59 protein-coding genes and 1 tRNA gene (2 of these 60 cut by a window edge) are annotated in these 54,902 nt (G+C 68.0%); 30 read left to right on the forward strand and 30 right to left on the reverse strand.

Going from position 1 to position 54,902, the window contains the following annotated elements:
- Positions 1-1,036, reverse strand: the 5' portion of a protein-coding gene (locus tag IFT71_RS10105; protein WP_183936093.1) for a peptide MFS transporter. 758 nt of this gene lie to the left of the window's left edge; only the first 1,036 of its 1,794 coding nucleotides appear in the window; its start codon is at positions 1,034-1,036; its stop codon lies off the left edge, out of view.
- A 164-nt stretch (positions 1,037-1,200) separates the two neighbouring features.
- Here IFT71_RS10105 and IFT71_RS10110 point away from each other — a divergent pair, with 164 nt between their 5' ends.
- The gene (locus IFT71_RS10110; RefSeq protein WP_192140644.1) at positions 1,201-1,776 is read left to right on the forward strand and encodes a nitroreductase family protein; all 576 of its coding nucleotides are present in this window, start codon (positions 1,201-1,203) and stop codon (positions 1,774-1,776) included.
- Between the two features lie 37 nt (positions 1,777-1,813).
- On the forward strand, positions 1,814-2,170 hold the full coding sequence (locus IFT71_RS10115) for a GntR family transcriptional regulator (RefSeq protein WP_031394568.1): 357 nt from the start codon (positions 1,814-1,816) through the stop codon (positions 2,168-2,170).
- Positions 2,171-2,205: 35 nt separating this feature from the next.
- On the opposite strand, the gene IFT71_RS10120 is transcribed toward IFT71_RS10115, so the two are convergent.
- Together IFT71_RS10120 and IFT71_RS10125 are read right to left on the reverse strand one after the other, a co-directional pair.
- On the reverse strand, positions 2,206-3,036 hold the full coding sequence (locus IFT71_RS10120; RefSeq protein WP_192140646.1) for an arylamine N-acetyltransferase family protein: 831 nt from the start codon (positions 3,034-3,036) through the stop codon (positions 2,206-2,208).
- 434 nt (positions 3,037-3,470) lie between these two features.
- Complete coding sequence (locus tag IFT71_RS10125; RefSeq protein ID WP_192140648.1) at positions 3,471-5,183, reverse strand: acyl-CoA dehydrogenase; 1,713 nt, start codon at positions 5,181-5,183, stop codon at positions 3,471-3,473.
- A gap of 46 nt (positions 5,184-5,229) precedes the next feature.
- Here IFT71_RS10125 and IFT71_RS10130 point away from each other — a divergent pair, with 46 nt between their 5' ends.
- Positions 5,230-6,234, forward strand: coding sequence for an L-threonylcarbamoyladenylate synthase (locus tag IFT71_RS10130; protein ID WP_192140650.1), 1,005 nt, complete (start codon positions 5,230-5,232; stop codon positions 6,232-6,234).
- An 88-nt stretch (positions 6,235-6,322) separates the two neighbouring features.
- Here the strand turns inward: IFT71_RS10130 and msrA are convergent, their stop codons facing one another.
- Positions 6,323-6,865, reverse strand: coding sequence for a peptide-methionine (S)-S-oxide reductase MsrA (msrA, locus tag IFT71_RS10135; protein ID WP_031395728.1), 543 nt, complete (start codon positions 6,863-6,865; stop codon positions 6,323-6,325).
- 92 nt (positions 6,866-6,957) lie between these two features.
- Between msrA and galE the strand changes: the two genes are divergently transcribed.
- Positions 6,958-7,938, forward strand: coding sequence for a UDP-glucose 4-epimerase GalE (gene galE, locus IFT71_RS10140; RefSeq protein ID WP_192141234.1), 981 nt, complete (start codon positions 6,958-6,960; stop codon positions 7,936-7,938).
- Between the two features lie 12 nt (positions 7,939-7,950).
- Here galE and IFT71_RS10145 read toward each other — a convergent pair whose 3' ends face one another.
- From IFT71_RS10145 to folK, 5 genes are all read right to left on the reverse strand, one after another.
- Positions 7,951-8,703, reverse strand: coding sequence for a phosphatase PAP2 family protein (locus IFT71_RS10145; protein WP_183936089.1), 753 nt, complete (start codon positions 8,701-8,703; stop codon positions 7,951-7,953).
- Between the two features lie 6 nt (positions 8,704-8,709).
- Positions 8,710-8,979: a DUF1488 family protein gene (locus IFT71_RS10150; protein WP_031395725.1), complete on the reverse strand. Its 270-nt coding sequence runs from the start codon at positions 8,977-8,979 to the stop codon at positions 8,710-8,712.
- Between the two features lie 175 nt (positions 8,980-9,154).
- Positions 9,155-9,574 carry an HIRAN domain-containing protein gene (locus tag IFT71_RS10155; protein WP_192140652.1) on the reverse strand — a complete coding sequence of 140 codons (420 nt, stop codon included), beginning with the start codon at positions 9,572-9,574 and terminating at the stop codon, positions 9,155-9,157.
- An 86-nt stretch (positions 9,575-9,660) separates the two neighbouring features.
- Positions 9,661-9,736, reverse strand: a tRNA-Lys gene (locus IFT71_RS10160).
- Positions 9,737-9,755: 19 nt separating this feature from the next.
- The gene (folK, locus tag IFT71_RS10165) at positions 9,756-10,232 is read right to left on the reverse strand and encodes a 2-amino-4-hydroxy-6-hydroxymethyldihydropteridine diphosphokinase (RefSeq protein WP_192140653.1); all 477 of its coding nucleotides are present in this window, start codon (positions 10,230-10,232) and stop codon (positions 9,756-9,758) included.
- 22 nt (positions 10,233-10,254) lie between these two features.
- Between folK and IFT71_RS10170 the strand changes: the two genes are divergently transcribed.
- Complete coding sequence (locus tag IFT71_RS10170) at positions 10,255-10,926, forward strand: uracil-DNA glycosylase (RefSeq protein ID WP_031441050.1); 672 nt, start codon at positions 10,255-10,257, stop codon at positions 10,924-10,926.
- A 6-nt stretch (positions 10,927-10,932) separates the two neighbouring features.
- Here the strand turns inward: IFT71_RS10170 and aguB are convergent, their stop codons facing one another.
- Genes aguB through IFT71_RS10190 form a run of 4 tightly spaced genes read right to left on the reverse strand, consistent with a single transcriptional unit; the run spans position 10,933 to position 14,752 of the window.
- On the reverse strand, positions 10,933-11,793 hold the full coding sequence (gene aguB / locus IFT71_RS10175; RefSeq protein WP_037529912.1) for an N-carbamoylputrescine amidase: 861 nt from the start codon (positions 11,791-11,793) through the stop codon (positions 10,933-10,935).
- An 8-nt stretch (positions 11,794-11,801) separates the two neighbouring features.
- Positions 11,802-12,152 carry a DUF3147 family protein gene (locus IFT71_RS10180; protein WP_159511899.1) on the reverse strand — a complete coding sequence of 117 codons (351 nt, stop codon included), beginning with the start codon at positions 12,150-12,152 and terminating at the stop codon, positions 11,802-11,804.
- Positions 12,152-13,120 (reverse strand): agmatine deiminase family protein, encoded by a 969-nt coding sequence (locus IFT71_RS10185; protein ID WP_192140654.1) that lies wholly within the window; start codon positions 13,118-13,120, stop codon positions 12,152-12,154. Before IFT71_RS10185 ends, IFT71_RS10180 begins: the two co-directional genes overlap by 1 nt.
- The gene (locus IFT71_RS10190) at positions 13,121-14,752 is read right to left on the reverse strand and encodes a M28 family peptidase (protein WP_192140655.1); all 1,632 of its coding nucleotides are present in this window, start codon (positions 14,750-14,752) and stop codon (positions 13,121-13,123) included.
- Between the two features lie 187 nt (positions 14,753-14,939).
- On the opposite strand from IFT71_RS10190, the gene IFT71_RS10195 reads away from it, so the two are divergent.
- A complete protein-coding gene (locus IFT71_RS10195; protein WP_244654860.1) occupies positions 14,940-16,934 on the forward strand; it encodes an alpha/beta hydrolase family protein in 1,995 nt (664 codons plus the stop codon).
- A gap of 118 nt (positions 16,935-17,052) precedes the next feature.
- Here the strand turns inward: IFT71_RS10195 and rpsD are convergent, their stop codons facing one another.
- A complete protein-coding gene (gene rpsD, locus IFT71_RS10200; RefSeq protein ID WP_031394942.1) occupies positions 17,053-17,667 on the reverse strand; it encodes a 30S ribosomal protein S4 in 615 nt (204 codons plus the stop codon).
- Between the two features lie 192 nt (positions 17,668-17,859).
- Between rpsD and IFT71_RS10205 the strand changes: the two genes are divergently transcribed.
- Positions 17,860-18,159, forward strand: a complete 300-nt coding sequence (locus IFT71_RS10205; RefSeq protein WP_031394943.1) for a chorismate mutase — start codon at positions 17,860-17,862, stop codon at positions 18,157-18,159.
- Positions 18,160-18,310: 151 nt separating this feature from the next.
- On the opposite strand, the gene IFT71_RS10210 is transcribed toward IFT71_RS10205, so the two are convergent.
- The 5 genes from IFT71_RS10210 to rpiB all read right to left on the reverse strand — a co-directional run bounded on the left by IFT71_RS10210 (position 18,311) and on the right by rpiB (position 22,058).
- Positions 18,311-19,447: a TrmH family RNA methyltransferase gene (locus IFT71_RS10210; RefSeq protein ID WP_192140656.1), complete on the reverse strand. Its 1,137-nt coding sequence runs from the start codon at positions 19,445-19,447 to the stop codon at positions 18,311-18,313.
- 195 nt (positions 19,448-19,642) lie between these two features.
- Complete coding sequence (gene nrdR / locus IFT71_RS10215) at positions 19,643-20,107, reverse strand: transcriptional regulator NrdR (RefSeq protein ID WP_031394945.1); 465 nt, start codon at positions 20,105-20,107, stop codon at positions 19,643-19,645.
- Positions 20,108-20,287: a hypothetical protein gene (locus IFT71_RS10220; protein WP_031394946.1), complete on the reverse strand. Its 180-nt coding sequence runs from the start codon at positions 20,285-20,287 to the stop codon at positions 20,108-20,110.
- Between the two features lie 5 nt (positions 20,288-20,292).
- On the reverse strand, positions 20,293-21,603 hold the full coding sequence (locus IFT71_RS10225; protein WP_031441042.1) for a serine hydroxymethyltransferase: 1,311 nt from the start codon (positions 21,601-21,603) through the stop codon (positions 20,293-20,295).
- A complete protein-coding gene (gene rpiB / locus IFT71_RS10230; RefSeq protein ID WP_192140657.1) occupies positions 21,600-22,058 on the reverse strand; it encodes a ribose 5-phosphate isomerase B in 459 nt (152 codons plus the stop codon). Before rpiB ends, IFT71_RS10225 begins: the two co-directional genes overlap by 4 nt.
- A 160-nt stretch (positions 22,059-22,218) precedes the next feature.
- On the opposite strand from rpiB, the gene IFT71_RS10235 reads away from it, so the two are divergent.
- From IFT71_RS10235 to IFT71_RS10250, 4 genes are read left to right on the forward strand one after another with little or no spacing between them, the layout of a single operon-like run.
- Positions 22,219-22,647, forward strand: a complete 429-nt coding sequence (locus IFT71_RS10235) for a hypothetical protein (RefSeq protein WP_159511904.1) — start codon at positions 22,219-22,221, stop codon at positions 22,645-22,647.
- 10 nt (positions 22,648-22,657) lie between these two features.
- Positions 22,658-23,227 carry a sigma-70 family RNA polymerase sigma factor gene (locus tag IFT71_RS10240; RefSeq protein ID WP_031441039.1) on the forward strand — a complete coding sequence of 190 codons (570 nt, stop codon included), beginning with the start codon at positions 22,658-22,660 and terminating at the stop codon, positions 23,225-23,227.
- Positions 23,220-23,939, forward strand: a complete 720-nt coding sequence (locus tag IFT71_RS10245) for an anti-sigma factor (protein ID WP_342212634.1) — start codon at positions 23,220-23,222, stop codon at positions 23,937-23,939. Before IFT71_RS10240 ends, IFT71_RS10245 begins: the two co-directional genes overlap by 8 nt.
- Positions 23,939-24,403, forward strand: coding sequence for a DUF3429 domain-containing protein (locus IFT71_RS10250; protein WP_192140659.1), 465 nt, complete (start codon positions 23,939-23,941; stop codon positions 24,401-24,403). The genes IFT71_RS10245 and IFT71_RS10250 overlap by 1 nt, the downstream gene beginning before the upstream one ends.
- Positions 24,404-24,414: 11 nt before the next feature.
- On the opposite strand, the gene hemA is transcribed toward IFT71_RS10250, so the two are convergent.
- Both hemA and murI read right to left on the reverse strand, forming a co-directional pair.
- Positions 24,415-25,677: a 5-aminolevulinate synthase gene (gene hemA, locus IFT71_RS10255; protein ID WP_192141240.1), complete on the reverse strand. Its 1,263-nt coding sequence runs from the start codon at positions 25,675-25,677 to the stop codon at positions 24,415-24,417.
- A 136-nt stretch (positions 25,678-25,813) separates the two neighbouring features.
- The gene (gene murI, locus IFT71_RS10260) at positions 25,814-26,608 is read right to left on the reverse strand and encodes a glutamate racemase (protein ID WP_192140661.1); all 795 of its coding nucleotides are present in this window, start codon (positions 26,606-26,608) and stop codon (positions 25,814-25,816) included.
- Between the two features lie 368 nt (positions 26,609-26,976).
- Between murI and plsY the strand changes: the two genes are divergently transcribed.
- Both plsY and dprA read left to right on the forward strand, forming a co-directional pair.
- Positions 26,977-27,594: a glycerol-3-phosphate 1-O-acyltransferase PlsY gene (gene plsY, locus IFT71_RS10265; RefSeq protein ID WP_192140663.1), complete on the forward strand. Its 618-nt coding sequence runs from the start codon at positions 26,977-26,979 to the stop codon at positions 27,592-27,594.
- Positions 27,587-28,723, forward strand: coding sequence for a DNA-processing protein DprA (gene dprA, locus IFT71_RS10270; RefSeq protein WP_192140669.1), 1,137 nt, complete (start codon positions 27,587-27,589; stop codon positions 28,721-28,723). Before plsY ends, dprA begins: the two co-directional genes overlap by 8 nt.
- On the opposite strand, the gene IFT71_RS10275 is transcribed toward dprA, so the two are convergent.
- Positions 28,692-28,958 (reverse strand): hypothetical protein, encoded by a 267-nt coding sequence (locus IFT71_RS10275; RefSeq protein WP_192140671.1) that lies wholly within the window; start codon positions 28,956-28,958, stop codon positions 28,692-28,694. The genes dprA and IFT71_RS10275 overlap by 32 nt on opposite strands.
- Before the next feature lie 413 nt (positions 28,959-29,371).
- Between IFT71_RS10275 and topA the strand changes: the two genes are divergently transcribed.
- The gene (topA, locus tag IFT71_RS10280) at positions 29,372-31,993 is read left to right on the forward strand and encodes a type I DNA topoisomerase (protein ID WP_192140673.1); all 2,622 of its coding nucleotides are present in this window, start codon (positions 29,372-29,374) and stop codon (positions 31,991-31,993) included.
- A gap of 44 nt (positions 31,994-32,037) precedes the next feature.
- Here the strand turns inward: topA and IFT71_RS10285 are convergent, their stop codons facing one another.
- Both IFT71_RS10285 and panC read right to left on the reverse strand, forming a co-directional pair.
- Positions 32,038-32,334: a sel1 repeat family protein gene (locus IFT71_RS10285; protein WP_159511910.1), complete on the reverse strand. Its 297-nt coding sequence runs from the start codon at positions 32,332-32,334 to the stop codon at positions 32,038-32,040.
- An 80-nt stretch (positions 32,335-32,414) separates the two neighbouring features.
- Positions 32,415-33,266, reverse strand: a complete 852-nt coding sequence (gene panC / locus IFT71_RS10290; protein ID WP_192140675.1) for a pantoate--beta-alanine ligase — start codon at positions 33,264-33,266, stop codon at positions 32,415-32,417.
- A 75-nt stretch (positions 33,267-33,341) separates the two neighbouring features.
- Here panC and IFT71_RS10295 point away from each other — a divergent pair, with 75 nt between their 5' ends.
- The 11 genes from IFT71_RS10295 (at position 33,342) to IFT71_RS10345 (ending at position 41,857) form a co-directional block, all read left to right on the forward strand.
- Complete coding sequence (locus IFT71_RS10295; RefSeq protein ID WP_244654861.1) at positions 33,342-34,196, forward strand: division plane positioning ATPase MipZ; 855 nt, start codon at positions 33,342-33,344, stop codon at positions 34,194-34,196.
- 34 nt (positions 34,197-34,230) lie between these two features.
- A complete protein-coding gene (locus IFT71_RS10300) occupies positions 34,231-34,485 on the forward strand; it encodes a molecular chaperone DnaJ (protein WP_031396256.1) in 255 nt (84 codons plus the stop codon).
- Between the two features lie 16 nt (positions 34,486-34,501).
- On the forward strand, positions 34,502-35,869 hold the full coding sequence (pgmG, locus tag IFT71_RS10305; RefSeq protein WP_192140677.1) for a phosphoglucomutase/phosphomannomutase PgmG: 1,368 nt from the start codon (positions 34,502-34,504) through the stop codon (positions 35,867-35,869).
- 67 nt (positions 35,870-35,936) lie between these two features.
- On the forward strand, positions 35,937-36,392 hold the full coding sequence (locus tag IFT71_RS10310; RefSeq protein ID WP_031440476.1) for a PH domain-containing protein: 456 nt from the start codon (positions 35,937-35,939) through the stop codon (positions 36,390-36,392).
- A 27-nt stretch (positions 36,393-36,419) separates the two neighbouring features.
- Positions 36,420-37,199 (forward strand): exonuclease domain-containing protein, encoded by a 780-nt coding sequence (locus IFT71_RS10315; RefSeq protein WP_042467016.1) that lies wholly within the window; start codon positions 36,420-36,422, stop codon positions 37,197-37,199.
- 109 nt (positions 37,200-37,308) lie between these two features.
- Entirely contained in the window at positions 37,309-37,554 is a 246-nt protein-coding gene (locus tag IFT71_RS10320) for a hypothetical protein (protein ID WP_037529102.1), read from the forward strand.
- A gap of 357 nt (positions 37,555-37,911) precedes the next feature.
- On the forward strand, positions 37,912-38,154 hold the full coding sequence (locus tag IFT71_RS10325) for a hypothetical protein (protein WP_031394821.1): 243 nt from the start codon (positions 37,912-37,914) through the stop codon (positions 38,152-38,154).
- Positions 38,155-38,339: 185 nt separating this feature from the next.
- Positions 38,340-39,848 (forward strand): sensor histidine kinase, encoded by a 1,509-nt coding sequence (locus IFT71_RS10330; protein ID WP_192098006.1) that lies wholly within the window; start codon positions 38,340-38,342, stop codon positions 39,846-39,848.
- Positions 39,845-40,288: a response regulator gene (locus tag IFT71_RS10335; RefSeq protein WP_031394819.1), complete on the forward strand. Its 444-nt coding sequence runs from the start codon at positions 39,845-39,847 to the stop codon at positions 40,286-40,288. The genes IFT71_RS10330 and IFT71_RS10335 overlap by 4 nt, the downstream gene beginning before the upstream one ends.
- Positions 40,289-41,320, forward strand: a complete 1,032-nt coding sequence (locus tag IFT71_RS10340; RefSeq protein ID WP_056673507.1) for a sensor histidine kinase — start codon at positions 40,289-40,291, stop codon at positions 41,318-41,320.
- A 111-nt stretch (positions 41,321-41,431) separates the two neighbouring features.
- Positions 41,432-41,857 (forward strand): organic hydroperoxide resistance protein, encoded by a 426-nt coding sequence (locus IFT71_RS10345; protein WP_107930848.1) that lies wholly within the window; start codon positions 41,432-41,434, stop codon positions 41,855-41,857.
- A gap of 40 nt (positions 41,858-41,897) precedes the next feature.
- Here IFT71_RS10345 and msrB read toward each other — a convergent pair whose 3' ends face one another.
- The gene (msrB, locus tag IFT71_RS10350) at positions 41,898-42,350 is read right to left on the reverse strand and encodes a peptide-methionine (R)-S-oxide reductase MsrB (RefSeq protein WP_031440471.1); all 453 of its coding nucleotides are present in this window, start codon (positions 42,348-42,350) and stop codon (positions 41,898-41,900) included.
- Between the two features lie 495 nt (positions 42,351-42,845).
- Between msrB and IFT71_RS10355 the strand changes: the two genes are divergently transcribed.
- From IFT71_RS10355 to IFT71_RS10375, 5 genes are all read left to right on the forward strand, one after another.
- Positions 42,846-43,367, forward strand: a complete 522-nt coding sequence (locus tag IFT71_RS10355) for a Csu type fimbrial protein (protein WP_192140679.1) — start codon at positions 42,846-42,848, stop codon at positions 43,365-43,367.
- 21 nt (positions 43,368-43,388) lie between these two features.
- The gene (locus IFT71_RS10360) at positions 43,389-44,141 is read left to right on the forward strand and encodes a fimbrial biogenesis chaperone (RefSeq protein ID WP_192140681.1); all 753 of its coding nucleotides are present in this window, start codon (positions 43,389-43,391) and stop codon (positions 44,139-44,141) included.
- 10 nt (positions 44,142-44,151) lie between these two features.
- On the forward strand, positions 44,152-46,455 hold the full coding sequence (locus tag IFT71_RS10365) for a fimbria/pilus outer membrane usher protein (RefSeq protein ID WP_192140683.1): 2,304 nt from the start codon (positions 44,152-44,154) through the stop codon (positions 46,453-46,455).
- Positions 46,443-46,901 carry a Csu type fimbrial protein gene (locus IFT71_RS10370; protein WP_192140684.1) on the forward strand — a complete coding sequence of 153 codons (459 nt, stop codon included), beginning with the start codon at positions 46,443-46,445 and terminating at the stop codon, positions 46,899-46,901. Before IFT71_RS10365 ends, IFT71_RS10370 begins: the two co-directional genes overlap by 13 nt.
- A gap of 114 nt (positions 46,902-47,015) precedes the next feature.
- Positions 47,016-48,077, forward strand: a complete 1,062-nt coding sequence (locus IFT71_RS10375; protein ID WP_192140685.1) for a LuxR C-terminal-related transcriptional regulator — start codon at positions 47,016-47,018, stop codon at positions 48,075-48,077.
- 53 nt (positions 48,078-48,130) lie between these two features.
- Here the strand turns inward: IFT71_RS10375 and gyrB are convergent, their stop codons facing one another.
- The 5 genes from gyrB to dnaN all read right to left on the reverse strand — a co-directional run.
- Positions 48,131-50,662, reverse strand: coding sequence for a DNA topoisomerase (ATP-hydrolyzing) subunit B (gene gyrB, locus IFT71_RS10380; RefSeq protein ID WP_031440465.1), 2,532 nt, complete (start codon positions 50,660-50,662; stop codon positions 48,131-48,133).
- 227 nt (positions 50,663-50,889) lie between these two features.
- A complete protein-coding gene (locus tag IFT71_RS10385; protein ID WP_192140686.1) occupies positions 50,890-51,684 on the reverse strand; it encodes an OmpA family protein in 795 nt (264 codons plus the stop codon).
- 96 nt (positions 51,685-51,780) lie between these two features.
- Positions 51,781-52,905, reverse strand: a complete 1,125-nt coding sequence (recF, locus tag IFT71_RS10390) for a DNA replication/repair protein RecF (protein ID WP_192140687.1) — start codon at positions 52,903-52,905, stop codon at positions 51,781-51,783.
- A gap of 125 nt (positions 52,906-53,030) precedes the next feature.
- Entirely contained in the window at positions 53,031-53,825 is a 795-nt protein-coding gene (locus IFT71_RS10395; RefSeq protein ID WP_192140688.1) for a Coq4 family protein, read from the reverse strand.
- A gap of 110 nt (positions 53,826-53,935) precedes the next feature.
- Positions 53,936-54,902, reverse strand: the 3' portion of a protein-coding gene (dnaN, locus tag IFT71_RS10400; RefSeq protein ID WP_031395114.1) for a DNA polymerase III subunit beta. It continues 152 nt past the right edge of the window; 967 of the gene's 1,119 nt are visible here — the last part of the coding sequence; its start codon lies beyond the right edge, outside the window; the stop codon is at positions 53,936-53,938.

A 54,902-nucleotide genomic window follows, 5' to 3' on the forward strand; every position in this document is an offset into this window, starting at 1 on the left:
TGCCCATCAGCGACAGCGAGACGATGTAGCCGATGATCCCCGATCCGGGCACCGGCGGCTCGGCGTTCATCAGGTTGACGAATAGCAGGTAGAAGATCGGGATGCCGAGCAGCGCGAGCGCATAGATGCCGAGCGCGCGATCGGGGCCGCTGCGCACCGGCGGCTCGCCATATCCGTTGAGTTTGCCGCCATCGAACTGGATCAGCGTCCACGAGAACAGCATGCCGATCGCCGCCAGCCCGAAGCCGGCCCACCAGCCGAACGCGACCGCGAGGAACGGGCAGAGCAGCTGCGAGAAGAGCGAGCCGAGGTTGATCCCCATGTAGAAGATCGTGAACCCGGCATCGCGGCGCTTGTCGCCCTGCGCATAGAGCTCACCGACCATCGTCGAGATGTTGGGCTTGAAGAAGCCGTTGCCGACCGAGATCATGCAGAGTGCGAGCAGCATGATCGTGACGTAGAAGCTGCTGCGTTCCGCGCCCGATTCAAAGCCGCCCTTCTCGACCGTCCGCGCGACCGCGCCGTCGGCGGCGAGCAACGAGACGGTGCCGTCGTCATTGCCCTTGATCTTCAGCTTGTTCGCGCCGTCGACGAGGTAGCGGACCTCGCTGTCGGCCTGCTCGACGACCTGGATCTCGTAACGCTGGTTGGCGATCGTCGCATAGGGCTTGGCGGTCTCGCCGCCGAAGCAGAGCAGCAGATAGCCCATCGCCATGATGATCGCGCCGAACTTCACCGCGCGCTTCGAGCCGAGATACTGGTCCGCGAGATAGCCGCCGACCAGCGGCGTCAGATACACCAGCGCAGTGTAGCCGCCGTACAGCCCGGTCGCCTCGCGGTCGCCGAACACGAAATGCTTGGTGAGGTACAGCGTGAGCAGCGCACGCATGCCGTAATAGCCGAAACGCTCCCACATTTCGGTGGTGAACAGTCGCGCGAGCTGGCGGGGATGGCCGAACCACGTCTCCCCGCTGGCGGGGTTCACATGGGTGATATCCGGCTCTCGCGGCGTATCCGCGGTCGGGGTGTCCACCATCTTTTACGCTCCCTGAAACGCTGGGCCGCCGTCGAACGCGGCGGCTTCATTGCGGCCTTACCTAGCGGCAAAGCCGGGACTGTAAATATCGGTGGCCACGGGACCGCCTGCTAAATCGCGGACGCGGCTGTAAATTGCCGCGCCCCGTGCCTATCTGCGGGGCGATGTTCAACGACACTTCCAGCCCGCTTTCGCTGCTCGCGACCCGCCGTTCGGGCAAGCCGCGCGACCTCGTCGCGCCCGGTCCCGATGCCGACCAGTTCGCGCAGATCCTGGCGATCGCGGCGCGCACCCCCGATCATGGCAAGCTGGCGCCGTGGCGGTTCGTGGTGGTCGGCCAGGACCAGCGCACCGCGCTCGCCGCGCTGATCATCGATGCGTACCGCGTCGAGCGGCCGACCGCGTCGCGGACCGAGATCGAGGCGCTTGACCAGTTCGCGCACCAGGCCCCCGCGCTGGTCGTCGTGCTGTCGTCGCCCAAGCCGAGCCACATCCCCGTGTTCGAACAGGAATTGTCGACCGGGGCGGCGTGCATGAACCTGCTCCACGCGGTCCACGCGCTGGGCTTTGCGGGCGGCTGGCTGACCGGTTGGCCGAGCTATTCGGACACGGTGCGCGATGCGTTCGGCGAAGGCCATGAGCGGATCGCCGGGTTCCTGTTCGTCGGCACGCCGTCGCGGCCGCTCGACGAACGGCCCCGCCCCGATATGGAACGTGTCGTCTCGCGCTGGCGGCCCTAGGACTCGACGAAATGGCCAATTGCTGTATTAAGGCAGCATGACAGCGCTCAGCAGCGAAGACAGCCCCGTATATCTCCGCCTCCGCGCCACGATCGCCGCCGGGATATTACGCGGCGACTATCGCGCGGGTGATCAGCTGCCCTCGGTCCGTGCCTTTGCCGCCGAGCACGGCGCCAATCCACTGACCGTCGCCAAGGCCTATCAGACGTTCCAGGACGATGGCTATGTCGAGGTCCGGCGCGGCGTCGGCATGTTCGTCCTGCCGGGGGCCGCGGAGGCGTTGCGTGTGGCGGAACGCGAGACGTTCGTCACCACGCACTGGCCGCGCATCCTCGGGCATATCGACCTGCTCGGTCTCGACGCGCGCGACCTGCTGGCGCACGAGCGGGCCTGAGCCGCCCCGCGGGGTGATCCCGCGCGGCGGGTGGCTCAGAACAGATTCAGGGCGGCGATGTCGTCGACGCTCAGGTCGATCCCGAACAACAGGCTCATGCGGATCCGGTAGACGCGCGGGTCGGTGATCTCGCCCGCCGCCGTATCGGTGCCCGACCGCCGGCGATAGGTGCGCCCCATCAGCGAGGCGAAACCGTTCGGCAGGACGATGCTGGCGATCGCGGTCTGGGTGAAGCGGCTCGCCGGCGCGGTCGACGTCCAGTGATTGCCGAGCAGCAGATCGGCGTCGAACACCTCGGCGAGCGTGAAGCTGTATTGCGGCTGGAACCCGCCGCTCGCGCCGCGTCCGTCGGTGGTCATCGGATCCCCGTCGCGCAGCAGCATCCAGCCCTGTTCGCCGTGATCGCGGCTGGTCGCCTCGAGCCGGAAGCGCGCGCCATCGGGTGCGGTCGCCTCGGCCCCGTCGGCGAGCGGGAGCACGGGCGTGTAGCTGCCGCCGAAGCCGGTGTCGGCGATCCAGGCCTGCCCGTCGATCGTCACCAGCGCGAAGGTGTGCGTGAGCGGCGGCACTTCGGTCGCGGCGATCCAGACGCGGGCGAGCACCGGGCGGGCGGCAAAGCCCAGTTCGGCGAGCGCGTCGAGGAACAGCCGGTTATGCTCGAAGCAATAGCCACCGCGGCGCGCGGTCACGAGCTTGGCGAACACCGAGGCGCTGTCGATCGCGATGCCGCGGCCGAGCACGACGTCGAGATCCTCAAATGGAATGGCGAGCCGGTGCGCCAGCTGCAACCGGCCGAGGCCGATCGAGTCGAGCGTGGGCCGCGCGGGCATGGCGACACGGGTCAGATAGGCGTCGAGATCGAACATCGGTCGGGGGGTCCTCGTTTGGGTTTGCCCATACCGTGCGTGTGGCGCGGCCGTCGAGTGCTGAAGGGCGGGTGGGGGTAGTTGAGGAGCAGCCGCGGTTCTGGGGCACGGGTGAACATACGTCCCCCGGCCCCGCGCGCATGCGTCCCCCGCCGCCGCGGGGATACACCCCCGCCGCCGCCCCTCACCCCCGCCGTTCGTGCTGAGCGAAGTCGAAGCACCTGGGCTTGGGGCAGCCCTTCGACTGCGCTCAGGGCGAACGGAGTGGGTGTGGGAGCGGGGCGAATGGAAGCGGGGCGAACGGGGGTGGGGCGGACGGGGGTGTGCGCACCAGCCCCCTCCGTCATCCTAGGCTCGACCCAGGATCCAGAGCCACGGACGCCCGCATGCGTGGCTCTGGATCCTGACTTTCGTCAGGATGACGGGAGGGGGGCTTACGCCGCGAACAGCGCCGGTTCGATCGCGTAGAGCACCGCGGCGCTGGCGCTGGCGGCGGCGACGAGGCCCATGGCTTCGGGGACGACCTGCTCGAGGTAGAAGCGCACCGACGCCGCCTTCATCCGTCCGAAGTCGTCGGTGCCGGCGACCGTACCCTGGCGTTCCATCAGCCAGCCGCAGGTCGCGACCGACAGCATCGTCAGGAAGGGGTAGCTCGCGGCGAGCTTGTCGTCGGCGTCCGCGGTGGCGAGGCGGCGGCCGATCGCGTCGCAGGCGTCGACGAGCGCGAGCAGCCGCTCGTCCCTGGCTTCCGCGCGGATGTCGGCGATCAGCGTGGCGAACGCGCCGCCATTGTCGAGCGCGAGCTTGCGGCCGACCAGATCGGCGGCCTGGATGCCGTTGGTGCCTTCGTAGATCGGCGTGATGCGCGCATCGCGGAAATACTGCGCGGCACCGGTTTCCTCGACATAGCCCATGCCGCCATGCACCTGGATGCCGAGCGAGGCGACCTCGTTGCCGATGTCGGTGCCGTGCGCCTTGGCCAGCGGGGTGACGAGTTCGAGGCGGTTGCGCGCCGCGGCGTCGCCCATGTTGGCGCGGTCGACCTGCCCGGCGGCATAATAGACGAGCGCGCGCGCCGCCTGGGTCTGCGCCTTCATCCGCAGCAGCATGCGGCGGACGTCGGGATGCTCGACGATCTTGACCGACTCCTTGTTCGGCGAGCCCGCGCGCGCCGACTGGACGCGGTCGAGCGCATAGGCGACCGCGCCCTGGGTGGCGCCCTCCGCGACCTGGACGCCCTGAAGCCCGACATTGAGCCGCGCATTGTTCATCATCGTGAACATCGCACGGATGCCGCCGAGTTCCGCACCGATCAGCTCGCCGACGCAGTCGTCCGTGTCGCCGAAGCTGAGCACGCAGGTCGGCGAGGCGTGGAGCCCCATCTTGTGCTCGATCGAGACGACGCGGACGTCGTTGAAGTCGCCGGGCGTGCCGTCGTCGTTCAGCCGGTATTTCGGCACCAGGAAGAGCGAGATGCCCTTGGTGCCCGCGGGCGCGCCCGGTGTCCGCGCGAGGACGAGGTGGACGATGTTCGGCGCCATGTCGTGATCGCCGAACGAGATATAGATCTTGGTGCCCTTGATGCTCCACTTGCCGTCACCCAGCGGGGTGGCGGTGGCGCGCAGCGCGCCGACGTCGGAGCCGGCCTGTGGCTCGGTCAGGTTCATCGTGCCGGTCCATTCGCCGGTCGCGAGATGCGGGAGGTAGAGCGCCTGCTGTTCGGGGCTGCCGTGATGCGCGAGCGCCTCGATCGCGCCAACAGTCAGCGTCGGGCAGAGCGCGAAGCCCATGTTCGCCGAGCCGAGCGTGTCGAGCACCGCGGTCTGGATCGCAAAGGGCAGGCCCTGCCCGCCCCATTCCTCCTCGACGCCGATCGTGCCCCAGCCGCCCTCGACATAGTCCTTGTACGCCTGCGCGAAACCGTCGGGCATGACGACGCCGTCGGGGGTCCATTTCGCGCCGACGGTGTCCCCTGCGCGGTTGAGCGGCGCCCATTCGCCCGCGGCGAACTGTCCCACGCCTTCGAGCACCGCGTCGACGACGTCGTCGCTGGCGGCGGAAAACCGGTCGGTGGCGGCGAGTTCGCCGATCCGCACGACGTGATCGAGCACGAAACGCTGTTCGGTGGTTGCTGGGGTGAAGGCCATGGCATCCTCTTATCGCTATGCTTTGCGCCCGCTATAGGCCTTCAGAATGACGCGTCCACACCCCCTGATTTTACCCTACGGCACCGCGGCGGTCGCGCAGGCGGCGGCGATGATTCGCGCCGGCGGACTCGTCGCGGTGCCGACCGAGACGGTCTACGGACTCGCCGCGGACGCGACCGACGCGCAGGCGGTGGCGGGGATCTATGCGGCCAAGGGGCGGCCGAGCTTCAACCCGCTGATCGTGCATGTCGCCGATCTCGCCGCGGCCGAACGGATCGCGGTGTTCGATGCGGATGCGCGCGCGCTGGCCGCGGCGTTTTGGCCGGGGCCGCTGACGCTGGTGCTGCCGGTGCGCCGCGATTCAGGAGTCGCGGCACTGGTGACCGCGGGGCTCGACACGATCGCGATCCGGGTGCCGCGGCACCGCGCGATGCAGGCGCTGATCGCGGCATCGGGGCGGCCGCTCGCGGCACCGTCAGCCAATGCGAGCGGGGGGATCTCGCCGACGACCGCGGCGCATGTCGCGGCGAGTCTCGGGGGGAACGTGCCGCTGATCCTCGACGATGGCGCGACCGAGGCGGGGCTCGAATCGACGATCGTGGCGGGGCGGACGGTGTTGCGGCCGGGGCCGGTGACGGCGGAGTTGCTCTTAAGCCACCTCCCCGGCGAAGGCCGGGGCCCAGGTGGAAAGGTCGCTGTAACTAAGGGCGACGTGCATCACGATCGTCCCCCAACTGGGCCCCGGCCTTCGCCGGGGGGGCGTGCGGTTTCGGCGCCCGGGCAGCTTGAAAGCCATTATGCGCCGAGCAAGGCGCTGCGGTTGAACGCGCTCGATGCCGAAGACGGCGAATGGCTGATCGGGTTCGGGGCGGTTGCAGGGGATGTCTCGCTGTCGACGTCAGGCGACCTCGTCGAAGCGGCCGCGAAGCTGTTCGACCTGCTCCATGCCGCGGACGCGAATGCGGCGGCGCGGATCGCCGTTGCGCCAATTCCGTCCGAAGGCATCGGCGAGGCGATCAACGACCGCCTCCGCCGCGCCGCGCACCGCTAAGCTGTTCCCCCGCGCAGGCGGGGGTCCAGGAGTCGCGTTGGCATCCGGTAATTAGCTGGACCCCCGCGTCCGCGGGGGAACGGCACCGTTACGCGCTCACCGCGGCCTTCGACCGTGCGGCGAAGCTCTTGCGGAGCTTCTGCAGCTTGGGGGGGATCACCGCCATGCAATAGGGGTTGGAACGGCCCGAGGTTTCCCAATAATCCTGGTGATAGCCTTCGGCCTCGTACCACGTCGTCATCGGCTCGATCGTCGTGACGATCGGCTTGGCGCTGTCCGCCTGTGCACGCTCGAGCGCGGCCTGCATCTCGGCCTTCTGCGCGTCGTCGGCGGGGAACATTGCCGAACGATATTGCGTGCCGACGTCGTTGCCCTGCCGGTTGAGCGTCGTCGCGTCATGCGTCGCGAAGAAGATGTCGAGCAGGTCGCCGAGCTTCAGCTGTTCGGGATCGAAGCCGATCCGGATCGCCTCGGCATGGCCGGTATCGCCACCGCACACCTGTTTGTACGTCGGATCAGGCACATGCCCGCCGATATAGCCGCTCTCGGCGCTCTCGACGCCGATCACGTCCTTGAACACGGCCTCGGTGCACCAGAAGCACCCGCCCGCCAGCGTTACATAATCCGTCATCACGATCTCCTTTCCGCCAAGATAGGAAGCCGCTACCCCGCAACAAAGAGGAGACGCATGTGATCGACGGTCCAAGGCTTGATGGCAAGGTGATGGTAACGGGCGGCGCCGGCTATATCGGCAGCCATGCGGTCCTGGCGCTGCTCGACGCGGGGCATGAGGTGGTCGTGGTCGACAATCTGGTCACCGGCTTCGACTGGGCGGTCGATCCCCGCGCGAACCTGGTCGAGGCGAACGTCGCCGACGATGCGAAGGTCCGCGCGGCGATCCGCGATCACAAGGTCCGCGCGATCATGCATTTCGCCGGCTCGGTCGTGGTGCCCGAATCGGTCAGCGACCCGCTCAAATATTACCGCAACAACACCGCCGCCAGCCGGTCGCTGATCGAGAGCGCGGTGGCGGAAGGCGTGCCGCACTTCATCTTCTCGTCGACCGCGGCGACCTATGGCACGCCCGAAAAGGTGCCGGTCGCCGAGGGCGATCCGACCGTGCCGATCAATCCCTACGGCATGTCGAAGCTGATGACCGAGGCGATGCTGCGCGACGTCGCGGCGGCGCACCCGATCAACTATGCGGCTTTGCGCTATTTCAACGTCGCGGGCGCGGATCCGCAGGGGCGCAGCGGCCAGTCGACGGTCGGCGCGACTCACCTGATCAAGATCGCGGTCGAGGCGGCGACGGGCAAGCGCAGCCATGTCGGCGTCTATGGCACCGATTTCGCCACCCCCGACGGCACCGGCGTGCGCGACTATATCCATGTCAGCGACCTCGCCGCCGCGCATGTCGCCGCACTCGACCTGCTGGTCGCCGAGCCGGCGAAGAGCCACACGCTCAACGCGGGCTATGGTACCGGCTTCTCGGTGCTCGAGGTGCTCGATGCGGTCGACAAGGTCACCAACATGACGATCGACCGCCGTCTCGAGGGGCGTCGCGCGGGCGATCCGGCAATGCTGATCTCGGACAACAGCGCGATCCTTTCGACGCTCGACTGGCAGCCGCGCCACGCCAATCTCGACGGGATCGTCCGCGATGCGCTGGCCTGGGAGCGCACGCTCGCCGAGCGCCAGCGCTAAAGACGGGCCCGATCAGGCGTCGGCGGGCGGGCGGCCAAAGGCGTGGCGCTCGCCGCCGATCGCCGCCCGGGCGCGGGCGGTGGCGAGCCACCAGCCGAGCGCCCACAGCGTCCCGAAGCTCCAGCCGGCGAGCACGTCGCTTGGCCAGTGGACGCCGAGATAGACGCGGCTGCATCCGATCGCCCCGACCATCAGGATCGCCATGACGAGGATGTAGCGCCGTGCCGCATTCGACACGGTGACCTGCGACGCGAGCCCGGCGAGCGTGAGATAGACGATCGCGCTGTTCGCGGAATGCCCGCTCGGGAAACTCATGTTCGACACCTGGACCAGATGGTCGACGATGTCGGGTCGCGGCCGGGCGACCTCGGTCTTGACCAGCGCGACGACCATCCCGCCGCTGATACTGGCGGCAAGTGTCGCCGCCGCGCTGAGCCAGAGCCGCTGGACCGCGAGCAGCCCCGCCGCCAGCACCACGATGATCGTCAGCACAACGCCGCCGCCGAGCGCGGTGACGTCGGCGGCGACCTTGGGCAGCCAGGACGGCCCGCCCCAGGCGCGCAGGTTGAGGATGATCGCGCGGTCGAAATCGAACGGCCAGTGGCCGACCGCGAGACCGATCAGCAGGACGAGCGCGATCGCGACCGCGCCGACCGATGCGCCCGCAAGCACCACCGGCAGGCGACGGCGATGCGCCTCGCCCGGGGTGGCGACGCCGGGCGTCACGCTGCGATCACCGTCGCCACGGCCGGCCGACGCCGTCATGCGGAATTATTCCAGATCGCCCTCGTCGATGACGATGAGCGATGCGGACGGCTTCTTCATCGCGGCTTCGGCGCAGACGTCGACGATCTCGTCGCTGAAGCGCTCGAACAGCTCGAGCGCGTCGTCCTCGGGCTCGTCGCCGCTGAGCTCCTTCAGCACGGCATATTTCACCGCGAAATCACGGTCGTCGCCGTCGATCTCGGCGGTGAACTCGACCTGCCGCTCGCGGTCATTGTCGGTAAGGCTGTTCTGGTCGATTACGAGGCTGCTGGCCATGTCTTGAACTCCCGGGGTTACGCGATCGTCCCTGCCCTCGCCCCTCGTGCAGGGCAAGCCGGTAAAACGCGTTTTGCGCTTCGCCGATACAGGGTTGGTCAGGCAGCGATAACCCGTGAGCCCGGCCTTCGATCCGGGAAAGGTCCACGCCGCGGTGTTTCCCCACGCCCAGCGATCAGGCGCCCCATTCGGGCCCGTCCTCGTCGCGGTAGAAGCCGTCGTCGCGGTCGGGTTCGGGCGGGGGTGGCGCGGGGCCAGGATCCGCGATCGGCGGCGGCAGCAAAGGGTCACCCCCGCCGAAGCGGATGCGGATATACGCGCCCCCCTGATGCATCGCCTGGAACAGCGCGCTGGTCTCCTCGGCCTGCAGCCGCCGGCCGATCATCGGCGCGCGTTCGGCGCTGATATAGCCGAGCTGGATGTCGCGCTCGCTCCACACGCCGACCGCATTCGAATCATGCGGATTCTTCGGTTCGCGGCGCAACGTGACGCGGTCACCCGGCGCACAGAGCAGGATTTCCATCCGCCGGTTGCTCCGGGTCTTGTCCGCATTGGGGAAGTCGATGCCGACGATCGAGGTGGTGAATTCGTCCATCGCGCGACGATGCGCGCGCCGGCGCGGCCGATCAAGCAGTGCGAATGGGGGGGCGAATCGGGGCTTGCGAGAGGAGGAGGTGCCGATGGTGGGTCCGCCGGGGCTCGAACCCGGGACCTCTCGATTAAAAGTCGCTTGCTCTACCAACTGAGCTACGGACCCGTACATCGGCTGCGAGCCACTAGGGGCGCAGCCGCGGTCGGTCAACCTTGTGCGCGAGATGGCGGACGCTTTGCCCGGTCAGCGGGTCGCGCCAGCGCGGCGCGATGCGCGCGAGCGGTGCCAGCACGAAGCCGCGGGCCCGGTAGGCGGCGTGCGGCACGGTCAGCCCCGGCCCCCGCCAAACGCCCTCCGACCACAGGATGATGTCGAGATCGATCACCCGCGATCCCCAGCGGCGCCCGCGCCGCCGCCCGAACGCGGTCTCGATTCGCTTCAGCCGCGCGAGCAGCAGGGGCGGCGAGTCGTCCGTCTCGATCAGCGCGACCGCATTGGCATAGCGCCGGATCGACGGCCCGAGCGGTGCGCTCGCGATGATCGGCGACACGGCGACGACACCGCCGACCGCGGCCAGCGCGGCGCGAATCGTCGCGGCGGGCGCGCCGTGGATCCCGCGCCGATTCGAGCCGAGCGCGATCGCATAGGTTGTCCGCTCCATCCGACCCGCCTAACGCACCGCGATGAACTTCGCACCCTCCCCGCTGCCCGAAACCGAGCCGCCGCACGACTGTCCCAATTGCCCGCGCCTCGTCGCCTTCCGCAACGAGCTGCGCGCCGAATTCCCGACCTGGTGGAACGCGCCCGTCCCCGCCTTCGGCGATCCCGACGCATGGCTCGGCATCATCGGCCTCGCCCCCGGCAAGCACGGCGCCAACCGCACCGGCCGCCCGTTCACCGGCGATTTCGCGGGGCAGCTGCTCTACGATACGCTTGGCAAATTCGGGCTGGCAGACGGCGTCTTCGCTGCGAAACCCGATGACGGGCTGAAGCTGAACGGCGCGATCATCATCAACGCGGTCAAGTGCCTGCCGCCGCAGAACAAGCCGACCCCGGAGGAAATCCGCACCTGCCGGCCGTTCGTCGAATCGCAGCTCGCCGAACTGCCCAAGGCACGGATCTTCATCGCACTCGGCCAGATCGCGCACCAGACCAGCGTCAAGCTGCTCGGCGGACGCCTGCCCAAGGCGAAGTTCGGCCATCTCGCCGAGCATGTCATGCCCGACGGCCGCATCCTGATCGATAGCTATCACTGCTCGCGCTACAACCAGAATACCCGCGTCCTGACCCCCGAGATGTTCGAGGCGGTCTTCGCGCGGGCGCTGGAATTGCGGCGCAGCATCGCAGCAGCATAAGCTGCGTCAGACGTCCGCGACGAGCCGCCCGTAGAGATCGGGGCGGCGGTCGCGGAAGAAGCCGAAGGCGGCGCGGTGGCGCTTGACGATGTCGAGGTCGATCGTTGCGGTGATCACGCCCTCGTCGTCACGGCCGAGTTCGGCGAGGATATCGCCGCGCTCGTCGGCGATGAAGCTGGTGCCGTAGAAGGTCTGGCCATGCTCGACACCGACGCGGTTGGCGGCGACGATCGGGACGACGTTGCTGACCGCATGCCCGACCATCGCACGCCGCCACAGCCGCGCGGTGTCGAGACTGGTGTCGTGCGGCTCGCTGCCGATCGCGGTCGGGTAGAACAGGACTTCGGCGCCCATCAGCATCATCGCGCGCGCGGTCTCGGGATACCATTGGTCCCAGCAGACGCCGACGCCGAGCGTCGAGCGGCCCTGCGCTGCAGTGTGCGGCCAGACCTTGAAGCCGGTATTGCCGGGGCGGAAATAGAATTTTTCCTCATAGCCCGGGCCGTCGGGGATGTGGCTCTTGCGATAGACGCCCTGCACCTCGCCGTCGGGGCCGATCATCGCGAGGCTGTTATAGTGATGCGGGCCATCGGCCTCGAAGAAGCTGGTCGGGATCGTGACCTTGAGCGCCTCGGCGAGCGCCTGCATCGCGAGCACCGCCTTGTGCTCGCCGACGGGGGCGGCGTTGGCGAACAGGCCCTCGTCCTCGACGCGGCAGAAATATTCGCCCTCGAACAATTCGGGCGGCAGGATCACCTGCGCGCCGCGCGCCGCAGCTTCGCGGACAAGGCGCGAGACATTGGCGATGTTCTTGTCGATATCGGCAGTGAAACCGAGCTGGAGCGCGGCGACGGTGATCTCGGTCATGCGAATTCCTATAGCGTCACGCCGAAGCGCGCCGCGATTGCGACGACCGCGAGATAGAGAAGGATCGTCAGGACGCAACCGGCAGCGAGCGAAAGCCAGAAGCCGACGCCGTGCCGCAACAGCGCCGGGATCAGCAGGAACATCGGCAGCGACGGCAGCACGTACCAGAAGGTCGCCTCGGCATGCGCGGCCAGCCGGACACGGTCGCCGGTGTCGTGCCACAGCCAGATCATGCCGAGCACCGACAGCAGCGGCAGCGACGCGACCAGCGCCCCTGCCGCCGGACTCCGCCGGGCAACCAGCGCGATCAGCGCGACGATGATCCCGGACAGGACCGCGCGGACCGCGAAGGCGAGCATCAGCCGGGGATTTGCTGGCTGATGCAGTGGAAGCTGCCGCCGCCGGTCAGGATATGGTCCGCACGCTGCCCGACGACCTGACGATCGGGGAAGATCGCCTGGATCGCCGCGACCGCGGCGTCGTCATTCTCCGCACCGTAGAGCGGCACGACGACGGCGGCATTGCCGATGTAGAAGTTCATGTAGCTGGCCGGCACGATCTCCTCGTCGCGCAGCACGCGGCCGGGCGACGGGATGCCGACCACCGTCAGGCCGGCACGTTCCGCAGCGCGCTTCGCGAGTTGATAGACCTGCCAGTTGGGGTCGTTCTCGGCTGCCTCGGGGATCGCGACGCGGCCCTCGCCGACGAAGCGCGCGAGATTGTCGACATGGCCGTCGGTATGGTCGTTGACGAGCCCGTCGCCGAGCCACACGACCTGGCTGAAGCCGAGATCGGACTTCAGCCGCGCCTCGATCCCCGCCTTGTCGAGGTCGGGGTTGCGGTTGCGGTTGAGCAGGCACTGCTCGGTCGTGACGACCACGCCGGTGCCGTCGCCATCGACCGCGCCGCCTTCGAGCACCCAGTCGAACGCCGCGAGCGCCTTTCCGCGACTCTCGGCGAGACGGCGGCCGATCGTGTCGTCGCCGGGCAGGTCGTATTTGCCGCCCCAGCCGTTGAACACGAACTGGTGCGCGGTGCCGTCGCCGACGATGATCGGCGCGGTGTCGCGCAGCCAGATGTCGCCGAACGGCTCGACCACGACCTCGGCGAACGGCGCGAGCCGGCGCGCGGTCCGCGCCGAGCCCTCGTCCGCAGCAACCAGGATCACCGTCTCGCCGCGGCCGTCGGCATGGACTGCGGACGCAAAGGCGACGACCTCGTCACGCGCGGGTTCGAGATCGTCGAGCCACAGATCGGCATGGCTCGGAAAGCCGATCCACACGGCCTTGTGATGCGCCCATTCGGCGGGCGGGGGGAGTGTCGTCACTTACTTGGCTCCTGCGCGATCTTTGTCGCGGATGTTGCGGAATTCGGCGGTCTTGTACCAGTTGGGCCACAGCGCGGTGTCGTCGGCGAGCTTGCGGCCGAGCCCGTAATAGATCGTCAGATCCTCGACCGCACCCGACCAGTCCCATTTAGCGTCATATTCATCCGCGGGCTTGTGATAGCGGTTCGCGACATAGTCCTCGCGCGCGGCATGACCCGCCGCGGTGCCACCGACGACGAGGTCCTCGCCGCTGCCGCCGTCGAGCATCGGCACGCCGAGCTTGGCGAAGCTGAAATGGTCCGAGCGGTAATAGCCGCCGCGTTCGGGGTTGGCCTCGACGCCGATCACGCGGCCCTGCGCGGCGACGAACGGCTTGACCAGATCCTCGATCTCCGACTTGCCCGCGCCCGTCAGCACGAAGTCCTTCACGCGGCCGTCGACGTTCAGCACGTCCATGTTCACGCCGCCGACCGTCCGCGCGAGCGGATAGATGGGATGTTCGGCATAATAGCGCGAGCCGAGCAGCCCCGATTCCTCCGCGGTCACCGCGAGGAACGCGATCGAGCGCTTCGCCGGGCCGGCCTTCACATGCGCCTGTGCGAGCGCGATCAGCCCCGCGGTGCCCGTCGCATTGTCCGCCGCACCGTTGCAGATGTCGTCGCCACCCACCGCATCGCAGCGGCCGAGATGATCCCAATGCCCCGAATACAGCACGTAATCGTCCGGTGCGGTCGTCCCCGGCAGCACGCCGATGACGTTCTTCGACGCCTGGCGCCGGATCGTGTTGGCAAAACCCGTCGACAGCTTGAGGCCGAGCGGTACCGCCTTGAAGCCCTTGACTTTGGCCGCCGCGGCGAGCGCCGCATAGTCCTTGCCCGCACTCGCAAAGACGCGTTCGGCGGCGGGCTTCTGCATCCAGCCGATCACCTGCGACTGGTCGAGATGATCGCCCTTCTCGTCGAGTTCGAGCTGCGGCCCGGTCCAGGACGACTGCACCACCGCCCAGGGATAGGCCGCGGGTTCGGTGTCATGGACGATGATTGCCGCCGCCGCGCCGTGCTTCGCCGCATTCTCGAACTTGTACGGCCAGCGGCCATACCAGGTCATCGCGCGGCCCTCGAACGGCCCTTCGCGGCCCATCGTCTGCCAGTCGGCGTCGTTGATGAGGATGACGACGGTCTTCCCCTTCACGTCGACGCCCGCATAATCGTCCCAGCCCTTTTCGGGCGCGGTGATCCCGTAGCCGACGAACACGACGTCGCTGTTCGTCACGGTCGCGGTCGGCGCGACGCGGTAGGTGCCCGCGACCATGTCGGTACGATAGGCGAGGCTGACGGGGGCGGTGCCACCGGTGAAGACGAACGGCCGGACGTCCTTGGCGGTGATCTCGACCATCGGCACGTCCTGCGTCCAGCTGCCCTTGTTGCCGGGTTTCAGCCCCGCGGCCTTCATCTGCGCGACGAGATAGGCGACGGTCTTCGCTTCGCCCGGCGTGGTCGGCGCGCGGCCTTCATAGGCGTCCGATGACAGCGTCTGGGTGACGGTCTTGAGCGTCTCGACCGAGATCGCGGGCGCGGTCTGCGCCGAGGCGGCGGTGCCGAGAAGGAGCAAGGGCAGAAGGGCAGCGCGCATAGGGATCTCCCGAGTAAGTGCCGCGCGTTCTGGCAGCGTGCCCCCCGCCGCGCAAGGCATGCGCCACCCCCGCGGTGGTCGCCTCGGTCCCCGCCCCCGGTCTGGTGCAAATTGGACGAAAGTGCGCGTTTGTCATCGCGCGCGGCGTTGCTAGGTTACGTAGCGGGGCTTGGTTCGGGGGATAAGAATGCGGTTGCGATCGATGATGCGCGTGCGCGCGGGCATGGCGCTGTGCGTGGGGATTTCAACGACGGCGGGCGCCGCGGACCCGGCCGGGCCGATGGCGGCGGCGTTCGGCGCGCGCGAGGCGGTCCAGCAGATGAGCCTGTCGCCCGACGGGACGCATGTCGCGATGATCGTACCCGTTCGCGGGCACGGTGCCGCGCTGCGGATCGCGAACATGACCACGGGCGAGGTGGCACAGCCGATCCTGTCCGCGGCGGGGGATCCCGAAACGCTGACCTCCTGTCGATGGTCCACCGACATCCGCGTGATCTGCCAGATCCGGACCGCGTCGAAGAGCAGTTTCGGGCTGATCGGCTTCAGCCGGACGGTCGCGATCAATCGCGACGGCAGCGCGATGAAGATGCTCAGCGCCCGCACCAACGACCGTTCGCTCGGCATGATGCAGGACGGCGGCAGCGTGATCGACTGGACCGCCGACGGCGTCGCCGGCGCTGTGCTGATGACGCGCAGCTTCGTGCCCGAGATGACGACCGGGATGCAGACCGCGAGCAGCGGCGAGGGCCTGGGCGTCGAACGGATCGACAGCGTCACGCTCGCACGGCGGACGATCGAGGCGCCGCGCGGGACGGCGGACGAGTATATCAGCGACGGTCGCGGCATGGTGCGGATCATGGGGCTGCGCAGCCGAAGCAACTCCGGCTACGAAACCGGGCGGACCGACTATCTGTACCGGAAGCCCGGCGATCGCGCCTGGCTGCCGCTGAGCCGGCTGGAGGGCGATCAGAACGGTACCGGGTTCAATCCCTATGCCGTCGATCCGGCGCTGAACATCGCCTATGGCTTTGACGACAAGGATGGCCGCCAGGCGCTGTTCAAGGTCGCGCTGGACGGCACGCTCAAGCGCGAGCTCGTGCTGGCCCACCCCGATGTCGATGTCGACGGCCTGATCCGCATCGGCCGGCAAAGCCGCGTGGTCGGTGCCACCTATGCGACCGATCGGCGCGAGGTGGCGTTCTTCGATCCTGCACTGCGCGCGCTGGCGGCGTCGCTCAACGCGGCGCTGCCGGGGAAGCCGATCGTGACGTTCATCGATGCCAGTGCGGATGAGAACACGCTGCTGCTGTTCGCGGGAAGCGACGTCGATCCCGGCCGCTATTACCTGCTCGACCGCAAGACCCGGAAAATGGGCGAGGTGATGCCGGCACGCGCACAGCTCGCCGGCATCCCGCTCGGCAGCGTCAAGCCGATCAGCTTTCGCGCGGCCGACGGGACAATGATCCCGGGCTATCTGACGCTGCCCGCCGGCAGCAGCGGCAAGGGGTTGCCCGCGATCGTGATGCCGCATGGCGGGCCGGGTGCGCGCGACGAATGGGGGTTCGACTGGCTCCCGCAATTCTTCGCCGCGCGCGGCTTTGCCGTGCTTCAGCCCAATTTCCGCGGCTCGACCGGCTATGGCTCGGCCTGGTTCCAGAAAAACGGCTTCCAGTCGTGGCGCACCGCGATCGGCGATGTCGACGATGCCGGCCGCTGGCTGGTCGCCCAGGGAATTGCCGCGCCCGCCACGCTGGCGATCGTCGGCTGGTCCTATGGCGGCTATGCCGCGCTCCAATCGGCGGTCACCGAACCCGGGCTGTTCAAGGCAATCGTCGCGGTCGCGCCGGTGACCGATCTCGATGCATTTCGCGAGGAAGCGCGCGGGTTTACCAGTTATACGGTGGTCGACGCCTTTATCGGTCGCGGTCCGCACGTTCAGGCGGGATCGCCCGCGCGCCATGCCGACCGGATCACCGCGCCCGTCCTGTTGTTCCACGGCGACCGCGACCGCAATGTCGGCATCGACGAATCGCGGCTGATGGCATCGAGGCTGAAGGGGGCGGGCGGCAAGGTCGAGCTCGTCGAATTCCCCGGCCTCGATCACCAGCTGGACGACGATGGTGCGCGTACCCTGATGCTTGCCAAGGCGGATGCATTTCTCCGCAACGCGATGGGGATGTAGCGCAACGAAAAAGGGCGGCCCCGGAGGACCGCCCTTTTCCTTTTTCGAACCGCGCCGTGGCGGGGCCACGTCGTCGGACGTCGCCTGCGCGACGCCGGCCGGTCTCGCGTTGCTAGACTTAGCGCGAATAGAACTCGACGACGAGGTTCGGTTCCATCTTCACCGGATAGGGCACTTCGTCGAGCGTGGGCACGCGCGTGAAGGTGACCTTGGCGGCGCCGTCGGTGGCGACATAGTCGGGGATCTCGCGCTCGGCGAGGGTCTGTGCTTCCATCACCAGCGCCATCTCCTGCGCCTTGGTGCCCAGCGTGATCTCGTCACCGACGAAGCAGCGACGCGATGCGACGTTGCACTTCACGCCGTTGACGCGGATGTGGCCGTGCGAAACGATCTGGCGGGCCGCGAAGATCGTCGGCGCGAACTTGGCGCGGTAGACGATCATGTCGAGACGCTGCTCGAGCAGGCCGATCAGGTTCTGGCTGGTATCGCCCTTCATGCGCGCGGCTTCGAAATAGCAGGCGCGGAACTGCTTCTCGGTCACGTCGCCATAATAGCCCTTGAGCTTCTGCTTGGCGCGCAGCTGGATACCGAAGTCGCTGACCTTGCCCTTGCGGCGCTGGCCGTGCTGGCCGGGGCCGTATTCACGCTTGTTGACCGGCGACTTGGGGCGACCCCAGATGTTCTCGCCCATACGGCGATCGAGTTTGTACTTTGCGCTTTGACGCTTCGACATGATAAAACCTTTGCAAATGCAAACAACGTTGGTCCCGGTATCGCTCTGCTGGTCGTCATAGGACCCAAGGGTCCGGACAAGGCAGGGCCACCGCTTCACCGGGGTGCAGGGCCATTGCGAAGGCGGGCGCCTAGACGCCGCGCCTGCCAGAGTCAAGCTGGACAGCGTGCGGGCCGCTCGGCAAGAGGCGGCATGACCATCCTATCCGGCCCCGACTGTACCACCATGACCGAGGTCCGCGCGGGCGTCGACGCGCTCGACCGCGAGCTCGTCGCGCTGCTGGCCAGACGCTTTGCCTATATGGACGCCGCCGCGCGCATCAAGCCCGAGCGGGGGCATGTGCGCGACGAGGCGCGCAAGACTCAGGTGATCGAGAATGCGCGGGCGGAGGCCGCGCGGCTGGGGCTGCCCGACGCGGCGATCGCGGATCTGTGGGAGGGGCTGGTCGAGGCGTCAATCGCGTATGAGCTGGCGGCGTTCGACCGGCGCTAGAAGAACAGGCCTGCCTTTAACCAAGTCCGTCATTCCCGCGGAGGCGGGAACCCATAGTGGCAAAGTTTGGCCCCTTGAGCGCCAGCGTTCGCCGGTATGGATCCCCGCCTTCGCGGGGATGACGGAATTCGGGTAGGCGCGCCCGCTCCCCTCACCCCCGCGGCTTCTTCCCCGCCAGCGACGAGAGCACGCCGCGCATCGTGCGGATCTCCTGGCTCGACCAGCCGGGCTTGGTCAGCAGCGTGCGCAGCGTGCGGCGCGTCGTCTGGATCTTGTCGGGCGGATAGAAGAAGCCCGCGCCCATCAGCATCGTGTCGAGCTGGCCGATCATCCCGTCGAGCTCTTCCTGCGGTGCGGGCGGCATGATCGGGTTGATCGAGGGCTGGCTGAGCTCGCGCTCCGCGGTCAGCCCCTTGGACCATTCATAGGCGACCAGGATCACCGCCTGGGCAAGGTTGAGCGACCCGAATTCGGGGTTGATCGGCACGGTGATGATCGTCCGCGCGACCGCGACGTCGTCGGTTTCTAGCCCTGAGCGCTCGGGTCCGAACAGGATGGCGGAGCGGCCGGGGGCGGCGTGGATCTCGGTCGCGGCCTGTTCGGGGGTCATAACGGGCTTGGTGACGCCGCGCTTGCGGACCGTTGTCGCGAAGACCTGTGCGCAGTCCGCGGTGGCGGCGGCGACGCTGTCATAGACCTTGGCGTTTTGCAGGACGATGTCGGCGCCGCTGGCGGCGGGGCCGGCCGACGGGTTGGGCCAGCCGTCGCGCGGGGAGACGAGGCGCATCTCGACGAGCCCGAAGTTCAGCATCGCGCGCGCGGCCTTGCCGATGTTTTCGCCGAGTTGGGGGCGGACTAGGATTATGACGGGGGGTGGGGTTGCGTCCGCCAAGGTGCTTCGACTTCGCTCAGCACCAACGGGGGGAGGAAGTGTTTCATCAACAGTGACTGGTGGTGAGGCGTCCCCCCCCCCATCCGTTCGCCCTGAGCGCAGTCGAAGGGCACGCTCCCTCGGCGGGATCGCCGCATCGTGCAGATCCGCCCAGTCGCCCCGCGAGAGCGCCTCTTTCTTGCGCCGCGACCAGCCCTTGACCTGGAACTCGGCCGCGAGGGCCTCCTGTCGGGACGGGAAATCCTGGCTCCACATCAGCTCGACCGGGCGGCGCGTCTGTGTGTAGCCGGCCACCTCGCCGAGGTTGTGCTGGCCGATCCGGCGTTCGAGATCGTCCGTATGTCCGGTGTAATAACTGTCGTCGGCGCAGCGCACCATATAGGCCCAGAATGTCATGGCCGGGGCTTACGCGGTGGCGTGGTGGTCAAACAAGTCCTTCGACTTCGCTCAGGACGAACGGAGTGGGGGTGGCGCGCGTCGCCACGAGCGCGCAGGCTCTCGGGACCGGGTGGCCCGCAGGACCTCGCCCCCTTCCGTTCGCCCTGAGCGAAGTCGAAGGGCCGCTCGCCAGGGACCCGACCGACGCCCGGATCACTCCGCCCGCCCGACCTCCTCGACACTCCCGGCAAACGCCTCGAAGTCCTTCGCCTCGCTGAAGTCGCGGTACACGCTAGCGAACCGGATATACGCGACCGAATCGAGCCCCTTGAGCCCGTCCATCACCATCTCGCCAATCCGCTTCGATGTGACGTCGTTCTCGCCGAGCGTCTCGAGCCGCCGCTGGATGCCGCTCACGAGCTTGTCGATCCGCCCCGGCTCGATCGCGCGTTTGCGTGTGGCGATCGAGAGCGAGCGGAGCAGCTTCTCGCGGTCGAACGGCTCCCTGCGGCCCTCGCTTTTCAGGACGAACAGTTCGCGCAGCTGGATGCGCTCGAACGTCGTGAAACGCGCGGCGCAGCCTTCGCACTGGCGCCGGCGCCGGATCGCCGCCCCGTCTTCGGTGGGGCGGCTGTCCTTGACCTGGCTGTCTTCATGTCCGCAAAAGGGGCAGCGCATTCAGACCTTCTTCTTGCCCTTGTAATAGGCATAGCCCGCGCCTGCGAGCGCGCCGAAGATCGGGCCGATCACCGGCACCGGGATCGCGACGACCGCGCCGAGCGCGCTCCACTTGGCCATGCTCTTGCCGAGGCCGGGGGTCGCCTTGATGTCGTTCTGGATGTCATCGATCTTCGACATGCTCGTTATCCTTGATAGATGGGGAAGCGCGCGCACAGCGTGCGAACACGTGCCCGAACGTCCGCCTCGACCTGCGGGTCCCCATGCTCGCCCTTTTTCGCGAGCCCGTCCAGCACGTCGGCGACCATGTTGCCGATCTCGCGGAATTCGGCCGGACCGAAGCCGCGCGTGGTGCCGGCAGGGGTGCCGACGCGGATGCCGCTGGTCTTCATCGGCGGCAACGGGTCGTTGGGGATGCCGTTCTTGTTGCAGGTGATGCCTGCACGCTCGAGCGCCTCGTCCGCGTCGCGCCCGGTGATGCCGAGCGGGGTCAGGTCGATCAGCGCGAGATGCGTGTCGGTGCCGCCCGAGACGACATCCGAGCCGCGCTCCTTGAGCGTCGCCGCCAGCACCTTCGCATTCTCGACGACGGCGGCGATATAGCTCTTGAAGTCGGGCTGGAGCGCCTCGCCGAACGCGACCGCCTTGGCTGCGATCACGTGCATCAGCGGCCCGCCCTGGAGCCCCGGGAACACCGCCGAGTTGATCTTCTTCGCGATGGCCTCGTCGTTGGTCATGATCATGCCGCCGCGCGGACCGCGCAGCGTCTTGTGCGTGGTGGTGGTCACGACATGCGCGTGACCGAATGGCGTCGGGTGAAGCCCCGCCGCGACGATCCCGGCGAAATGCGCCATGTCGACCATGAAATACGCGCCGACCTTGTCCGCGATGGCGCGGAAACGGGCGAAATCGATGACGCGCGGATAGGCCGAGCCGCCCGCGATGATCAGCTTCGGCTGATGCTCGACCGCCAGCGCCTCGACCTGGTCATAGTCGATCAGGTGCGTGGTGGCGTCGACGCCGTACTGGATCGCGTTGAACCACTTGCCCGACTGGGCGGGCTTGGCGCCGTGAGTCAGATGGCCGCCGGCATCGAGGCTCATGCCGAGGATCGTGTCGCCGGGCTTGACCAAAGCGAGCATCACCGCGCCGTTCGCCTGCGCGCCCGAATGCGGTTGGACGTTGACGAATCCGCAGCCGAAGATCTGCTTGGCGCGCTCGATCGCGAGCGTCTCGACCGTGTCCGACGGCGCGCAGCCCTGGTAATAGCGCTTGCCCGGATAGCCCTCGGCGTACTTGTTGGTGAAGACCGAGCCCTGCGCCTCGAGCACCGCCTTCGAGACGATGTTCTCGCTCGCGATCAGCTCGATCTGGGTCTGCTCGCGCTCGAGCTCCGCCTCGACGCCTGCGAAGACGGCGGCATCGGCATCGGCGAGGCCGCGGGTGAAGAAGCCGTCCGGCTGGACGTCATGGAGCGTGTTGGGCTGGGTGCTCATGCGGGGACCTTTGCGGAAGTCCGGTCGACGGCGGAGAGCTTGTCGACACGGTGTTGATGACGGCCGCCGGCGAAGTCGGCGGACAGGAAGGCGTCTACGCACGCTTTTGCCATTTCCTCGCCGATCAGGCGGGCGCCCATCGCGATGGCATTGGCGTCGTTGTGGATCCGCGCGAGGCTCGCCGACAGCGGCTCGGACACGAGCGCGCAGCGGCAGGCGGGATTGCGATTGGCGGCGATCGAGATGCCGATGCCCGAGCCGCACAGCGCGATGCCGCGCTCGGCGCGACCGTCCTCGATCGCGGCGGCCAGCGCATAGCCGTAATCGGGATAATCGACGCTCGCGGTGCCCTCGGGCCCGAGATCGAGCACGTCATGCCCCGCCTCGCGCAGCCACGCGGTCAGCACCGCTTTCAACGAAACGGCGGCGTGGTCGGACGCGATGGCGATGCGCACCTGGCGTATTCCTGTGATCGGGATCGGGTGCCCAGCCCTTTACCGAGCCGAGCCGGGATTTGCCACACCTGTTCGCGAAGGCGGCGCATAGAGCGTGACGATCCTCCGCCGCCAGGGGGAGGATTGCAATGACCGCCCTGCCGCCTGCAAAGAGATCCCCATGAAAGCTCTCGCCCTAACTGCCGCCCTCGTCCTCGCCGCCTGTTCCGGCCCGGCACCCGAGACGCGCGGCGATGCGAGCATGACGTCGGCGGGCGCAACCGAGACAACGCGGCCGGAAAAAGTGGTGGCAGAGCCAACGCGCGACCTGTCCGGGCGGTGGATCGGCGTCGAGGGCATGGTCCTCGACGTGACGCCGGCGGGCGAACCGGGGCAGTTCCGGCTCGCGATGCAGTGGGACCTCGACCACAAGGCGGTGTTCGACGCGCGCGCGGTGGGCGACACGATCGTCTTCACGCGCGACGGCGTGCGCGAGATCCTGCGGCCGACGAACGGCGACGCGACGGGTCTGAAATATCTGGCCGGCAAGACCGATTGCCTGACGGTCAAGACGGGCGAAGGCTATTGTCGCCGCGGATCAACGCGCTAGTGTCGGTCGCGTGACCCTGTCCAAGCCCCAGGCGGATGCCGCCCGCGCCCATCTCTCGAGCGTCCTGATCCGGACCGGCGAGGAAGACCGTGACGCTTTTCGCGAGCTTTATGCGCTGACCCAGGCGAAGCTTTTCGGGATCACCCTGCGTATCTGTGGCAACGCTCAAGCCGCGGAGGATGTGCTGCACGACGTCTATCTCACGATCTGGAAGCGCGCCGGTGGCTGGGAACCCGGTCGTGCGAGCCCGATCACCTGGCTGGCGACGATCGCACGCAACCGCGCGATCGACTGGCAGCGCGCACAGGGCGTGCGCCGCGCCTCGCCGATCGACGATGCGCCGGACATTGCCGACCCGCAGCCGAGCGCCGAGGCCTTGCTGCTCGACGACGAGGCGACGCGGCGGTTGCACGCCTGTCTCGAGGGTCTGGAGCAGCAGCAGCGCGACGTGATCCGGACCGCGTTCTTCGATGGCGTGACCTATGCCGAGCTCGCGCTGCGTCGCGCGGTGCCGCTCGGGACGATGAAGAGCTGGGTGCGGCGCGGGCTGGCCCGATTGAAGGATTGCCTCGGTGGCTGATCGTGATCCGCTTGCGGGCGAATTCGCCCTGGGCCTGCTCGAAGGCGACGAGCGGGCGGCGGCGGTGCGCCGCCTGCTCGCCGAGCCCGGTTTCGCCGCCGATGTCGAATGGTGGCGCACGCAGTTCGCAGCGCTGTTCGACCTGTGGCCCGAGCATGACGCGCCACCGCAGCTCGCGGCGCGGGTCGAGACGAGCCTCGACGCCCTCACCCGCCAATCGGGTCATGCCACCGACGGCGTGACCACGCTCCGCAGCGGGGCGCGGTCGCCCTGGCCCTGGCTGGCGGCGGCGAGCAGCGCGGTCGCCGCCTGCCTGCTGCTGTTCATCGCGGTCGAGCCGCGGTCGGCGCCACCGGTGTCGCAGCCGATTCCGGCGGCGCGGCCGAGCAGCGTGCTCGTCGCGATGCTGGGCGATGCCAAGTCGCCCGTCGCCGCGGTGTACGACCCCGCGACCGGGGCGCTGCGCGTGGCCGCCGGGCCGGGCGTGCCCGATGCGCGTGTCGCGCAGCTCTGGGTGATCGGCGGCGACGGCGTGCCGCATTCGCTCGGGCTGCTTGCCGCGCGGCCGACGGTGCTGGCGCCGCGGGGCGCGGATCGCGGCCGGATCGCGCCGGGCGCGACGCTGGCGATCTCGATCGAACCGTTGGGCGGCTCGCCGACCGGGCTGCCGACCGGTCCGGTCGTCGCGACCGGCGTGGTCGCGCGGGTCTGATGGCGCCCGCGCCCGCGCCCTCCGGTGGCATTCCGCCGATCGCGCGGCTGCTCGGGCTGTCGGGGCTGTTGCCGCAGATCGGCGCGGTCGCGCTGCTGCTCGGCAACGACCCTGCGAGCCGCTTTTCCGCGCTGGCGGTCGCCTATGCCTATGCCGCGCTGATCCTCAGCTTTCTCGGCGGGCTGTGGTGGGGACTTGCCGCACGCACCGAAGTGGCGCCGCGCTGGCTGTGGTTCGCGAGCGTCGCGCCGTCGCTGATCGCGCTGGTGACCGCCTGGCCGTGGATGGTCGGGCTGCGCTGGCCGGGGCCGTCGCTGGTGGTGCTCGGGATCAGCCTGATCGGCGCGCTGCTCGTCGACCGGGCGCTGGTCCGCGCCGGCATCGCGCCACCGGGGTGGATGGCGCTGCGCGTGCCGCTGTCGCTGGGGCTCGGTGTCCTGACCCTCGCGGCGGCGGCACTATAGGCCGGTCCGGCTCAGGCCGCCTTGCGCAGGTCCAGACGGCTCCAGATCTCGACCAGCGCGTCGGTCAGTTCGCGCATCATCGCCTCGGTATGCGCCGGGCCTGGCGTGAAGCGCAGCCGCTCGGTACCGCGCGGCACGGTCGGATAGTTGATCGGCTGGACGTACACGCCGTATTCGGCGAGCAGCACGTCGCTGATCTTCTTCGCCTTGACCGGATCGCCGACCATCAGCGGCACGATATGCGTGTCGCCGATCATCACCGGCAGCCCGGCATCCTTCAGCATCACCTTCAGCATCGCGGCCGACGCCTGCTGCCCGTCGCGCTCGACGCTCGACGCCTTGAGGTGCCGCACGCTGGCGAGCACGCCCGCGACGAGCACGGGTGACAGCGAGGTCGTGAAGATGAACCCCGGCGCATAGCTGCGAATCACGTCGACGATCGTGCGATCAGCGGCGATATAGCCCCCCATCACGCCGAACGCCTTGCCGAGCGTGCCCTCGAGGATCGTGATCCGGTGCGCGACCTGATCGCGTTCGGAAATACCGCCGCCGCGCGCGCCGTACATGCCGACCGCATGAACTTCGTCGCAATAGGTCAGCGCGTTGTAGCGATCGGCGAGATCGCAGATCGCCGAGATCGGCGCGATATCGCCTTCCATCGAATAGACGCTCTCGAACGCGATCAGCTTCGGCGCGGCGGGATCTTCCGCCGCGAGCAGCTCCTCGAGATGCGCGAGGTCGTTGTGCCGGAACACGCGCTTCTCGCAGCCCGAATTGCGGATGCCCGCGATCATCGACGCGTGATTCAGCTCGTCCGAAAAGATGATGCAGCCCGGCAGGACCTTGGCGAGCGTCGCCAGCGTCGCCTCGTTCGAGACATAGCCGCTGGTGAACAGCAACGCCGCTTCCTTGCCGTGCAGGTCGGCGAGTTCGCCTTCCAGGTCGACATGGTAATGCGTGTTGCCGCCGATGTTGCGTGTGCCGCCGGAGCCGGCACCGACATCGTGCAGCGCCTCTTCCATCGCCGCGATCACCTTGGGATGCTGGCCCATGGCGAGATAATCGTTCGAGCACCAGACGGTGATCGGCTTGGGGCCGTTATGCCCGGCAAAGCAGCGTGCGTTCGGAAACGCGCCCTTGTTGCGCAGGATATCGATGAAGACGCGGTAGCGGCCCTCGGCATGGAGGCGGTCGATCGCCTGCGTGAAGACGCGCGAATAATCGACTCGTGGGCCCGCAATGCCGTCGGCCGTCGTGGAGACATCCGTAATCATGACCTGGGGCACTACGCCTCGCTTTCCGTCTAATCCAGCGCAATACCGTTGTTACGGTGATCGCTTTCCTCGTCCTTGTAGAACATTGCCATGCTGCGCGCATGACGCAAGCGGGCATATTGTCCCAAGCCTTGCGTCAGAGCTGCTCCATCCGGGTGAACCCGTGCCGGGCGAGCGCGGGGGCGAGCGCCTGTTCGTCGGGGCCGAGTCGCGTGAAGACCGCGACCCCTTCGCCGGCGCCGGCCCAGGACTGACCCTGCATCAGGTGGACGATCCGGCGGGCGATGCCGGGGCCGCCATCGACGAAGCGGATGTCCCGCGCCCCGGCGGCGGCGGCCAGCTCGGGAGCGACCAGCGGAAAATGCGTGCAGGCGTTGACGATCACGTCGATCGCCTCGCCGCCCGCTTGCGCGAACAGGCCGTCGAGGACGGCGGCATAGCGGTCGGGCGCGACCGCGCGGCCGTGGAGCTTGGCCTCCGCCATCTCGACCAGCGCCGCCGAGCCGTGGCGCAGGACGGTGCAGTCGGCCGCGAACCGCGCCGCGAGATCGTCGACATAGACCTGGCGCACCGTCGCCTCGGTGCCGAGCACGCCGATCGTCCGCGTCACCGACAGCGCGGCGGCGGGCTTGATCGCGGGGACCGTGCCGACCACCGGCAGATCGAGCGCGGCGCGCACCACCGGCAGCGCGATCGTCGACGCGGTGTTGCACGCGATCACGATCAGCCGCGGCCGATGCCGCTCCGCCAGCCGCCCGAGCAGCACCGGCACGCGCGCGGCGATCTCCGCCTCGCTCTTGGTGCCATAGGGAAAGCCGGCCGAGTCGGCGGCATAGACGAACGGCGCGTCCGGCAGGGCGGCGCGCGCGGGGCCGACGATCGACAAGCCGCCGACGCCGGAATCGAAGAACAGGATGGGGCGAACGTCCATCACCGCGCCTTAGGCGGTATCGGTGGCGGGTGACAGCCTGGGGGCGGCAGAAGGGGCCGCTCTTCTTCCGTCATCCTGACGAAAGTCAGGATGACGGGGTGGGGATGTCGCGGGGGCCATAGCCTCACGTGCCCTCACCCTCCCACGCTTCGCGCGGGCCCCTCCCTCTCCCCGAGGGGAGAGGGGTTGGGGTTCACTCGCTTACGTCCCTACTGCCGTCATCCTGACGAAAGTCAGGACCCAGAGCCAAGCAGGACGGTGCCCGCGACCCTGGGTCCTGACTTTCGTCAGGATGACGGGGTGGGGATGTCGCAGCATTTGCCGTCCGCCGCGGGTCGTTTATAGCGGGGCGGAACGGGGGAGCTTTCTTGCAGACGGACATATTCTGGGTCGTGCCGACGCTGTCGCTGGCGCTCGGCTACCTGCTGGGGTCGATCCCGTTCGGCGTCATCCTCACGCGGCTGGGCGGCGCGGGCGATCTGCGGACGATCGGATCGGGCAATATCGGCGCGACCAACGTGCTGCGGACCGGGCGCAAGGGCCTTGCCGCGGCGACGCTGCTGCTCGACATGGCCAAGGGTCTGGTTGCGGTGCTGCTGGTCGCGCATCTGTTTCCCGGCAACGCGCTGCTCGCGGCGGCCGGCGCCTTTATCGGCCATTGCTACCCGGTCTGGCTGCGGTTCCGCGGCGGCAAGGGCGTCGCGACGCTGATGGGAATCGTCGTCGCGCTCCACTGGCCGCTCGGGCTGGTCTATGCGGTGGTGTGGCTCGGCCTGCTCGGCACGCTGCGGATCTCGTCGGTCGCGGGCATCGCCGCGGCGTTCAGCGCACCGCTCGCCGCCGCGCTGTTCGGGCGCACGGATCTGGTCCTGCTGCTCCTCGCGCTCGCGCTGATCGTCGGGTGGAAACACCGCGAGAACGTCCAGCGGCTGCTCGCCGGGACCGAGCCGCGGATCGGTGGCACCAGCCGGCCGCGCGGTGGCTGACACCGCGGTCGCCAGACTTCGGCTCATCCGTACGACCGGGATCGGACCGGTCACCTATCGCCAGCTGATCGCGCGTTTCGGCAACGCGCAGGCCGCGATCGACGCACTGCCGACGCTGGCCGCACGCGGCGGCGGGCGCGTCCCGCGGGTCGCGGACCGGACGCTGGTCGACCGCGAGATGGCGGCGACGGCGCGGCTCGGCGCCCGCTACCTCTTTGTCGACGACCCCGATTACCCCCGCCTGCTGGCTGAGACCGAAACTGCGCCGCCGGTGCTGATCCTGCGCGGCGACATCGCGCATGCGACACGGCCGTGCATCGCGATGGTCGGCGCGCGCAACGCCTCTGCCGCCGCGTGCCGTTTCGCTCGCGAACTCGCGCATGCGCTCGCCGAGGCGGACACGACGGTGGTGTCGGGCGTCGCGCGCGGGATCGACACCGCCGCGCATGTCGGCGCGCTCGGGAAAAACGGCACCGGGACCGGATCCGGCGGCACGATCGGCGTGATCGCGAGCGGTATCGACATCGCCTATCCGCCCGACAATGCCGCGCTGCAGGACGCGATCGCCACGCACGGGCTGTTGCTCGCCGAACAGCCGCCCGGCACCGAACCCAAGGCACGCAACTTCCCGTCGCGAAACCGCATCATCGCAGGGCTCTCGATCGGGACGGTGGTGGTCGAGGCGGTGCCCAAATCGGGCTCGCTGATCACCGCGCGGCTCGCCGCCGAGCAGGGACGCGAGGTGATGGCGGTGCCCGGCAGCCCGCTCGATCCGCGCGCACAAGGGTGCAATCTGCTGATCCGCGAGGGGGCGACGCTGGTCCAGTCGGCCGCGGACATTCTCGAACAAATCCGCCCGTTCGACAGCCGCTCGGTCCGCTCCCCCGTCGACGCCTATACCGGGCAGGACACCGGCGGTGGGTATCCGGACGATGCGAGTGAGGCGGACCGGCGCGCGGTCACCGACCTGCTCGGCCCCGTCCCCGTCGGCATCGACGAACTCGTCCGCCAGTCGCACCGGGCGCCCGCGATCGTCCAGCTGATCCTGCTCGAACTCGAACTGGCCGGCCGGCTGGAACGGCATGCGGGCGGGCGCGTCAGCCTGATCTGGGCCGCATCCGCCGGTTAGGCGCGCCGCCGGTCGTCGCCAGCGCCAGCGCGATCGCCGCACGCTGTTTCCGGGCGAGCGCGTCCGCATCGTCGCAGGCCCGCTGGATCGTCGCGATCAATCCGTCGAGCTCGCGCTGGTCGTCCTCGATCAGCAGCGGGGTGGTCGTGCGCAGCGCGGCCCGGCGCAGCGTCGCGATCCGTCGCGCCAGCACCGCGCATTTGCGTTGCGCGAGGACGAGTGCCGCGGGGGTCATGCGTCGCCCGCCGGATCCACCCGGACAGTGATCGACGCCGTGGCGCGGCAGGACGCGCTTTCCCGTTCGGGGGCATTGCAGCGTGGCAGAGGGCCCTGATATGTCATGCAATCCGCCGAAATGAGCGCCGATCGATGCGATCTTACACCAACAATTAACCTGATTTGGATCAATTATCCAGCATGTGATCTACCGACATCACTTCGACCAGTCCCGGGCGGGAACGGCATCCGGCCTGCACGATCCGCGCCCGCGATCGCGCACCGCGATGCCGCCACCGCGCCCGCCCTGCCTCTGACAAACGGGCGCCGGCGCCCTATCTGGCGCACTCATGCCGACCAAGCGCCTGCTTGACGGCACCACCCGAACGCCGTCACCCTCGTACGCGTACACGTAAGGATCCCGGTTTCCCCATGCAGCTTGTCATCGTCGAATCGCCTGCCAAGGCCAAAACCATCGAGAAGTATCTCGGCAGCGACTATCGCGTGCTGGCCAGCTACGGCCATGTCCGCGACCTGCCGCCCAAGGACGGCTCGGTGGATCCCGACGACCAGTTCGCGATGACGTGGGAGAATTACGCCGACAAGTCGAAGCAGCTGAAAGCGATCACCGATCTTGCCAAGACCGCCGACCGCCTGATCCTCGCGACCGATCCGGATCGCGAGGGCGAGGCGATTTCGTGGCACGTCCGCGAGGTACTGCGCGCGCGCAAGGCACTGCCGAAGGAGGTCGAACGCGTCACCTTCAACGCGATCACCAAGGCGACCGTTACCGAGGCGATGAAGAATCCGCGCGAGCTCGACGACGATCTGATCGACGCCTACCGCGCCCGCCGTGCGCTCGATTACCTCGTGGGCTTCACGCTCTCGCCGGTGCTGTGGCGCAAGCTGCCCGGCGCCAAGTCCGCGGGCCGTGTCCAGTCCGTCTCGCTGCGCCTGATCGTCCAGCGCGAGCGCGAAATCGACGTGTTCAAGCCGCAGGAATACTGGTCCGTCACCGCCGAGATGGAGCATGACGGCACCGCGTTCCAGGCGCGCCTGACGCAGTTCGAGGGCAACAAGCTCGACCGCCTGTCGATCGGCAACGAAGGCGACGCGCTGCGTGCCAAGCAGGCGGTGCTCGACGGCAATTTCTCGGTCCAGACGGTCGAGACCAAGCCCGCCACGCGCAACCCGCCGCCGCCGTTCACGACCTCGACGCTGCAGCAGGAGGCGTCGCGCAAGCTCGGCTTCTCCGCCGATCACACGATGCGGATCGCGCAAGGGCTCTACGAGGACGGCGCGATCACCTATATGCGTACCGACGGCGTGCAGATGGACGGCAGCGCGATTTCAGCCGCGCGCCTCGCGGTCGCGAACCGCTTCGACGCGAGCTACGTCCCCGACAAGCCGCGCCAGTACCAGTCGAAGGCGAAGAACGCGCAGGAAGCGCATGAGGCGATCCGCCCGACCGATTTCGGCAAGGACAAGGCCGGCGGCGGCGATCATGCGCGGCTGTACGACCTGATCTTCAAGCGCGCGCTCGCCAGCCAGATGGCGTCGGCCCGCATGGAGCGCACCACGGTCGAGATGGCCGACGGCACGGGTCGCAACATCCTGCGCGCCACCGGTCAGGTCGTGCTCTTCCCCGGCTATCTCGCCTTGTACGAGGAAGGCGCCGACGACACGCAGGACGAGGACGCGCGCCGCCTGCCGCGGATGAAGGAGGGCGATGCGCCGGCCAAGAAGAAGGTCGACGCCGAGCAGCACTTCACCCAGCCGCCGCCGCGCTTCTCGGAGGCCAGCCTCGTCAAGCGGATGGAGGAGCTGGGCATCGGTCGCCCGTCCACCTATGCGTCGATCATCAAGACGCTGAAGGACCGTGCGTACGTCCGGATCGAGAAGAACCGCTTCTTCGCCGAGGAGAGCGGACGCCTCGTGACGGCGTTCCTCGAGCGCTTCTTCGAGAAATATGTCGGTTACGACTATACCGCGGAACTCGAGGAGGAACTCGACGACGTGTCGGGCGGCCGCGCGCAATGGCAGTCGGTGCTCGACGCGTTCTGGCGCGATTTCAAGCCGCGCACCAACGAGGTGATGGAGCAGCAGCCCAGCGCGATCACCGCCGAACTCGACACCTTCCTCGCGCCCTATCTGTTCCCCGCCAAGGCGGACGGCGGCGATCCGCGGCTCTGCCCGAATTGCGGCGAGGGGCAGCTCGCGCTGCGCGGCGGCAAGTTCGGCGCGTTCATCGCCTGCTCCAACTATCCCGAATGCAAATATACCCGCCGCTTCGCGCAGCCCGGTGGCGAGGCGGAAGGCGATACCGGACCCTCGACGCTCGGCGTCGATCCGGAGACGAACCTGCCCGTCGAGCGCAAGTCCGGCCGGTTTGGACCCTATATCCAGATCGGCGAGGGCGAGGCGCGCAAGATGGCGTCGATCCCGAAGGATATTGGCGAGCTCGACCTAGAATGGGCGCTGAAACTGCTGAACCTGCCACGGACGATCGGCGTGCACCCCGAAACGGGCGAACCGATCACCGCCGCGATCGGCCGTTACGGCCCGTACCTCAAGCATGCCGGGAAATATGCCCGCCTGACCTCGACCGCGGACGTGTTCGAGACGGGGATGAACGCGGCGGTCGTGAAGCTGGCCGAAGCGGCAGCGGGCGGTAGCCGACAGGCGCGTGGCGCGCAGGCCCCCCTCAAGGTGCTGGGCAACCATCCGCGCACCGAGGCGGAGATCAAGCTGATGGAGGGGCGTTACGGTCCCTATGTCACCGACGGCACGACGAATGCGACCCTGCCCAAGTCGATCGAGAAGGACCAGCTGACGCTGGAGGAAGCCGCCTCGCTGATCGACGCGCGGGCCGCGGCGGCGCCTGCGACGAAGAAGAAGAAGGCGCCCGCCAAGAAGCCCGCGGCGAAGAAGGCACCGGCCAAGACCGCTGCGGCCAAGGACGGGGAGGCGAAGGCGGCGCCGGTGAAGAAGGCACCGGCCAAGAAGGCGCCTGCGAAAAAGGCCGCGCCGAAGAAGAAGGCCGCAGCCGAATAACGCCCTGATCCTCCCCCGTCAGGGGGAGGATACAGACAGAAGGCTTACGCCGCGCGGCGTTGCGTCAACTGCATCCAGTCGCGCGCGGCGCGCTGCGCCACCGCAATGTCGCGTGGGCTCATGTCCTCGGCGATCTGCGCGCGGCATTCCTGCGCCGCGTGATTGCCCGACACCGCCGCCAGGTTGAACCATTTATGCGCCTCGATCAGGTCGAGCACGACGCCCGCGGTGCCGGTCGAATACACCATCCCGAGTTCGTAACACGCCCGCCCGTCGCCGCGCGCGGCATCGGCGAGGCGCCGTTCGATCAGGAAATTCTTGGTCTTGAGCCTGCCAGCCATTGTCGGTCCCCGCTGTTCCTGCCGACAGACTGGACCGACTCGGCCTGCACAATGGTTAACGGGGCATTCCGTAGGATTGCCTAGTCGACCGCGATATTGTCGATCAGCCGGGTCGTGCCCATCCGCGCCGCCGCGAGCAGGCGCCGCGGGCGGCCCGCGCCGGACTGTTCCGCACCCGTCTGCTCGACGAGAGTCTCGGCATCCGCGAGCGCGACATAGTCGATCGCGAAGCCCGCGCCGACCAGCGCGGTCCGGGCGTCGTCGAGCACGGCGGCGACATCCTCGCCGCGGGCGATCGCGCGCGCGGCAACGCCGAGCGCCCGCGGCAGCGCGACCGCCTGCCGGCGCTGGTCGTCGTCGAGATAGATGTTGCGCGACGACATGGCGAGGCCGTCATCGTCGCGCTGCGTCGGGACGCCGACGATCTCGATCGCGAAGTCGAGATCGGTGACCATCCGGCGGATGACGGCGAGCTGCTGGAAGTCCTTTTCACCGAAATAGGCGGCATCCGCGCCGACCTGGTTGAACAGCTTGGCGACGACGGTCGCGACGCCGTCGAAATGGCCGGGACGCGCGGCCCCGTCAAAGCCCTCGCTCACCCCGGCGACGCTGACATTGGTGGCAAAGCCGTCGGGATACATGACCTCGACGCCCGGCGCCCAGAGCAGGTCGCAGCCGACCTCGTTCAGCAGCCTGATGTCCGCCATCTCGCGCCGCGGATAGCGCGCGAGATCCTCGTTCGGGCCGAACTGTTTGGGGTTCACGAAGATCGACGCGACGACCTTCGTTCCCGGGCGTTTCGCCGCCTCGATCAGCGCGACATGGCCGGCGTGGAGCGCCCCCATCGTCGGGACGAGCGCGACGCGCTGGCCGGCCGCGCGGAACGCGGCGACGCTTTCGCGCAGCATATTCAGGTCCCTGACGGTGTCCACGTGAAACTCCCACTCGATAAGTACGGTCGCGGCTTCTATGAAGGGCGTCACTCACGATCAATAAGGAAACGCGCGTTGGCCACGGGCCCGGATTCCCCTCACGCTTCGACGCACGTCATCGTGTTCGCCAACGAGAAGGGCGGCACGGGCAAATCGACGACCGCGGTCCATGTCGCGATCGCGCTGGCCGCCAGGGGCGCGCGCGTCGCCTGTCTCGACCTCGACCACCGCCAGCGCACCGTCGGCCGCTATCTCGACAACCGCGCCGAGACGATCAAGCGCACCGGCTCCGCGCTGCCGATGCCGCGTCACGCGACGCTGTCGGCGCAGACCGAGGACCAGTTCGAGGACCTGTGGCATGCGCTGTGCGCGGACTCGGATTTCCTCGTCGTCGACACGCCCGGCCGCGACGATCGGTTTGCGCGCACCGCCGCCGCGCTCTCGAACACGCTGGTCACGCCGATGAACGACAGCTTCGTCGATTTCGACCTGATCGGGCAGGTCGATCCCGAAACCTTCCAGGTGACGCGGCCGAGCTTCTATTCCGAGCTGATCTGGGACGCGCGCAAGCAGCGCGCCCGCGCGGACGGGACGACGATCGACTGGGTCGTGCTGCGCAACCGGCTGCAGCATATCGAGGCGCGCAACATGCGCCGCGTCTCGGATGCGCTGGTCCAGCTGTCGAAGCGGGTCGGATTCCGGATCATCCCGGGGCTCGGCGAACGCGTCATCTACCGCGAGATGTTCCCCGCCGGGCTGACGATGATCGATGCGAAGGAATTCGGCGGCATGGGGCTGGCGCACGTCGCCGCGCGCCAGGAACTGCGCGAGATGATGGCGGCGCTGCAGCTGCCCGAGCTGGTCACCGAAACCGCGCCGCGCGCCGCCGCGCCGTCGTCGCCCGGCCCCGTGTCGGATGTCGCTGCATGACGGACCGCACCACGGTCCGCCGCAGGGCCGCGGCGTGACGTGGATCGCCACCGCACTGCTGATCTGGCTGGCCTGGCGGTATCTGCGCCCCAAGCCGAAACAGCGCGTGGTGACCGACGAAGCGGAAGCGCGCGCGATCCTAGGGATCGATGCGCTTGCGGATGCGGACGCGGTCCGCAGCGCGCACCGGCGGCTGATCGCCTCGGTCCATCCCGACCGCGGCGGCTCGACCGACCTGACGCGGCGGGTGAACGCCGCGCGCGACCTGCTGCTCAAACGCACGCGATAAGCCGACACAGAGACGTATGACGCATCAGTTCGACCCCAGCGCGCTGCGCGAATATGACGTTCGCGGGATCGTCGGCAAAAGCCTTGGCCCCGCAGATGCCACCGCGATCGGCCGGGGGTTCGCGACGCGCGTGCGCAGCGTCGGCGGCACCCGCGTGGCGGTCGGCTATGACGGTCGCCTGTCCTCCCCCGCACTCGAGGCGGCGCTCGTCGCGGGGCTGGTCGCGGGCGGCGTCGACGTCGTCCGGATCGGTCTCGGCCCGTCGCCGATGCTCTATTATGCCGAGGCGACGCTAGAAGTGGATGGCGGCATCCACGTAACCGGCAGCCATAATCCCGCCGAGTATAACGGCTTCAAGATGGTATTGCGTCACGCCCCATTTTTCGGTGACGACATCCAGGATCTTGCCGCGCTTGCGGCGTCGGGCGCGTGGAGCGAAGGCGCCGGCGTGGTTACCACCGTCGACCTGCGCGATGCCTATGTTGGCCGGCTGATGGCGGGCTATGCCGGCGGCGCCTATAGGATCGGCTGGGATACGGGCAACGGCGCCGCGGGCCCGGTGATCGAGGCGCTGGTCAAGCTCCTCCCGGGTGAGCATCATGTGATCTTCGCCGAAGTCGACGGCAATTTTCCCAATCATCATCCAGATCCTACCGAAGAATCGAACCTTGCCGATCTGAAACGGCTCGTCACGAAAAACAACCTCGACTTCGGACTGGCCTTTGACGGCGATGGCGACCGGATCGGTGCGGTCGACGCGCTGGGACGGGTGATCTGGGGGGATCAGATCCTGTCCATATTGGTCGAGCCCGCGCTGCGCGAGCATCCCGGCGCATCGATCGTCGCGGACGTGAAGTCGTCCCAGGCGCTGTTCGACCGGATCACCACGCTTGGCGGCGAGGCGGTGATGGCGCCGACCGGGCACAGCTTGATGAAGACCGCGATGACGCGCACCGGCGCCCCGCTCGGCGGCGAGCTGAGCGGGCACCTGTTCTTCGCCGGCGACTATTACGGGTTCGACGACGCCGCCTATGCCGCGGTCCGCCTCATTCGCGCGGTGCATCTGTCGGGACAATCGCTGACCGCGCTGCACGATGCGATGCCGGCGCTGGTCGCGACGCCCGATCTGCGCTTCCCGGTCGACGACGCGGAGAAGTTCGCGGTGGTGGACGCGGTCGTCGCACGGCTGGCGCGCGATGGCGCGGTGGTCGACCTGACCGACGGCGCGCGCGTCACCACGCCCGATGGCTGGTGGCTGCTGCGCGCGTCGAACACGCAGGCGATGCTGACGGTGCGCGCCGAGGCACGCACCGACGACGCGCTTGCCAGCCTGCTCGCCGCGGTCGATGCGCACCTCGCGGCCTGCGGGGTGACGCGAGCCTGATCCGCGTGCCGCGATTGACTCGGGGCCGCGCTACCCTACCCTCCGCCATCATCCCAAGGAGTGCCGCGTGGAGCGACCCATCGACGAATTCCGGTCCAGCACGCGCCGCTGGCTGCTCGGCAGCTTTGCCGGCTGGGGAACGCTGCTGACCTGCCTGGTCGGCGTGGGTTTCGTGCTGATCGGGCTGCGCTGGCTCCGGAACCGGAGCACGACCTTCGAGATCACCGACCAGCGGCTGATCGTGAAGCGCGGCATCCTGTTCAAGACGATCGACGAGATCGAGCTCTACCGGATCAAGGACGTCCGGCTCGGCTATTCGCTGCTCAACCAGATGACCGACATCGGCACGATCGTGCTGACGTCGACCGATCGCACGACCGGCGGCGGCGAATTCGTCCTGCGCGACGTGCCGATGGCGCGCGACCGGCGCGAGGGGCTGCGCACGCTCGTCGACCGTGCGCGCCAGCGGCGCGGCGTGCGCGAGGTCGATATCGACCGCGACGGTGCATACGCGCTGGATTAGCCGCGCTTTTGTCCCCACATGGCAGTCATGGCGCCATCTTATGCAAAGCCCAAACCCCAGCCGCAGATGATCCGGGTCATCGACCTCGAGACCACCGGATCGGCTCCCCCCGCGCACGGCGTGTGCGAGATCGGCTGGCAGGACGTCGCGCTGGGCGAGGACGGGCGCTGGGAAATCTACGGCGAGGGCGGCAGCCTGCTGGTCAATCCCGGCCGGCTGATCCCGCCGGTGACGCAGGCGATCCACCATATTCTCGACGAGCATGTCGCCGATGCGCCCTGGTGGCATGATTGCGCGCGCCAGGTGCTCGATCCCTGGCCGCGACGGCTCGCGCTGGCCGCGCACCGCGCCGATTTCGAGCAGAAATTCTGTACTCCCGCGCTGACGCGCGACGCCGAATGGATCTGCACCTGGAAATGCGCGCTGCGGCTTTGGCCCGATTCGCCGAGCTTTTCGAACCAGGTGCTGCGCTATTGGCGCAAGCCCGCGGGGATGGAGCATGAGCGCGGCCTGCCCGCGCATCGCGCCTTCCCCGACGCCTATGTCACCGCGTTTCATCTGCGTGACATGCTCAACGAGGCGAGCCTGGCGCAGCTGATCGAATGGTCGCGCGATCCCGGCCTGATCCCACGCGTGCGCTATGGCCCCGACCGCGGCAAGGAATGGTCCGAACTGGATCACGAGACCCTGATGGCGTTCCTGACCGATCGCGATCCCGATATCCGCTTCACCGCCAATCACGAGATGGATCGGCGCAGTGGTGGCGGCCGTGTCGGCAAGGCGAGCGCGCAGGAACTGTTGCTTTAGCGCGACTTCGCCGCGGATACATATAATCCGTACCAAAACATGACGCGCGTTTATATTATTCGTGAATTGAACTATGATCGTGTCTCCTTCGGTGAAGTGGAGACCCTTCATGCGCAAGTTCATCATCACTGCTGCAGCATTTGCAATCGCTACGATGCCGGCCACCGCGAATGCAGCCACCAACGCAGCGGCGCCATTGTCTGTCGCCAAGTCGGTGCGTGTATCGACGCAGACCGTCAGGAAGACCAAGCTTGCCGGTCCGAGCCTGATCGTCCCCCTGCTGGCAACGGTTGTCATCGTGGGCGGCGCCATTCTGCTCGCCTCGAGCGACGACGATGATTCGGACAGCAACTGAGCAAACGAACGGCGTAGCGATGTCATCCGCTCGAACGGCAGCGGTCTCGCCTTGTCGGGCGGGTTAGAGGGCCTGCCAAAGTCGAACCATGACGACGATATCACCGGGTCATGATGATCCGTGATCTTGATGGCCATCCCGACCGATCGCGATTGCGATCTCCGGGTCTCGGCCAATCCCGCGATCGATGCGGCACAGTGGCGACCGCCGCGTTGGCAAGGCCAGCACCCGAAAACTGTTGCCCTAGGGTCACGGTCGGCGACCGATAATTGCCCCCGATTGGTTTAGACGTTGCTTCATTTTTAATACAAACGCCTATACTGTGCGCTCTTCTCATAAAGTTACGGAGTTGTTCTCATGCGTAAGATCCTTCTCACGGCTGCTGCCGTTGCCGTCTCGGCCATGCCCGTCGCGGCGAATGCTGCTGCAAATTCCGCAGCGTCGCTGTCGGTCGCCAAGTCGGTGCGCGCTGCATCGCCGACTGCCAAGAAGAACAAGGTTGCCGGTGCCGGTCTGGTCATCGTCGCCGTCGCTGCCGTTGCCGTGGGCGGCGCGCTGTATCTCGCGATCGACGACGACAACAACTCCGACAGCAACTAAGACATAACGGGGTCGGCGCTGGCGCCGGCCCCACCCTGGCGGGCCGGTGTCGATGCCCATCCGGCGCGGCCAGACGCCCCGATCCTCGCAATCGCCGTCGCGCAGCCGCCGGTATCCACCCTCTCCGGCCGCCGTCCGTCAGTATCGCTGGCGTAACGATAGGCGGTATCCTAGACGGGTCGCATATGGCGCGTATCAGCTTGAAACTTCCCCAGTCGGAAGGGCGCATCGCCCGCTGGCTGGTCGCGTTCATGACGCTCGGCTTCGTCGCGCTGGCCGCTGCCGCGGTCGCGATCGGCTGGATCACGGTGCGTAACGCGCGCTACACCGCCGATATCCTTCATACGCAGGACGTCCGCCAGGCGATCGCCACGTTGCAGGTCGAGATGGAGCAGTCGGAGACCGCGCGGCGCGGCTATCTTCTCACCGGCCTGCCCCTGTTCTCGACGGCGTATGAGACGACGGCCCAACGGCTCGCGCCGGCGCTGACGGCGCTGCGCTCCTCGACCCACGACAATCCACGCCAGACCGCGCGGCTCGACTTGATCGAACCGCGGGTGGGCCAGTTGCGCAGCCTGCGGACCCAGTCGATCGCGCTGGTCGACGCGGGCCGGATCGGCGAGGCGCAACGCCGGTTCGCGGTTGATGCGAGCGTCCCGCTGATGCGCAGCATCCGCTACCGGCTGCGGGCGATGGCGGCCGAGGAAGTTCGCCTGCTCGAGATCCGTAGTGACCGCCAGCAACGCTCAAACGCGTTGTTCCTTTCGGTGGCGGGCGTCGCGGCGTTGCTGCTGCTCGTCGTGGCGATCCTCGCGATCCTGGTGATCCGGCGCTACACCGCCGATCTCGGCGCGTCGCGCGACCGGCTGCACCTGCTCAACGAGACGCTCGAGGATCAGGTGGTCGAACGGACCGCGGATCTCAGCCGGGCGAATGACGAGATCCAGCGTTTCGCCTATATCGTCAGCCACGACCTGCGCTCGCCGCTCGTCAACGTGATGGGCTTCACCGCGGAGCTGGCCGAGGCCGCCGCGCCGCTGGCGGCGCTGATCGACCGGGCGGAGGCGATCGCGCCGGAGATCGTCACGCCCGAGGCGCGGATCGCCGCGCGCGAGGACCTGCCCGAGGCGATCGGCTTCATCCGCGCCTCGACGCAGAAGATGGACCGACTGATCAACGCGATCCTGAAGCTGTCGCGCGAGGGGCGGCGGTCGATCACCCCCGAACCGGTCGACCCGGCCGCCGTCGGCGACGCGATCGTCGCGTCGATCCAGCATCTGATCGACGATCGCGGCGCGACCGTCACGATCGACCGCCCGCTGCCCGCACTCGTCACCGACCGGCTCGCGCTCGAGCAGATCCTGTCGAACCTGATCGAGAATGCGACCAAATATCTCCAGCCCGGGCGGCCGGGCGCGATCCGGCTTGCCGGCACGCGCGAGCGCAACCGCGTGATCCTGTCGGTCATCGACAATGGCCGCGGGATCGCGCCGGGCGATCACCAGCGCGTCTTCGACCTGTTCCGGCGTGCCGGGCCACAGGACCAGCCCGGCGAGGGCATCGGCCTCGCGCATGTCCGCGCGCTGGCCTATCGGCTCGGCGGGACGATCGACGTGGTCTCGACGCTCGGCGAAGGCGCGACCTTCCGGCTCAACCTTCCCTTCGACCTCAGGTTACAGGATCCCGTGGCATGAACGATCACAAATCCGTCGGCATCGTGATGATCGAGGATGACGAGGGCCATGCGCGCCTCATCGAGAAGAACATCCGTCGTGCGGGCATCCTCAACGATATCCGCCATTTCACCGATGGCACGACCGCGCTCGACTTCCTGTTCGATGCGGCCGACGGTCCGGCGAAGAGCGGCCCCGCGCTGATCCTGCTCGACCTCAACCTGCCCGACATGAGCGGCACCGACATCCTCGCGCGGATCAAGGCGGAGGGCAGCCCGTTGCGACGCGCGCCCGTCGTCGTGCTGACGACCACCGACGACAAGGTCGAGATCCAGCGCTGCTATGATCTCGGCTGCAACGTCTATATCACCAAGCCGGTCAATTATGAGAGCTTTGCCCAGGCGATCCGCCAGCTCGGCCTGTTTCTGTCGGTGATCCAGGTCCCCTCGGCCGAGAGTTGAATGACCGGTAAACGCGTTCTCTATATCGATGACGATGCGGGTATCCGGCGGCTGGTCGGGCGCGCGATGGAGCGTCGCGGGTATCATATGACGCTGGCCGAATCGGGCGCGGACGGGATCGCGATGGCGCGCGCCGAACCGTATGACCTGATCGCGGTCGATCATTACATGCCCGGGATGGACGGGCTTGAGACGCTCAACGTGCTGCGCGCGCTGCCCGATGCGCCGCCCGTCGTCTATGTCACCGGGTCAGACGAGGGACGGATCGCGGTCGCCGCGCTGAAGGCGGGGGCGGCCGACTATGTCGTGAAGACCGTCGGCGAGGAGTTTTTCGAGCTGCTCGATGCGGCGTTCGAGCAGGTCGGCGCGCGATCGGTGCTGCAACAGGCCAAGGCCGTCGCCGAGGCCGATCTGCGCGCTACCAATGCGCGGCTCGAGGCGCTGCTCGGCGAGGTGAACCACCGCGTCGCCAATTCGCTGCAGCTGGTCTCGGCGATGGTCAGCCTGCAGGCCGGCGCGCTGACCGACCCGGCCGCGCGCGAGGCGCTCGAGGATACGCAGCGGCGGATCCAGGCGATCGCGCAGGTCCATCGCCGCCTGTATACGAGCAACGACGTCGAAAGCGTCGACATGCGCGAATATCTCGGCGCACTGGTCGACGAACTGGCGGAGACCTGGTCGAGCGAGGCGCTGCCACGCGCGTTGCGGCTGGTCGCCGAACCGATCCGGCTGGCGACCGACCGCGCGGTGTCGCTGGGCGTCATCGTCACCGAACTCGTCACCAATGCCTGCAAATACGCCTATCCCGCGGGATCGGGCGAGGTCCGCGTGACGCTGTCGCAGACCGACGACGGCCAGTTCCTGCTGGCGGTCGAGGATGATGGCTGCGGCATGCCCGCCGATGCCACGCCCCGCGGTACGGGGCTCGGCACCAAGCTGATCCGCGCGATGGCGCAGAGCCTGCATTCGATCGTCGAATATGACCGCGCGCATCGCGGCGTCCGCGCGACGCTCCGCGCCGAGGTGCGCTGACCGCCGTCAGTTGCGAGCAGGATTGTCGATGGTGGCGCGCACGTGCGGCTCTGGACAGCGGCGACCCGCGCTCCTATTTGTTTATCGCGATAAACAGATAGGAGATTCAGCATGTCGGTCGATGTGAAATACAGCACCACGGCAACCGCCACCGGCGGTCGTGACGGTCAGGCACGGTCGGAGGACGGCCGGTTCGCGGTGGCCCTGTCGACGCCCAAGGAGCTTGGTGGCGCCGGTGGTGACGGGAGCAACCCGGAACAGCTGTTCGCGGCGGGCTATTCGGCCTGCTTCATCGGCGCGCTGAAGGTCGCCGGACAGCAGCTGAAGGTGAAGCTGCCCGACGATGTGTCGGTGACCGCCAAGGTCGGCATCGGTCCGCGCAGTGCGGGCGGGTTCGGCATCACCACCGATCTGACCGTCACGCTGCCGGGGCTCGACCGCGAGCAGGCGCAGAAGCTGGTCGATACCGCGCACCAGATCTGCCCCTATTCGAACGCCACGCGCGGCAATGTCGATGTCGGCCTGACGCTCGCCTGACCCACGGGGTGGCCGGCCGCGCGAGCGGCCGGCCGTTCCGTCACGCGCCCGCGGCGTCGACCTGGTCGAGATAGTCCGCATACCCCTCGGCTTCCATCGCGTCGCGCGGGACGAAGCGGAGTGCGGCCGAGTTGATGCAGTAGCGCAGCCCGCCGCGGTCGCGCGGCCCGTCCTCGAAGACATGCCCCAGATGGCTGTCCGCGCCTGCCGAGCGGACCTCGGTGCGGACCATGCCGTGGCTGCGGTCATGCAGTTCGGCGACATGCGCGGGGGTGATCGGCTTGGTGAAACTTGGCCAGCCGCAATGCGAATCGAACTTGTCGGCCGACGCGAACAGCGGTTCGCCCGACACGATGTCGACATAGAGCCCGGGTTCGCGGGTGTTGAGATAGGATCCCGTCCCGGGCCGCTCGGTACCGCTTTCCTGCGTGACGTAATATTGCTCGGGCGTCAGCTTGGCGAGCGCGGCGTCGGTCTTCTTATACTCTGTCATGCGGTCCTCTCACGCGGCGATCCGCGTCGGTTGGCCGGCCGGAATGCGCGAAAGCTGCGTCCGGTCAGCAGGTTGCCGACGGGATATAGGGGGCGTTGGCGCTATAGGAATGGCCGCGCGACGGTGATGGCCAGCCCGATGAGCCGGTGCCCGGGCCGCGATCGTCGCAATCCCGGGGCATGTGGGGCCCATCCGCACGGCACGCCTTGCCAGCATTCAGCCTTTCATCTAGTATTAACCATCGAAACTCATTCCGTTTACCATGATGCGTCATGATGTACGGCAATGATCGACGACCATCCCAAGTCAAGACCATGCATGTCCACGTAGATCTACGTGGAAAATATTGTACATTTGTTCAGGTCTTCGCAATGCCATTGGCGTAGAACTGGATCGATGAGGCGGCATGTTTTCAAGAAGCCTCTTGATGACAGATACGGCTCGACATGAGTGGCGCAAGGTATGTCCTGCTGCGCCCAGTCCTGGGAATTACCAATGGCTATCAACAACATGCGCGTCCAATTCGCGCTGGCGTCCGCGCTCGGCCTGACCGCTTTCGTCGGCCTTCCGGCATCGGCGCAGACCACCGGCACGACGATCGCCGCCAACGCCGAAGTCACCGAGAGCTGCGTGGTCACCTCGACCGCCCTGCAGTTCGGCGGCGCCGATGTGACCGATGGCGCCGCGCATGCGGGCACCGGTGGTCTGAACGTCATGTGCACGATGAACACAGGATGGACCGCAACGGCAAATATCGGCACCGGCACCGGCGCAACGATGGCCTTGCGCGGGATGACCTCGACCGCCGGGGGCGGCCAGCCGCTGAACTACGTCCTGTACAATGACAACACCACGACCAGCCCATGGGGTGATGGCACGGGCGGCACCTTGCCGATCACCGGCACCGGCACCGGCGCCATTGTGCCGATCGTGCTGGCCGGCAGCATCCCGGCTGGCCAGACGGGCATACCAGCAGGAACCTATGCGGATGTCGTCCAGGTCACGGTTAACTACTAAGCTCTTCAAGCAATGCGCTTCATGAGCCTCTTGCAGACCGGTCGCCTCACGGCGGCCGGTCTTTGCATGGCCGCCGCCATCGCCCTGCCCGGCGATGCGGTCGCGAGCAACTTCCGCGTCAGCCCGGTCACGCTCACCCTGCCCGCCAACCGCCCGATCGGATCGCTGACCATCACCAATGGCGAGGATGTACCGGTATCGATCCGGGTGTCCGCCTTTCGCTGGACCCAGGTCGACGGCAAGGACGTCTATACGCCGACCGACGACCTGATCGCGTCGCCACCCATCTTCACCGCCGCGACGCGGGCGCCGCAACTCGTCCGCATCGGTGTGCGGCACCGCGTGCCCAATGCCGCCTATCGCGTGATGCTGCAGGAGATCCCCGGGCCGGCGACGGCGAACGGCGTGCGTATCGCGGTCAAGTTGAACCTGCCGCTCTATATCGTCGCCGATCCGGCCGCCAAGGCTGACGTCGCCTGGACCGCCTGGCGGCGTCCGGCCGGCGACATCGTGCTCGAGGCGCGCAACACCGGCGGCGCGATCGCGCAGGTCACCGGCATCGCGCATCGGACGGGGACGGGTACGGGGACGGGCACGGGCACGGGCGGCACATCGACCGTGCTGAGCAACGCGATGGGCGTCGTCCTGCCGCAAAGCATGCGCCAATGGGAGATCGGCAAGCACCCCGAACTCACGACCGGGACACCGCTGACGCTCGCGATCCGCACCGCCGATGGCGAGCACGAAGTCACGGCGAATCTGGCCGCGCGCTAGTCTGGCAATCGTGCTTCTGGCCGCGGGTTCGCCCGGCATCGCTGCCGACCCCGCGCCCATCCCGGCTGCGGGGCAGGCTGCGGCGCCGGCGGACCTGCGTCTGGCGTTGCTCGCGATCCGGATCAACGGCATCGATCAGCCCGATCCGGTCTGGGTGCTGTACGATGCGGATGCGCTGTACGTCACCGCCGACGCGGCGCGCGCGTGGCGGCTGGTGCTGAAAGAGGACAATACGCGGCTGTTCGAGGGCGAGACCTATCTTCGGCTCGACACGGCGGAAGGACTCGTCGCTGGCCTCGACGATGCGACGCAGACGTTGTCGATCACCGCGCCGGCCGCATTGTTCATGCCGTCGAGCGCGCTGCTGTCGGGCCGGACCGACGGACCGATGACGCGCAGCGGGATCGGCGGTTTCCTCAATTACGACCTGTCCGCACAGACCGCGTCGGGCGCGTCCTCGCTCGACGGTCTGTTCGAGCTGGGCGCGTTCAGCGGCGCGGGGACGATGGGGACGGGCTTCATCGCCGGCACGGGGAATAGTGGCGACGGACGGCGCAGCCTCGTCAGGCTGGATACCAACTGGACGATCGACGACCCGGCGCGGCTGCGATCGCTGCGGATCGGCGATGGCGTGACGCGCGGCAGCACCGGGACCGGTGCGCTGCGGTTCGCGGGCCTCCAGCTCGCGACCAATTTCGCGACGCAGCCGGGCTATCTGACGATGGCGCTGCCGACGCTGAACGGCAGCGCGGCCGTCCCCTCGGTCGTCGACCTTTATGTCAACAACATCCTCCAGAACCGCCAGACGGTCGCGTCCGGACCGTTCGCGCTGACCGACGTCCCGGTGGTCAATGGCAGCGGCGATATCCAGCTGGTGGTGCGCGATGCGCTGGGTCGCGAGACGCGGGTGACGCAATCCTATTATGCCGCGCCGCAGATCCTGCGCCGGGGGCTGCATGATTTCTCGTACGAGATCGGCGTGTTGCGGCGCAATTTCACGCGGGCGAGCTTCGACTATGGCACGCCGATCCTGTCGGCGACGCATCGCTACGGTGTGACCGAGCGGCTGACGGTCGAGGCGCATGGCGAAACCACCCGCAAGATGCAGGCGACCAGCATGCAGGTCAGCGCCTTGTGGCCCGCGGTCGGGATCTTCTCGCTCTCGGCCGCGGGCAGCCATTCGGACCGGGGCGGCGGCGGCCTGTTCGGGATCGGGTTCGAACGCCAGACGCGCGGCCTGTCGCTGGGCGGCAATGGCGAGATCACCACCGCGGACTATGCGACGGTCGGCGATTCGATTGCCTATCGGCGCGCGCGCAGCACGGTGACCGGCTTTATCGGCACGCCCACGCCCTATGGATCGGTCACCGCTTCTCTCCTGTGGCGACGCAGCCGCGACCAGCGCGGCGATATCCTGTCGGGCAATGCCAATGCGTCAATGCGGCTCCGTCGGATCGGCGCGCTCAGCCTCAATGCGAGCCGGAGCTTTGCCGGCGCGCGCGACACGACGGTGCAGTTCCGCCTCACCGTCCCGTTCGGCCAGCGGACGAGCGCCACCGCCGGCGTGCAGCTTCGCGACGGCGAGCTCGGCGCGACGACGACGCTGCAACGCAACCTCCCTTATGGAGACGGCGTCGGATACCGGCTGCAGGCGGAAACCGGGGCGATCGAGCGGCTTGATGCAGAGGTCAATGCCCAGAGCGGCATCGGCCGTGTCGATGCGCAGGTGACCCGGCTGAACGGTGCGTCGGGCGCGCGGCTGCAGCTGGTCGGATCGGTCGCGACGGTCGATGGCGCGGTGTTCGCCGCGCGTCGGATCGAGCAGAGCTTCGGGACCGTGCGCGTCGGCCCCTACGCCAATGTCCGCGTCTATTCGGACAACCAGCTGGTCGGCCGGACGAACGCGGCGGGCGTGCTGGTCATCCCGCGGCTGCTGCCGTTTCAGGACAATCATATCCGGATCGAGGCCGAGGACCTGCCGCTCGACGCGATCATCGACGAGACCAAGCGTACGGTGCGGCCCTATGATCGCAGCGGCGTCGCGGTACGGTTCGGCGCACGCGCGGCAAGCGATGCGCGGCTCCGGGTGGTCGGTGCGGACGGCAACCCGCTTCCCGCCGGCACCGTGCTTCACCTGAACGGCGCGGGCGAAGCCTTTCTGCTGGCGCCCGGCGGCGACGCTTATCTGACCGGGCTGGCCACGCGCAATCGCGTGTCCGCCACCTTTGCCGGCGGCGGGTGCGCTTTCGCCTTCGACTTCGTCCCCGCCGGACAGACCCAACCCGATCTCGGAACCTTCACATGCACCTCATGATCGGTCGCAGCGCGATCGCCGCCGCGTTTGTCTTCGCGCTACTCGCGACCGCGGCGCCGGCAGCGGCAGCCAGTTGCAGCGTCAGTCCGCAGCAACTGAGTCTGGGCCGCTATGATCCGTTCGCATCGGCGCCACAGGATGCCGTCACCAGCATCGCGATCAGCTGCGACGTCGAAACCAGCGTCGTCATCGCGATCGGCCCGGGCAATGGCGACTATGGCGCGCGGACCATGACCGGCGGCGCCCAGGCGCTGCTCTACAATCTTTATGTCGATCCTGCGCACTCCAGGGTCTGGGGTGACGGCACCAATGGCAGCAGCACCGTCAGCAGCACCGCGGTCGCGACCAGCACCGCGATTCCCGTCTATGCCCGTGCGCCGGCCCGGCAGACGCAGCTGAAACCGGGATCCTACAGCGACATCCTCTGGGTCAGCATCACCTATTGAACGCCCGCGACAGCCCCCTCGAACTCTTAAACTTTACCGTGTAACGCCGAATTTCATCGTCCCGGCCGCGGCACCATTTTCGGGCCCCTGGCACCGCCACCGACCGGAGCAGCCATGATCCTATACGTCATCGACGACGACAGCGGCACGCGGCGGCATCTGCAGGCCTGTCTGAAGCCGTCGGGCATCACGGTCTGGCCCTTTGCCCATGCCGACCTGTTCCTCGAGCAATTGCCCACGCTCAAGCCTGCGCCGATCCTGATCGAGCTGCGGACGCCGCCGGCGCACGGCCTGGGGCTGCTCTCCGCGCTGGCACAACGCGACATCCGCTGGCCGGCGATCGCGATCACGGCGCGGACCGATGCGACGGTCACCGTCGAGGCGATGAAACTGGGCGCGACCGAGGTGCTCGACATGCCACTCGAGCCCGAAACGCTGGCGGCCGCGCTGGACCGCGCGTTCGAACGGGTCGCGACGCTGGTGAACTGGACGGCGCAGCGCGGCGCGGCGCGCGCGCGTCTCGATCTGCTGACCGAACGCGAACGCAATGTCGTGCGCGCGATGATCGTCGGCCAGACCAACAAGGCGATCGCGCAGGCGATGGCGATCAGCCCGCGTACGGTCGAGGGGCATCGCGCACAGGCGCTGCGCAAGCTGAACGTCAGCAGTGTGGCGGAGATGGTCTATGTCGCCGTAGATGGCGGGCTTGCGCCCCGCGAACGCTGGCTCGACACCCCCGAACTCGCGCGCAGCCTGCGTGAGGGGTCGCCACTGGCGAACCACGTGTCACAGCTGCCCGACCCGGGCCGGTCCCGCTTCGACAATTTCGCCGCGACCTCTCCCGATGGCATTCTATGTGCGGATCATGACGGCCGGATCATCGTCTGGAACGCGGCGTGCGAGACGCTGTTCGGTTTCAGCACCGATCAGGCTCTGGGTCAGACGATCGCCATCATCGATCCGCGAGAACGGGGTAACGCCCTGAGCCTGCAGCAACTTGCGGCCCGCGGCGCTGCGCATCTGGTCGGGACGACCGTCACCCTCGACGCGACGCACCGCGGCGGGTCGAAACTGGCCGTCACCCTGTCGCTGTCGATGTGGCGCGAGGACGGCCAGACGCATTTCGGCGCGATCATCCGCAAGACCGACGCGCCACGCCTTGCCAAACCGGACTGACGCACCCGGATCGGACGATCCCTGCGCGTCGGTCCGGGGAAGCGAAACGCGCCCTAGACGTCGAGATTGGCGACGTTGAGCGCGTTGTCCTGGATGAATTCGCGGCGCGGTTCCACGACTTCGCCCATCAGCTGCGTGAAGATCTCGTTCGCGCTCTCGGCATTGACCGCGGTCACGCGCAGCATCGAGCGGACCGACGGATCGAGCGTGGTTTCCCACAGCTGTTCCGCGTTCATCTCGCCCAGCCCCTTGTAGCGCTGGATCGCGAGGCCCTTGCGGCCCGCGGCGAGGATCGCGTCGAGCAGATGGCTCGGGCGCGACACCTGCGTCGAGCCGCGCGTCGCGACCGCGGTGGCGGACCCGATCACGCCGGCACCGGTCTCTGCGGCGTCCTCCGCCTCGGGCTCGTCGGCGTGCGCCGCCTTGCTCGCGGGGACGAGGTTCGAGGTGCGCGCATAGCTGTCCGACTGCTCGGCCGACAAAGCGTGCAGCTTGCGCGCCTCGGCCGAGACGAGGAAGCTCGCCTCGATGATGTGGTGATCGGTCACCCCGCGCCATGCGCGCTGGAAATGGATGCCGCCATCCTGCGTCAGCTCGGCGGTCCAGCGCGCATCGCCGTCGTCGAGTTCGAGGCGCCGCGTGACGATCTCGAGCCGCGACGTGCGGTCCGCGACCGACGCCTCGGGATCGAACACGCCGCCCAGCGCCAGCGCCTCGATCATGCCCGCGTCATAGCGCTTGGGGACGTAGCGCATCAGCGTGCGCATGCGGCGCGCATGATCGACCAGATCCTTCAGGTCGCGACCCGAGCGGGCGCCACCGGGCCCTTCGAGGACCATCGACCCGACGCCCGCATCGACCAGATATTCGTCGAGCGCGGCATCGTCCTTCAGGTACATTTCGGAGCGGCCCTTGGTCGCCTTGTAGAGCGGCGGCTGCGCGATGTAGAGATAGCCGCCCTCGATGATCTTGGGCATGTGACGGTAGAACAGCGTCAGTAGCAGCGTGCGGATGTGCGCGCCGTCGACGTCTGCGTCGGTCATGATGACGATCTTGTGGTAACGCAGCTTGTCCGCGTTGAAGTCGTCGCGGATGCCGGTGCCCATCGCGGTGATGAGCGTGCCGATCTCGCGGCTCGACAACATGCGATCCTCGCGCGCGCGTTCGGTGTTCAGGATCTTGCCGCGCAGAGGAAGGATCGCCTGGAAATGGCGATCGCGGCCCTGCTTGGCCGAACCGCCTGCCGAGTCACCCTCGACCAGGAACAGCTCGGACTTGGCGGGATCGCGCTCCTGGCAGTCGGCGAGCTTGCCGGGCAGCGAGGCGATGTCCATCACGCCCTTGCGGCGGGTCAGTTCGCGGGCGCGCTTGGCAGCTTCGCGCGCGGCGGCGGCGTCGATGATCTTGGCGACGATCGCCTTGCCGTGCGCGGGGTTCTCCTCGAGCCATTCGGCCATCTTGTCGGCCATCAGGCTTTCCAAGGGCTGGCGGACTTCGGACGAGACGAGCTTGTCCTTGGTCTGGCTGCTGAACTTCGGATCGGGCAGCTTGACCGAGACGATCGCGGTCAGCCCCTCGCGCATGTCCTCGCCGGTGAGCTGGACCTTTTCCTTCTTCAACAGGCCCGACTTCTCGGCATAGTTGTTGAGCGTGCGCGTCAGCGCGGCGCGGAACGCGGCCATGTGCGTGCCGCCGTCGCGCTGCGGGATGTTGTTCGTGAAGGCGAGGACGTTCTCGTAATAGGAGTCGTTCCACTGCAGCGCGACGTCCATCGTGACGTCGTCGCGCGTGCCGCTGATCGCTACCGGCTCGGGCATCAACGGCAGCTTGGCGCGATCGAGATACTTCACGAATGCGGCGATCCCGCCCTCGTAATAGAGCTCGACGGTCTTCAGTTCCTCGTGCCGCGCGTCGGTCAGGAACAGGCGCACGCCCGAATTGAGGAAGGCGAGCTCGCGGTAGCGGTGCTCGAGCTTGTCGAAGTCGAAATCGGTGATCTTGAAGGTCGCGGGCGACGGGAAGAAGGTGACGCGCGTCCCCTTCTGGCCCTCGGCCGCGTCGCCGACGATCTTGAGCGGGAGCACCGCGTCGCCGAACGCGAAGCGCATGTAATGCTCCTTGCCGTCGCGCCAGATCGTCAGGTCGAGCCATTCGCTGAGCGCGTTGACGACCGAGACGCCGACGCCGTGCAGGCCGCCCGAGACCTTGTAGGCGTTCTCGTCGCTCGTGTTCTCGAACTTACCGCCGGCGTGGAGCTGGGTCATGATGACCTCGGCTGCGGACACGCCTTCCTCGGTGTGGATGCCGGTCGGGATGCCGCGGCCATTGTCGGTGACGCTGACCGAACCGTCGGCGTTCAGGACGATGTCGATCCGGTCGCAATGCCCGGCAAGCGCCTCGTCGATCGCGTTGTCGCTGACCTCGAACACCATGTGGTGGAGGCCCGACCCGTCGTCGGTGTCGCCGATATACATGCCGGGGCGCTTGCGGACCGCGTCGAGGCCCTTGAGGACCTTGATCGAGTCTGCGCCATAGTCGCCCTGGTTGGGCAGGTTGGGATTGTTGGATTCAGGGTTGGATGCCATGCCCAGCATATAGGCATCGCACGCCCGAAACGGAAGCGAAATGGCCTGTGGCGCCGGGGTGGTGGTGCCTGCCCCTCTCCCCTTGGGGGAGAGGGAGGGAGGAGCCGCAGGCGACGGAAGGGTGAGGGGGTGTCGCGGGGCGCTCCCGAGCCTCACTTGCCCTCACCCTTCCCACGGCAAGGGCCGCGGGCCCCTTCCCTCTCCCCCGGGGGAGAGGGAGCTTGCGCTCAGAAGCGGTCGGCGCGCTGGCCGAGCAGGGTCACTTCGACGCGGCGGTTGAGGCGCATGCCGGCGGCGGTCGCGTTGGTCGCGACCGGCTGGCGCTCGCCGTGACCGACGACGCTGAAGCGTGCGCGGACGACGTCCATGTCGTCGAACGCCTGGCGGACGCTCGCCGCGCGGCGCTCGGACAGGTCCTGGTTGTGCGCATCGGACCCGCGCGAATCGGTGAATCCGTCGATCGCGACGCGTACACCCGGATTGCCGCGCAGATAGCGCGCGAGCGGGCGCAGTTTCTCGATCGCGCCGGGGCGCAGCACCGCGCTGTCGGTGCGGAACAGCACGTCCTCCTGAAGGGTCAGCGTCGCGCCGCGTGGCGTCTGGCGGAAGCCGTAGTTGCGCATCGCGCCGCGGTCCCAGGTCGTGGTGGTCTCGACCACAGTGGTGCCGCTGCCGCGGTCGCCGCGATAGCCTCCCGGGTCGCGGCCATAGGCGGCCCAGTCGAACCGGTCGCGACGCGGCCCGGCGATGCGGGCGAATTCGCGGTTGGCGTCGTCGGCTTCCTGCCGGTTGATCCGACCATCGCCGTTCGCGTCGAAATTGGGCATCACGAACGCACGGCCCCGCGCGGTATTGCGGAGTTCGGGGAACAGGATCGGCACGCCGGCACCCGCCAGCCGGTAGCCGGGGCGCGACCAGGGCGGGTTGCTCATGTCATAGCGCGCCTGCGCGAATGCCGGTGCGGTGGTTCCCGCGATCATGACCAGCCCGAATGCGGCGCGTGCGATAGTCGTCTTCATCATGTCTCTCCGTCGCCCCCGCTATGGACCGGGGCGCGATGGACCAGGATTTGCCCGCGCCCACTTGAACCCCTCGTGACGCGCATCGACAGCGCGCGTTCAGCCAGGCCCGACCGCGATCCGCGTCGCCTGCGCGTCGATCGCATCGAACAGTGCGTCCTCGGTGCCGGTCATCCACACCTGCCCGCGTCCCGCCAGCCGATCGAACAGCGCCGCACGCCGCGCCGGATCGAGATGCGCGGCGACCTCGTCGAGCAGCAGGACCGGGGGCTGGCCAGTCCGCTCGGCGACCAGCTCGGCATGCGCGAGGACGATGCCGAGCAGCAGCGCCTTCTGCTCGCCGGTCGAGGCGAGCGACGCGGCGCGTGCCTTGTCGTGGTGCGTGACGATCAGGTCGACACGGTGCGGCCCGACCAGGGTCCGCCCGGCAGCGGCATCGCGCGCGCGACCCTGCGAAAGCGTAACCGCGAGCGGCGCGGCATCGGCGGCCCAGCCGTCTAGCGCGAGCCCCGCCCGCGGAAATGCACCGTCCGTCTCGCCCGCCAGCCGCGCGCCGAGCAGATCGACCGTTTCCCGGCGCGCGGCATCGAGCGCGTCGCCATGGTCGGCCATCTGCGCCTCGAGTGCGGACAGCCAGTCGCCATCGGGACGGCCTTCGCCGCCGAGCAGCCGGTTGCGCGCGCGCATCGCCGCCTCGTAGCGCGCGGCATGATGCGCATGCCCGGGTGCAAGCGCGAGCGTCAGCCGGTCGAGAAAGCCGCGGCGTTCGCCCGCGGGGGCGACGAACAGCCGGTCCATCGCGGGGGTGAGCCACAGCACCGTCAGCCATTCGGCGAGCGTATTGGCGGTGGTGGTCGCACCCTGGACGCGGACGATGCGGCGCTCAGGCGCCGATGTCAGCGCGCCGGTCGCTATATCGACATCGCCGATGTGGCTACCGGCGTCGGCATGTTGGTCGCGTTCGGCCCCAGCTACGGAAGTCTCACCTCGCGCGGAGGGGCAGAGCGTTGCCGCGACGCCGAAACCGCCCGCACCGCCCTGCCGCGCCATCTCGCCGAGCGCCGCCCGGCGCAGCCCCCGGCCGGGGGCGAGCAGCGAAACCGCCTCGAGGATATTGGTCTTGCCCGCGCCGTTCGCACCGGTCAGCACCACGAACCCCGCCCCCGGCTGGAGCGTCAGGTCGGCATGATTGCGGAAATCGGTGAGGACGAGGCGCGACAGCATCGCACCGGCCTTAAAGGAGTTTTGCAGCCGAGTGCATCGCCCTTTTCCGTTCGCCCTGAGCGAAGTCGGCGATCGGTCTGGTCAGGACCGCCCGCGACAGGCCCGGTGCGCTGTCAGCCTTCGCGTCAGGCGGCGATCCGCTCGGGGACGGTGTCCGCCCCCGCCTTCTGCGCGCTCAGATAGGAGGCGAGCACGGGACCGAGTTCGCGCTGCGCGTGCAGATAGGCGACCGGCGTCGCGATCCCGAGCCGCGCGCGTGCCGCATCGAGCGGCTCGTGCAGCAGGGTCAGATAATCCTCGCCCGAAATCCACTTTGCCGTGCGGCCATTGCGATAGCCTTCCCAGACAGCCTTGGCGAACAAGGCGTTGCCGGTGACGCGGAGGCTCTTGAGCGCCGCCGCCGACCCGATCAGCGCCCAGCCGAGCCCGCCGACCTGTGCATAGCTGAACGCGACGAGCGCCGCCTCACCAAGACTCTCGTCCGCTTTGTAGCCGGTCAGCACGTGCCAGATGTCATGCGTGTCGCGCACCCGCCGGCCGAACCATGCATAGGGGTGCGCCAGATCGTCCTCGCTCGGCACCAGCCGCGACACCTCGACCAGTCCGTCCGCCGAATAGCCCGTCGTCTCCAGGAAATGGCGATAGGCCGCGCCGACCGTGCCGGGCGCAAAGCTCGCGACGAACGCCGGATCGGAGAAGCGCCGCGCCAGCTCGACCTGATCATAGGCGATCCGCCCGCCCCGCTCGGTCGCGATCAGCCGCGCATAGTTCATCGGCGCGTTGCCGACGTTCAGCGCGCGCATGATCCGGAACACCTGAGTCGTGTCGTCGCCATTGGCGAGGAGCTTCCGGATCGCATCCATCGCGGTCCGCCAGTCGCGACGACCGGTCGTACCGGGAAAGGGAGGAAGCTTCGCCATCGAGTCGACTCCTTGCTGACAATAATGTCAGTATCAGACCCGCTCGAGCCTTCAAACGAAAAAGGCCACCCCGCAGGATGGCCTTTCGATCGATCGCCAGCGTGCGCCGGTCAGACGCGCATCGGCATCAGCACGTAGAGCGCGGGCGACTTGTCGTTTTCGCGGATCAGCGTGGGCGCGGCGGCGTCGGCGAGGTGAACCTCGACCATGTCGCCGTCGATCTGCGCGAGGATGTCCATCAAATAGCGGCTGTTGAAGCCGATCTCGAACGGGAGCGCGACATAATCGCCGGGGACTTCCTCCGCGGCGGTGCCGTTTTCGGGCGAGGTCACCGACAGCGTGATCTTGTCGCGATCGAGCGCCATCTTGACCGCGCGGGTCTTTTCGGTGGCGATCGTCGACACGCGGTCGACGCCTTCCATGAAGCTCTTGGGGTCGATCTTGAGGATCTTGTCGTTGCCGGTCGGGATCACGCGGCTGTAATCGGGGAAGGTGCCGTCGATCAGCTTCGAGGTCAGGATCGCCTGGCCGAGGTCGAAGCGGATCTTGGTGGGCGACAGCGAGACGCCGACCGAGCCGTCGACCTCGTCGAGCAGTTTGCGGAGCTCGGCGATGCATTTGCGCGGCACGATCACGTCAGGCATCGATTCGGCGCCCTCGGGCCGCGGCAGCGTGACGCGCGCGAGGCGGTGACCGTCGGTCGCGGCGGCCTTCAGCACCGGGTTCGCGCTGTCGCCGTCCGCGACGTGGAGGAAAATGCCGTTGAGATAATAGCGCGTCTCTTCGGTCGAGATCGCAAAGCGCGTCTTGTCGATGATCTGCTTCAATGTCTCGGCGGGCAGTTCGAACTGGGTCGGCAGTTCGCCTTCCGCGATCACCGGGAAATCGTCGCGCGGCAGCGTGCCGAGCGAGAAGCGTGCGCGGCCCGCGATGATGCTCATCCGGCCTTCGGAGGCGGCGAGCTGGACCTGGCTGCCCTCGGGCAGTTTGCGCGCGATGTCGAACAGCGTGTGCGCGGACACGGTGGTCGCGCCGGGCTGATCGACCGCAGCTGCAATCGATTCGTTGATCTGGAGG

The organism is Sphingomonas sp. CFBP 13733, from assembly GCF_014841795.1.
Classification (GTDB): Bacteria; Pseudomonadota; Alphaproteobacteria; order Sphingomonadales; family Sphingomonadaceae; genus Sphingomonas; species Sphingomonas aerolata.

Excerpts from the sequence above, each read along its gene's own strand:
- IFT71_RS10110 (WP_192140644.1), top strand. The coding sequence starts at position 1,201 with ATGTTCAACGACACTTCCAGCCCGCTTTCGCTGCTCGCGACCCGCCGT.
- IFT71_RS10115 (WP_031394568.1), top strand. The coding sequence starts at position 1,814 with ATGACAGCGCTCAGCAGCGAAGACAGCCCCGTATATCTCCGCCTCCGC.
- IFT71_RS10120 (WP_192140646.1), bottom strand. The coding sequence starts at position 3,036 with ATGTTCGATCTCGACGCCTATCTGACCCGTGTCGCCATGCCCGCGCGG.
- IFT71_RS10125 (WP_192140648.1), bottom strand. The coding sequence starts at position 5,183 with ATGGCCTTCACCCCAGCAACCACCGAACAGCGTTTCGTGCTCGATCAC.
- IFT71_RS10130 (WP_192140650.1), top strand. The coding sequence starts at position 5,230 with ATGACGCGTCCACACCCCCTGATTTTACCCTACGGCACCGCGGCGGTC.
- msrA (WP_031395728.1), bottom strand. The coding sequence starts at position 6,865 with ATGACGGATTATGTAACGCTGGCGGGCGGGTGCTTCTGGTGCACCGAG.
- galE (WP_192141234.1), top strand. The coding sequence starts at position 6,958 with ATGGTAACGGGCGGCGCCGGCTATATCGGCAGCCATGCGGTCCTGGCG.
- IFT71_RS10145 (WP_183936089.1), bottom strand. The coding sequence starts at position 8,703 with ATGACGGCGTCGGCCGGCCGTGGCGACGGTGATCGCAGCGTGACGCCC.
- IFT71_RS10150 (WP_031395725.1), bottom strand. The coding sequence starts at position 8,979 with ATGGCCAGCAGCCTCGTAATCGACCAGAACAGCCTTACCGACAATGAC.
- IFT71_RS10155 (WP_192140652.1), bottom strand. The coding sequence starts at position 9,574 with ATGGACGAATTCACCACCTCGATCGTCGGCATCGACTTCCCCAATGCG.
- folK (WP_192140653.1), bottom strand. The coding sequence starts at position 10,232 with ATGGAGCGGACAACCTATGCGATCGCGCTCGGCTCGAATCGGCGCGGG.
- IFT71_RS10170 (WP_031441050.1), top strand. The coding sequence starts at position 10,255 with ATGAACTTCGCACCCTCCCCGCTGCCCGAAACCGAGCCGCCGCACGAC.
- aguB (WP_037529912.1), bottom strand. The coding sequence starts at position 11,793 with ATGACCGAGATCACCGTCGCCGCGCTCCAGCTCGGTTTCACTGCCGAT.
- IFT71_RS10180 (WP_159511899.1), bottom strand. The coding sequence starts at position 12,152 with ATGCTCGCCTTCGCGGTCCGCGCGGTCCTGTCCGGGATCATCGTCGCG.
- IFT71_RS10190 (WP_192140655.1), bottom strand. The coding sequence starts at position 14,752 with ATGCGCGCTGCCCTTCTGCCCTTGCTCCTTCTCGGCACCGCCGCCTCG.
- IFT71_RS10195 (WP_244654860.1), top strand. The coding sequence starts at position 14,940 with ATGCGGTTGCGATCGATGATGCGCGTGCGCGCGGGCATGGCGCTGTGC.
- rpsD (WP_031394942.1), bottom strand. The coding sequence starts at position 17,667 with ATGTCGAAGCGTCAAAGCGCAAAGTACAAACTCGATCGCCGTATGGGC.
- IFT71_RS10205 (WP_031394943.1), top strand. The coding sequence starts at position 17,860 with ATGACCATCCTATCCGGCCCCGACTGTACCACCATGACCGAGGTCCGC.
- IFT71_RS10210 (WP_192140656.1), bottom strand. The coding sequence starts at position 19,447 with ATGACATTCTGGGCCTATATGGTGCGCTGCGCCGACGACAGTTATTAC.
- nrdR (WP_031394945.1), bottom strand. The coding sequence starts at position 20,107 with ATGCGCTGCCCCTTTTGCGGACATGAAGACAGCCAGGTCAAGGACAGC.
- IFT71_RS10220 (WP_031394946.1), bottom strand. The coding sequence starts at position 20,287 with ATGTCGAAGATCGATGACATCCAGAACGACATCAAGGCGACCCCCGGC.
- IFT71_RS10225 (WP_031441042.1), bottom strand. The coding sequence starts at position 21,603 with ATGAGCACCCAGCCCAACACGCTCCATGACGTCCAGCCGGACGGCTTC.
- IFT71_RS10235 (WP_159511904.1), top strand. The coding sequence starts at position 22,219 with ATGAAAGCTCTCGCCCTAACTGCCGCCCTCGTCCTCGCCGCCTGTTCC.
- IFT71_RS10250 (WP_192140659.1), top strand. The coding sequence starts at position 23,939 with ATGGCGCCCGCGCCCGCGCCCTCCGGTGGCATTCCGCCGATCGCGCGG.
- hemA (WP_192141240.1), bottom strand. The coding sequence starts at position 25,677 with ATGATTACGGATGTCTCCACGACGGCCGACGGCATTGCGGGCCCACGA.
- murI (WP_192140661.1), bottom strand. The coding sequence starts at position 26,608 with ATGGACGTTCGCCCCATCCTGTTCTTCGATTCCGGCGTCGGCGGCTTG.
- IFT71_RS10275 (WP_192140671.1), bottom strand. The coding sequence starts at position 28,958 with ATGACCCCCGCGGCACTCGTCCTCGCGCAACGCAAATGCGCGGTGCTG.
- topA (WP_192140673.1), top strand. The coding sequence starts at position 29,372 with ATGCAGCTTGTCATCGTCGAATCGCCTGCCAAGGCCAAAACCATCGAG.
- IFT71_RS10285 (WP_159511910.1), bottom strand. The coding sequence starts at position 32,334 with ATGGCTGGCAGGCTCAAGACCAAGAATTTCCTGATCGAACGGCGCCTC.
- pgmG (WP_192140677.1), top strand. The coding sequence starts at position 34,502 with ATGACGCATCAGTTCGACCCCAGCGCGCTGCGCGAATATGACGTTCGC.
- IFT71_RS10315 (WP_042467016.1), top strand. The coding sequence starts at position 36,420 with ATGGCGCCATCTTATGCAAAGCCCAAACCCCAGCCGCAGATGATCCGG.
- IFT71_RS10320 (WP_037529102.1), top strand. The coding sequence starts at position 37,309 with ATGCGCAAGTTCATCATCACTGCTGCAGCATTTGCAATCGCTACGATG.
- IFT71_RS10325 (WP_031394821.1), top strand. The coding sequence starts at position 37,912 with ATGCGTAAGATCCTTCTCACGGCTGCTGCCGTTGCCGTCTCGGCCATG.
- IFT71_RS10330 (WP_192098006.1), top strand. The coding sequence starts at position 38,340 with ATGGCGCGTATCAGCTTGAAACTTCCCCAGTCGGAAGGGCGCATCGCC.
- IFT71_RS10335 (WP_031394819.1), top strand. The coding sequence starts at position 39,845 with ATGAACGATCACAAATCCGTCGGCATCGTGATGATCGAGGATGACGAG.
- IFT71_RS10340 (WP_056673507.1), top strand. The coding sequence starts at position 40,289 with ATGACCGGTAAACGCGTTCTCTATATCGATGACGATGCGGGTATCCGG.
- IFT71_RS10345 (WP_107930848.1), top strand. The coding sequence starts at position 41,432 with ATGTCGGTCGATGTGAAATACAGCACCACGGCAACCGCCACCGGCGGT.
- msrB (WP_031440471.1), bottom strand. The coding sequence starts at position 42,350 with ATGACAGAGTATAAGAAGACCGACGCCGCGCTCGCCAAGCTGACGCCC.
- IFT71_RS10355 (WP_192140679.1), top strand. The coding sequence starts at position 42,846 with ATGGCTATCAACAACATGCGCGTCCAATTCGCGCTGGCGTCCGCGCTC.
- IFT71_RS10360 (WP_192140681.1), top strand. The coding sequence starts at position 43,389 with ATGAGCCTCTTGCAGACCGGTCGCCTCACGGCGGCCGGTCTTTGCATG.
- IFT71_RS10370 (WP_192140684.1), top strand. The coding sequence starts at position 46,443 with ATGCACCTCATGATCGGTCGCAGCGCGATCGCCGCCGCGTTTGTCTTC.
- IFT71_RS10375 (WP_192140685.1), top strand. The coding sequence starts at position 47,016 with ATGATCCTATACGTCATCGACGACGACAGCGGCACGCGGCGGCATCTG.
- gyrB (WP_031440465.1), bottom strand. The coding sequence starts at position 50,662 with ATGGCATCCAACCCTGAATCCAACAATCCCAACCTGCCCAACCAGGGC.
- IFT71_RS10385 (WP_192140686.1), bottom strand. The coding sequence starts at position 51,684 with ATGATGAAGACGACTATCGCACGCGCCGCATTCGGGCTGGTCATGATC.
- recF (WP_192140687.1), bottom strand. The coding sequence starts at position 52,905 with ATGCTGTCGCGCCTCGTCCTCACCGATTTCCGCAATCATGCCGACCTG.
- IFT71_RS10395 (WP_192140688.1), bottom strand. The coding sequence starts at position 53,825 with ATGGCGAAGCTTCCTCCCTTTCCCGGTACGACCGGTCGTCGCGACTGG.